Raw genomic sequence first — 57,671 nt, forward strand, 5'->3', positions numbered from 1 at the left:
GGCGGAGTGGTCTGGGTGCTGACGCCGAAGTCCGGCCGGGACGGTTACGTGCCGCCGGCCGACGTCCAGGAAGCGGCGCCTACCGCCGGCCTGCACGTGACCACTTCCGCCGGCGTCTCCGGCGATTGGGCCGCCACCCGGCTGGTCAGCAAGCGGACCAACAAGTGACCGCGGACGCACCCCGGACCGGGCTGCCCGCACCCGATTTCGAGCTGGCCAACCAGTTCGGCGAACCCGTCAGGCTCTCCGCCCTGCGCGGTGAGAACGTCGTGCTGGTCTTCTACCCGTTCGCCTTCTCCGGCATCTGCACCGGCGAGCTGTGCGAGCTGCGCGACGACCTGGGCCTCTTCCGCAGCGAGAATGCCCGCGTGCTGGCCGTGTCCGTTGACCATAAGTTCGCCCTGCGCGCGTTCGCGGAGCAGGAGGGCTACGAGTTCGACCTGCTGGCCGACTTCTGGCCGCACGGCGACGTGGCCAAGGCCTACGGCGTGTTCGACGACGACTCCGGGATGGCGCTTCGCGGCACCTTCATCATCGACGCCGAAGGCATCCTGCGGCACGTGATCCGCAATCCCCGCAGCCAGGCCCGCGACATCCAGGAATACCACCGCGTGCTGAAAGAGCTCTAGCCGCCATGGAGTTGCTGCGGCCGGCGCTCGAGATCCTGGCTGGACACCGTCTGGCCGTGTTGACCGGCGCGGGCCTCAGCACCGATTCCGGCATCCCGGACTACCGCGGACCCACCTCCGTCCCGCGCGCACCGATGACCTACCAGCAGTTCGTCGGCGACGAGGACCTGCGCCGCCGCTACTGGGCGCGCAACCACATCGGCTGGCGGCACATGCACCACGCCGCGCCCAACCTTGGCCACTACGCGCTGGCAGCGATGGAGCAGAACGGCCTGCTCAGCGGCCTGATCACGCAGAACGTGGACCGGCTGCATGAGGACGCCGGCAGCGTGAACGTGATCGACCTGCACGGGCGTTTCGACCGGGTGATCTGCCTGGACTGCGGGGACGTGACCAGCCGCTCCTCGCTGGCGGTGCGGCTGGAGGAACTCAACCCCGCCTACGCCGCCGCCGGCGATGCCGGCGACGTCGCTCCGGATGCCGACGCCGACGTCGCCGACACCTCCCGTTTCGTCGTGGCCGACTGCCTGGTCTGCGGCGGCATGCTCAAGCCGGACTTCGTCTACTTCGGCGAGAATGTCCCCAAGGACCGGGTGGCGGCGGCCTACGCCATGGTGGACGACGGCGAGGCGCTGCTGGTTGCCGGGTCCTCGCTCACCGTGATGAGCGGCCTGCGGTTCGTCCGGCACGCCGCCAAACAGGGCAAACCCGTGGTGATCATCAACCGCGGCCCTACCCGCGGCGACGACTTGGCCGACCTGAAGCTGGAAACGGGCGTCTCCGAGGCTCTTGGCCACCTGGCGGCGGAGTTGCCGGGCCGGCTCCAGAAGCCGGCCTGAGACGCGGCCAGGAGGACCGTGCCGCCCCTTCGATGCGCCGGCTGTTGACCCTGAGGGAGGTCTCAGGTTACAGGTTGCATCGTGTTGATCCGCACGTAAATTTGGTTGGCGTTCACGCCGGTTTATCCGGTAGAGTAAATCCTCGTGATGTTGCGGCGGATAACGCTCCGCGGTCCCGCTTTCGACATTACAACGGGTCTTTAGCTCAGCTGGTAGAGCGCCACGTTTACACCGTGGATGTCATCGGTTCGATCCCGGTAGGACCCACGAACAAACCCCGCACTGTCAGGCAAGACGCCTGGGAATGCGGGGTTTTTCGTGCCCAGCTCCACTGGCCGGGCTGAGCCGCAGTCTCCGGTTCTGCGTTTCAGGCTTCGATTCCTAAGCGAATCCTGAGGTCCAGCGGGCGCCTGCCGGTGTAACGTGGGGCTCCCGGTGGCCGCTGCAGGGGGCAGTGGAACCGGATGGATGAGGTAACGGCCCCGCCCGCTGTTGGGGGATGGGCGGGGCTGTCCCTCAGCGTTGCAGATGCCGGACAAGGTGATCGTCCGCGCGCAGCATTCGACCGCGTCGAAGCCCCTTTCCCGCGAATCCGACACCCGGCCCGGCGGCCCTGTCTTCCGCACCGCCCGGCAAGGACACGCCGTCCTGCCGTGCCGCTGCATGGTCTCGTGCGGGACATCTACCGGGCACGTGAAAAACTTGTCAGCCATACTCGTCGCTCGCGAGGAATCTCGTCTCGGGGATCACAGCCGGCACACAGGTCCAAAGGGAAAGGCACTGTCCCGTGAGGGACAGTGCCTTTCGGGGCAGCCGTTAGATGGGGGATCAACGGAACTGCCAGGGGATAAGCGGTGCAGCAACCGGGGAGATGGGGGCTCCCGGGCGTTCAATGCCACCGCCAAGCCACAGTCTGCCATGACCCGTGGGCATTTCTCAACCACAATGATTGATCAGTTAAGCGTGTCGCTCGTTATAGGCAAATACGGGTCAAAACACGGCACACGCCCTTACCATCCGCGAGCCGCCGAACGGTGCTGCCGAGTACTTATTGTGCCGATCTTATGCCAAGACAGAGCGGCCGATGCGTCATGCAATAACGGTTAAGCAACGGCGCCGTGAAGCTCTCTACAACCGGCCTCCGGTCTGCAACGCTGGACCGATCATGCTGGTTTTCACGAGGGGCAACAATGGAGAAGTTCTGCCGGACTGCAGGCCACGCTTTCGTCCCTGCATGCACCGTCTCGGCACGGCGTTGTGCCTGTTCTGGAACGCACCGCCGGCCGTGCTCCGAACAGGACGCCGGCGGGATACCGGCGCAGGACCCGCTGGATGAAATCGGGCTGCCCGCGGCCTCGCCTCGAGCGTTGACTCCCCGCCCGGACCCCGGCACGGACGCCATCGCCGGCAGGGGATTTCCCGGCGCCATCGCCGGCAGGGGCTTTCCCGGCGAGGACGACGCGGACGATGAAGCAATCGACGCCTGGCTGCGCTTCCGCCCCTCGGCTGCCGCCGGCGAATGAGTCACAGCTAACGCCAGCCCGCTTAGCCGGTGCCGCCGGTCGGGATTAGGCTTGAGGAGGAACCACGGCCCGCTCGGGCTGTACGCTGACGTCCCTGACCGCGGGGACCGCACACATGGAGACTCAATGAGCGCACACATCGGTGTGACAGGTCTGGCCGTCATGGGCGCCAACCTGGCACGGAACTTCGCCCGCAACGGCTACACGGTCGCCCTGCACAACCGCTCGGTGGAAAAGACGGACGCCTTGCTGTCCGCCCACGGCGACGAGGGCGACTTCATCCGCACCGAGTCGCTGCAGGAGCTGGTGGAGAACCTGCAGAAGCCCCGCCGCGTGCTCATCATGGTCAAGGCCGGCAAGCCGGTCGACTCCGTCATCGAGCAGTTGGTGCCGTTGCTGGAAGAGGGCGACATCGTCATTGACGCCGGCAACTCGCACTACGAGGACACCCGGCGCCGCGAGGCCGCCTTGGCCGAGAAGGGGCTGCACTTCGTCGGCATCGGGGTCTCGGGCGGCGAGGAAGGGGCGCTCCTCGGCCCATCCATCATGCCCGGCGGCTCCCGGCAGTCCTACGACTCGCTCGGCCCCATGCTGGAAAAGATCTCCGCCAAGTACGACGGCGAACCCTGCTGCAGCTGGGTGGGCACGGATGGCGCGGGCCATTTCGTAAAGATGGTGCACAACGGCATCGAGTACGCGGACATGCAGGTCATCGGCGAGGCCTACGACCTGCTCCGCACCGGTGCAGGCCTGGAACCGCAGCAGCAGGCCGAGATCTTCACCGCGTGGAACAAGACCGAGCTCTCGTCCTTCCTGATTGAGATCACCGCCGAGGTGCTTGCCCACACGGACGCCAAGACCGGCAAGCCGTTCGTCGACGTGGTGGTGGACTCGGCCGGGCAGAAGGGCACCGGGCGCTGGACCGTCGTCTCCGCGCTCGAACTCGGGTCGCCGGTCTCCGGCATTGCCGAGTCGGTTTTCGCGCGCGGCCTTTCCTCGCAGCGCGGCCAGCGCGCCATAGCCCAGGACGTGCTGGCAGGACACGAAGAAGACGTCAAGGTCCCGCAGAGCTTCGTCGAGGACGTCCGCCAGGCGCTGTTCGCCTCCAAGCTGGTCAGCTACGCCCAGGGCATCGACATGCTCGGTTCCGCAGCGGGCGAGTACGGCTGGGATCTGAAGCTGGATGAGATCGCCTCTCTCTGGCGCGCCGGCTGCATCATCCGCGCCGAGCTGCTGGACGACATCATGAAGGCCTACGCCGGCGACTCAAAGCCTGAAAACCTGCTCTTCGCCCCGGCCTTCGCCGATGCGATCGGCGCGGCAGTCCCGGCGTGGCGCCGAGTCGTGGCCACCGCCGTCCAGCTCGGCATCCCGGTACCGGTATTTGCCTCCTCGCTGGCCTACTACGACGGGCTGCGCCGCAAGCGCCTGCCGGCCGCCCTGACCCAGGGCCTGCGCGACCTCTTCGGCGCACACACCTACGGCCGGACGGACGCGGAAGGCACCTTCCACACCCTGTGGAGCGGCGACAAGTCGGAGGTCTCCGCCGTCGACACGCACTGACTCGGACGGCGGACAGCCGCCTGAGGAGCTTCCGGAGCCCCCAACCGACTCTTGCGGTTGGGGGCTCCGTCGGCTGCCACCGCTTTCGTCGGAAACTACGCCGCCGACTTCTGTACCTCCGAGTAGAAGAACTGGAGGAGGTCGGATCCGAATTCCGCGGTGAGCAGGGCGGCCGCCCAGCGGGTTGGCTTCGGAGCCAGCAACAGCCCGAAGATGAAGCCGCTGGCCACCCATTGGCCCAGGCAGAACGGGCACGTCAGCAGTTCGCCGATGGCTTTCTGCGGTCCGGTGCCGCGCACGTCTTCGGCCAGTTCGGCTGCTCCGCTTTGTCCTTCAAAGGAAGTGAACGGAGCCCGCAGCGGGCTGGTGACCGGGGCCTTGGTCAGCAGTCGGGAGAGCTTGTGTGTCGCGACGGCGATCAGCGCCAGGTCGCTCCACCGGGGCGCGTCCGGCACGGTGCGGCCGGAGCGGCGAACGGCGGCTGTCCCCAGTGCCAGTCCTGTGCCGTGGACGCCCATCAACATCAGGAAAGAGCCCAGCGGCAGGTGCTCTCCGTGGCTGTATTCGTCCTTCTCGTGCCGTAACCGGGCCCGTAATCTTTGAGCTGTTTCCTGATACATGTGGTGCTTGCCCTCCCGGTCTTGTGCCCTGGGGGCGAGTTTATCGGCGCCATGGGCGACGCAACAGGGCAGGACACCCGTGGAACCGCACGACCGGCGGGCTAAAACCGCACCGGTAAGCGGAAATCGGCCCCTCCTCGGAGAGTTGAGGAGGGGCCGATTGTCTCAGGTTTGAGTCCGGCTATCGCTTCGAAGCGCGGTAGCCGGCAGCCCGAGCTGCACTTTCGGTGGCAAAGCACTCTTCGGGGCTGGTGCGCGAGTAGAAGCCACCGCCTGGGACGTGATAAATCCACTCGCCCGAGGAGCTTTGATTGCCTTTGATGGGGTATCCGGCCGGGCAATAGTGTCCTTTGGGGGCACTTCGGGTGGGCTTCTTTCCGGCCGTGATCGTGAGAGCCTGCGTCTTCGTCGCGGTGCGCGTGTAGGTCGAGGACGGCAACCGGTACTTCACCGTCGTGGTGACCTTGTACCTGCCGGCCCGCAGGGAAACCGACTTCTTGTTCTTGGTTACGGTCTTACTGCCGGCTTTCACCGTCAGCGTGTTGGACACGACTTTCACGCCCTTGGCAGACGAAAAATTCGGCTTGATGGTTGCCGTGCCGTTGTAAGGAGCCTTCTTTCCCGCAATGGTCTTCAGCGCAACTGCAGTGCGGACCACGAGCTTCTGCGTCTTCGACGTCGTCTTGAGGTTCGAGTAGACGCGCTGGCCGTCCAGTTCTGCGTACGTCTTGTACTTCACGGTTGTGGCAACCGAGTAGGTCCCGGCCTTGAGCTTCGCGCTCTTCTTGTTCCTGAGCACGGTCTTGCTGCCTTGCTTAACCGTGATGGTCTTGGCTGTCACGGTGACCCATCCGGTGGCGGCAACCGTGGGCTTCACCGTTGCAGTGCCGTTGACGGGGGCAACCGGGCTGCCGATATTTTTGATCGCCACGCTCGTTTCGGGCGCAGGCGTCGGGACCGTCGCCCCGACGGCGGGACCAGTCACCGCTGTGACGGCCTGGACGGGAGCCGCGGTTGCGGCAGTGACGGAGCCTAGAAGGAGCGAGGCAGCGGCTGCGAACGCAGCGGCGCCACGCACGTAAGGTGCGAGTTTCAATTTCCCCAACTTTCCCGGGCGCAGCCCGGAACCAAAATGATTTACTGGTTAATCGTACGAGCAATAATGCTCAGGCACCTAGAATCCTTGGACGTACTCAACGGAGTCGTCGTACCAATCGGTGATGCGCCAGACTCCGCCCTTGACTGCAGCGGCCGGGACATCGGCAAAAACCACTCCGTAACCAATGGAGGAATCAACGTCCACCGTCGGCGGAAGCAGCGGCCCCATGTCGAGATAGGAATCTATTACCGTATACCCGGAGTCGTCGTAGGTGTTCCCGTCTGCACCGATGTATTCCACGACGATCCAGTCGGCCGGATCCATGGTGGAATCGCTGCTGTTACCCAAGAGCAATTCCACGTATAGATCCGCTTTTCCTGACTCTGTGTTGCTTGGGTATTGACGTGGTTCGAAGAACAGCACGTTCCAGTCAGGCAAAGTGAATATTTTGTCGATAGCGAAGGGGTCTTGCCTCGACGATCGTACAAACAGCACCATTTCTGCTGAGGTCGCTTTTCCGGCCTTGTTCGTTACTACGACCCGGTAGGTATCCAGTTCGTTCTTCGACCGTGCGGTAAACGTGTAGTTCGCGCTTGTTGCTCCCGAAATCCTCTTCCACGAGACCTTTCCGTCGGTTCCTTCGACCCCACGTTCCCACGCGTAGGACAGGGATCCGCCCGTGGCTTGGCTCTTGATAGTGATGGATTGGCCAGTGGTGGTCTCAATCGAACGCGGGATCTTAACCGTCGGTTTGACGACGGTCGTGACCTTCACGCTGTTGGAAGTTGCCTTTCCCGCCTTGTTGCCCGCTACGGCCCGGTACTCGGTTACTGACTGTCCGGAGGGAGTTGTGAAGGTGTGGGTTGACCTGGTGGCCGAGGAAATGTTCGCCCATTTGGATCCTGCCTTACGCTGCCACTGGTATGACATGGCTCCGCCACTCGCTTTGACTGAAAGCGTTACCTTCGATCGTGCCGGAGTGGTTACGTTCTTGGGCTCGGTTGTGATCCTGGGTGAGGTGACAACGGTGAGCGTGGCGCTCCTCGACGTGATCTTTGAGCGGGAGTTGGAGACGATCACGCGGTACTGCGCTCCATTAAGGCTGGCCGTGGCCTTGACCTTGAGAGTGTGGGTTTTGGCAGAAGCTCCGGTGGCTTTGACCCAGTTGTAGGACTTAGGTTTTTTGACCTGCCATTGATACCTGAGTTTGCTGCCGACTGCCTTGACGTTGAAGTTATGGGTCTTGCCGCTGGCCACAGTTGAGGACTTCGGGGCACCCGTGATCGTTGCCTTCACGACTGCCGTGGAGACCGCTGTCGTTGAAGCGACGGTAACGCCGACTGGGTTCGCCTGAGCCTGAGCGAGTGTTATTGGTGCAGTAAATAAAAGAGTGGCCATTGAAACTGTAACGGCGCGCTGAAGTAGTCTTTTCAAGAATTTCCCCCAACAGGAATGACAACAGAGCAGACGGAAGAGAAAGCTCCTCGTCAGGTTGAGGAGTTATCCGAATAATACTCAATCATTCGGCATAAGCAGTCAACGGCGTCATCGGAGCCCGAGAAACCCTGACAGACAGCGAGAGGCCCCTCTGCTCCGCGCAGAGGGGCCTCTTAGGATCGATGGTCGAGCCTACCGGTAGACCGCGACGAGTTGCTACAGCAACTCAGCGCGCAGTTCCGCCGCAGATTTGGGGGAGAGCAGGCCGGGCGGTACGTCGAAGACGGTGACGGCGCCGAAGCGGCCCTGCTGGTGCAGGCGGTGCACGGCCCGGGCGTAGGCCACCAAGACGCTGGCGGTGAACTCCGGGTTGCTCTCCAGCGAGAGTCCGTACTCGATGACTTGGGCGTGTTCGTCACTGGTGTTGCCGCTGCGGATGGTCATCCCACCGTGCGGCATGGCGCTGTGGTCGCGGGCCAGTTCCTCGGCCGAGATGAAGTGGACCTCGGTGTCGTACTGGTCAAAGTAGTGCGGCATGGTCACGATGGCTTCCTTGACCGCTGCGGGGTCGGCGCCGTCTGCCAGCACCACGAAGCATTCACGGGTGTGCTTCTGCCGCGTTTCCAGCTGCGGGCGGCTGCCGTCGCGCACCTGTTCAATCGCGGCTTCCGACGGCAGTGTGTACTGCACGCCGGCAGCGACACCGGGAACGCGCCGGACGGCGTCGGAATGTCCCTGGCTCAGCCCGCGGCCCCAGAAGGTGTAGGTATCGCCGTCGGGCAGGAGGGCCTCCCCGTACACGCGGTTGATGGAAAACATCCCGGGGTCCCAGCCGGCGGAAATCAGCGCTGTCTTCCCGGCGGCCCGCGCCGGCGCGTCGACGGCGTCGAAGTATTCGGGGATGCGGGCGTGCGTGTCGAAGCTGTCCACCGTGTTAAAGCGGGCCGCCATGACCGGACCCTGCTGCGGGAGGTCCTCCTTGGAACCGCCGCACAGGATCAGCACGTCGATGCTGTCTTCGTGGGCGGCCAGGTCGTCCATGGCGTATACGGCAGTCTCCTCGCGCAGCGTGGCAAGGTCCCCGGGGGATCGGCGGGTGAAGACCCCGGCCAGTTCCATGTCCGGGTTCTTGGCTACCGCGGCCTCCACGCCGCGGCCCAGGTTTCCGTAGCCGGCTATGCCGATGCGGATCGATTCGCCCACGGCTTGTCCTCTCGTCAGGTTCAACGTTTATCGGGCAGCAGTGGACGTTAAATCCACATCGCCGGGTCGATGTATTCGGCCGGGTCGACGGCCGGCTTGGTTTCGCGCTGCGGATCGCGGTGCCGGAAGGTGGCCGGAATGCCGGTGATGATCGATTCCGGCGGAGCGTCCTTGACCACCACGGCGTTCGCACCGACGGCGCTGTCGGCCCCGATGACCACGGGACCCAGCACTTTGGCCCCGGCACCGATGACCACCCGGTCGCCGATGGTGGGGTGACGCTTGACCTTGTCCAGCGAACGGCCGCCGAGCGTGACGCCGTGGTAGAGCATCACGTCGTCGCCGATTTCGGCCGTCTCGCCGATCACCACGCCCATGCCGTGGTCAATGAAGAACCGGCGGCCGATGGTCGCGCCGGGATGGATTTCGATGCCGGTCAGGAAGCGTCCCGCCTGCGAAATCAGCCGGGCCGGCAGCCGCAGCGACGGTTTGGCCCACAGCCTGTGGGTCAGCCGGTGGATCCAGATGGCGTGCAGCCCGGAGTAGGCCAGGAAATTCTCCACGTGGCCCCGGGCCGCCGGGTCGTGCGACCGGGCGGCCTCGAGGTCTTCACGCAGTCGCGCTAGGAAACCCATGTGCTCTTTCTGCTTGAACAGCGCCGCTCGGCGGCAGGGGAAGCTGGTTAGCCGCGGATGTCGTCGTACAGGATCGTGGAAATGTAGCGCTCACCGAAGTCGGGCACCACGGCCACGATCAGCTTACCGGCGTTCTCCGGGCGCTTCGCGACTTCCAGCGCCGCCCACACGGCCGCACCCGAGGAGATGCCGCCGAGGATGCCTTCCTTGATGCCCAGATCGCGGGCGACGGCGACCGACGCCGACGTCGGTGCGTCCAGCACCTCGTCGTAGACGCTGGTGTTCAGCACCTCCGGCACGAAGTTGGCGCCGAGGCCTTGGATCTTGTGCGGGCCGGGGCTGCCGCCGGTGAGAATGGGGGAGTCTTCCGGCTCGACGGCGATGATCTGGACGCCGGGCTTGCGCTCCTTCAGAAGGCCGCCGGCGCCGGTGATGGTGCCGCCGGTGCCGATGCCGGCCACCAGGATGTCCACCTGGCCATCGGTGTCGGCCCAGATTTCCTCGCCGGTGGTGGTGCGGTGGATCAGCGGGTTGGCCTCATTGGCGAACTGCTGCGCCCAGATGGAGTTTTCCGTGTTGGCCACGATCTCCTTGGCCTTCTCCACAGCGCCGCGCATGCCCTCGGAACCGGGGGTCAGCACGATTTCGGCACCGAAGGCGCGCAGCATGACCCGGCGCTCGGTGGACATGGTCTCCGGCATGGTCAGGATCACCTTGTAGCCGCGGGCTGCCCCTACCATGGCCAGCGCGATGCCGGTGTTGCCGGAGGTGCCCTCCACGATGGTGCCGCCGGGCTTCAGCGCACCTGCCTTCTCGGCGGCGTCGACGATGGCCACGCCAATCCGGTCCTTGACCGAGTTGGCGGGGTTGTAGAACTCCAGCTTCACGGCGATCTGGGCCGGCAGGCCCTCGGTGAGCCGGTTCAGGCGCACCAGCGGGGTGCGCCCCACAACCTGGGTGACGTCGTCGTAAATCGGGGCCATGTTTTCCTGCCTTCTGGCCGTTCGGGCCGTTACAGATGGGGGTAACAAAACTTCTTCCACACTAGTCAGCGCGGCGAGCCGTGAGCTAAGCGGTGAGCCATTCGGCGTAATATTTTCGGGCCTTGGCCAGCTTCGGATTGATGATCACCTGGCAGTAGCCGGCATCGGGATGCTTGGCGTAGAAGTTCTGGTGGTATTCCTCCGCCGGATAGAAATCGGGCAGCCGCACGACCTCGGTCACGATGGGGTCCTGCCAGTCGGACTGTGCGCGCTCGATGGCAGCCTCGAAGGTCCGCTTGTGTTCGTCGTCGACGTAGAACATCGACGAGCGATACTGCGTCCCGACGTCGTAGCCCTGACGGTTCAGGGTGGTGGGGTTGTGCGAGGCGAAGAACATCCCCAAAATGACGTCCTCGGGCACCACCGTTTCGTCGAACGTCACGGCCACCACCTCTGCGTGCCCCGTCGTTCCGGAGCAGACCGCCTCGTAGGAGGGACTCTTCACGTGGCCGCCGGTGTAGCCGGAAACCACCTCCGTGACACCGCGCGTCCTATTGTAGACCGCGTCGAGGCACCAAAAGCAGCCACCGCCAAGCACAAAAGTCTTCATGGCTTAACAATGTCACGGACCCCTCGAATGTTCCCGGGCCGCGAACGCGGGCGGCGGCTGGTGGGCTGACCACCGCGGATGGGGTAGAAAAGGATTCATGGTCGACGACGAACAGCTCCGCACAGGGGACGCCGAAGCCCCCGCAGGCCCCGCAGGCCCCGAAGGCCCCGTGGGAACCCAGGCTGCCGAGGCAAACGCAACGCCCGACGGCGCCAACGCCCCCGAGGGAAGCGCAACCCCCGAAGGAAACGTAGTCCCCGCAGGGACCGAAGCCGCCGAGGGAACCGAAGCCTCAGTGCGGGACGAAGCGCGGCCGACTACGCCGGTGCTGGGCGATGTGCTCCTGGCCATCGAAGAGCTCTGGCCCGAATCGCTCGCTGAGCAATGGGATGCAGTGGGCCCCGTCGTCGGCCGGCCCTCCTCCGCCGTGCAGAAGATCATGTTCGCCGTGGATCCGACAACCGAAGTGATCACCGAGGCCATCGAGTGGGGCGCCGACCTGCTGCTCACGCATCACCCGCTGCTGCTGAAGCCGGTCAACTCGGTCGCAACCACCAGCTTCAAGGGAGACGCCGTGCACCGGCTGATCGAAAGCGGCTGCGCCTTGGTCACGGTTCACACCAACGCTGACAGTGCCGTCGGAGGCGTATCCGACGTGCTCGCCGACGCGCTCGGGCTGCGGGACGTGCGGCCGCTCTCGCCGGCCGACAACGGCTTGCCGGAAGAAGGCATCGGGCGGGTGGGGGAGCTGGCCGAGGCCAAGACGCTGGGCGAGTTCGCCGAGCAGGTATTCAGCATCCTGCCGGCCGTCGCCGGGGGAGTGAGGGTGGCCGGCGACCGCAACGGGATTATCCGCAGTGTGGCCGTGTGCGGCGGTGCCGGCGACTCGCTGCTCGATCAGGTCCGCGCATCGCGGGCGGACGTTTATGTCACGGCCGACCTGCGCCACCACCCGGCGTCCGAAGCGCGAGAGGGGGCCGTGGACGGCCGGCCGTATCTCATCGACGTCTCTCATTTCGGCAGTGAATGGTTGTGGCTGACGCCGGCGTCCGTGGCGCTGGACAATGTCCTGGCCGACCAGGGCTACTCGGTGGAAGTCAAGGTCAGCGTCACCAACACCGATCCGTGGGATTTCGTCCTGACTCCGGGGTAGCAGCGCTTCGTCCGGACTGTAGGCTTGGACGAGGCTGAACCGCAGTGGTTCCGCAGCGTTTTGAAAGGACGTACATGGCGAAGGCACCGGCTTCCGAGCAACTGAGGTTGCTCGACCTGCAGGCACTGGACGGCAAGCTCACCCAACTGAGCCGCCGCGCTGCAGCCACCGCCAAGAATGCCGACATCGACGCGCTGGTGGAGAAGCTGGCGGCCGCCGACTCGTCGCTGGTCGCCCTGAACACGGAGATTGCGGACACCGAACGCGAGCTGAAGCGCGCCGAAGGCGACGTCGAAACCGTCCAGTCGCGGATCGAACGCGACCAGAAGCGCTTGGACAGTGGAGCGGGTTCGCCCAAGGATCTGACCGCGCTGCAGCACGAACTGGTGTCGCTGAACAAGCGCCGCAGCGATTTGGAAGACGTGGAGCTGGAAGTGATGGAGCGCCTCGAGGGGCTCCGCACCCGCCAGGCCCAGCACCAGCAGGCCAACGACCAGTTGCGCGAGGAACTGTCCGGCTTGGAGCGCGCCCGCGACGAAGAGCTCGCCGGGATTGAAAGCGAACGTGCCGCCGCAGCCGCTGAGCGCCAGGAAGTGGCCGGCAGCTTCGAGGCCTCCCTGCTGGCCGTGTACGAAAAGACCCTTGCCCACCGAGGCATCGGCGCCGCCCGGTTGTTCCACGGCAAGTCGGAGGGCTCGGGCATGCAGCTCAGCCCCGGCGACCTGGCCGACATCCGCAAGGCAGCACCTGACGACATCGTATTCTGCCCCGACTCTGGCTGCATCCTGATCCGCTCGGAGGAGTGGGGCAGCTAACCACTGGCAACGCCCACTCGTTCCAGAGGCCAGCTCCCAAACAGCATAAGAGCGGTTCCGGCGGGAAAAACCTCAGGGTAGAACGATGTGCAGGCCGGCATGTCGGGCTCGTCAGCGCACGATCAGGCGGGACAGCCTCCGCTTGATTTTCCGCCTGAGTGCCAGCGGCGCGAGGCGGACAATTCCGCTCCGGAATGACGCCGGTCCGGGTACGGTGTCGTGCATCGTGGCGGTCGTGCCGGTGGCGTCGGCGGTCCGGATCTGTACGGTTTTGCCGGTCGGGATGGTGTAAAGCCCGCCGGCGCTGCTGAGGCTGACGTCGACTTCGTACGTTCCCGGCGGCAGTGCCGAGATGTCGACGCCGGTGCCCTTGGGGGTGCCGAAGTGGGCGCCGGAGTAGTCGCTGAGCGCGTCGCCGAAGACGTCCGTGGTCCCTCGGAAGCCCCCGGCGGCGAGGGGGAAGGCGTGGGTGCCGGCGGGCCCGTGCAGCACGAGGTAGTAGCGAGCGGCTTCATTGTGAGGGATTTCCACACCGCGCACGGCGTAGTCCCCGTCCAGATGCACCCGCGGCCCGCGTGCCCAGCTGGTGCGCAGCCGGAAGTAGGCCTGCGCCGGAGCGGTGCCGAGCACGGACCGCACATCCAGCACGGCGCCGTCGGGCCGCGTCCGGAAGCGGTACAGCCGCCCGTCCAGCTGCGATTCGGCCGCCAACGGTGTGCCGGAGGCCAGCGGCAGCTCCACCTCCCGGCCTGGAACCGCGAGCCGCAGCCGCACCTCGTACGTCCCCGTCGGCAGCCCTCCCAGATCAATGCCCCGGTGCTTGCGTGAGGAAAACCTACCCAGTCGGTAATCGCAATAGGCCTGTTGGAAGTAGCTGAAGGAGACGCCCGCGTCCTCGTTCCCACCCAGGGCAAACTCGTGTCGGGAGCCTTTCCCCGCGAGCACCAGCGTGCTGGTCAGGTCCGTCCACTGACCGGTGGCATGACCGCGCAGGAACCCCACGCCCTCCGGAAAAAACACCGACCCGGCCAGACGGGCGCCGCTGAAGTTGGCGACGCCGTCGCCCGCCTCCCGCTGCCGCGACAGCAGGTCCGCGCGCAGCTGCGGTTCCAGCCGGTTGCCGTTGCGCACCGTGCCGTAGCGCGGTGGCGCGTTCTCTGCGAGTGCATAGAGCGTGGCCAGGATCAGCGGTACGTTATAGCGCGTCACATCCGTGTGCTCGTTCACCAGGTCCGAGTCGGTCTCGATGTAGTTGAAGTTTGAGTACTTGGCGAACAGCGGCAGCGCGGGCACAATCTGCGCCAGATGGAACTGGTCCTGCGGAGAGCTGAGCACATAGATGTTCCTCTCCGTCTGTACGTCGGCAGCGACCGCGTCGGGCAGCAGCCGGTCCAGGTTCTGCATCTCGGCCTGCCCGCCGCCCCCCGTCAGGTGCGCGAAGATCTTTGGCCGGTTGGCGCGCGTATGGGTGCCGACGTACACCTGGGGGGCGCTCGCGAGGATATTGCCGAAGTCGTATTTGATGCCCAGGTACAGCGCAGCGAACCCGCCCTTGGAAAAACCCGCCAGCGTGCATTCATTCCGGCTCAGCCCCAACCGATCCAGCTCTGCATCGATTAAGGCGACCACTGCCTGCTCAATGGAAAAGTCCATATTCCGGCACAAGTAGTACGCGTGCTGCCCATCGAACTTGTCCTTGATCCACAGCCAGTGTGCCTGACTGTCCTGTGAAGCTCGGCCGTCAAACTCGTAGCTGTCGAGCGCCCCCACCCCGGCGAACATGACGATCAGGTGGCGCCGGTCGAGCTTCGCCGCTCGCCGTTTGTACTGGACCAGCACACCGCCGTGGACAAAATCTAATTCCCGTTCGGACATGCGACTCCAACGCCTCCATTAATGCTTCACGTTCTCGGACTGACCGAAGCTACGTGGCCTGAGTGAACGTCGGGCAAACTATCGCACACACCGGAGTCGAAACCCGGCGGTGGGGCCCGTCCTTCAGGGCGGACCGGTCCGCATCCCTAGGCGGCCAAAACGATATTCAGCGCGTGCGCCTTCCGGGCCGTGCCTTCGACAAGTTCCGCCTGCCAGACTTCCTGCGCCGCCTTCAACAGCGCGGCCGGCGTCTCGGGCGCCTTGCCGCGCCTCGTGACCAAGTGCCGGGCGAGTTCGCCACGGGTGTGCTTGGCGAAGTGCGAGACCACGGTGCGCTTGCCGTTGCGCTCCTGGAAAACGTTGACCACGACCGTCCGGGCGGGGTCGGGAGTCCACGCGGCGGCGTAGGTGCTCGAGCGGCAGTCCACCAGCAGGTGGCCCTCCGCGTGGGCGTCCAGCGCCTGGGGGAGCAGCTTCTTCCAATAGGAGGCGAGCTTCCCTGTTTCCGGCAGGCCCACGGACATGGACAGCCGGTAGGCCGGAATGCTGTCGGCAAAACCTATCGCGCCCCACAGCGCCGAGATAACGACGACGGCGGCGTCCGCCTTGCGTTTCTGAGCCGCGGTCATGGATCGGTAGCCGAGGGCGTCGTAGAGCACACCGGAGTAGACGGTGTGCGCCGGGGCGGAGGGTTCGTCGCGCAGCCGCGTGTTGCGTTCCACCTCCGCAGCCAGCGAGGCGCCGACGCCCAGGTGGGTGAGCGCCTCAGGGCTCCGGCTGACGTGGGCCAGGGCCGCCAGCACTTCCTCGCGGGCCGGGTTCAGCTGCGGAAACCGCAGGTCCTGCAGCTCGAACGGGTGTCCCTTCGCGGCGGCGGTTTTCCCTTCGGAAGGCGGAAGAAGAATCAGCACCGTAAGAGCCTACCGTCGGATGGCGCTGCCGAACGAAAGGCGGTCCGCCGCCGTCGTTCCCGATGGAAAGCGGCAGAAGCGGGAGGATTACGGGTCACGGGCGGGCAGGCCGTATCCTGAAGGCGGGACGGGTTGGCTGGGCGATCGCGTCGGGCTGTCCGCGAGGACGAGTCCGCCGAGGAAAGTCCGGGCTCCACAGGGCAGGGTGGTGGGTAACGCCCACTCGGGGAAACCCGCAGGCAAGTGCCACAGAAAACAGACCGCCAGGACTGCTTGGCAGGGCCTGGTAAGGGTGAAACGGCGGTGTAAGAGACCACCAGCGACCCGGGCGACCGGGACGGCTAGGTAAACCCCACCCGGAGCAAGGCCAGACAGGGCACGTTCGAGGGCTGCTCGCCCGAGTGTCCGGGTAGGCCGCTTGAGGGTACCGGCAACGGTGCTCCTAGATGGATGATCGCCACCCGGCGGCGGGCAACTGCCGCAGGTGACAGAACCCGGCTTACAGACCAACCCGTCCCACCTTTCGCCCTGCTATTCGTCGCGGGCTCGAGGACTTGGGGGGGGAGACTCCGTGTGGTGAATCCGTCCGGTTGGAGGGCCGCCAGGAGTGGCGGTATGCGCTTATTCAAAGTTGGCGTATGGCGTTGGCAGGCGCTTTATGGCGCGCAAACTAATCTCAGCCCAGAGCGCAGAGTTGCTTCCTGCCCTTGGAAAGCGCCTACTGTCCCCTCAGTGGATACTGAGGACGCCCTGGAATGCCAGGATTTGGGCCAATTGCGGAGCCCAGTGTTGGATCAGCTTTCGTCCCGTATCTGCGTCATGCATTCAATGTCTATTGATTGTCTCGATGCTGAACTAGACTGCCTGTCATCGGATAAACGTTTTTGCAGGGGGAAAGCTATGGGTGACGGCGTATGCCCGGATTGTGGGCACGAAGCCTCGGAGCCGTCAGGCACATTCCTGTACCGCGTCTTCCGGCTGCCCGCACCCAGCCGCTGTTATCAGAGCGACGGTGGCGAGAACCCGTCCGGATGGCCAGAGTTTTGTGGCTGTCGTGCCGAGTTCCACCTCCTACTCGCCTAGGACCTCGGAACGCCGCTCGGGCAGGTGTCACAGACCGGCCGCCAGGCTTCCCAACGCCCCTCCCGCCGATTCGACACCGGACAGCATGCCGAACAATGGCGGAAGCGCTGTGCCGCTGAAGCACGGTCGGCGAAATGGCTCCGAAACCCCAGCCGGCGCCAACGAATGTGGTTTCTTCACCTTCGACTCCGGCGGACCCATCAACACCACCAGCGCGCCGGGCGACCGGGACGGCCACACAGGCCCACCCGTCCCTTTATCATCTTGCATCATCTGCGGAATCACTCGGCCGCAAGTGCCTCAGCCAACATCCACGGATCATCAGTAAAGACGCCGTCCGCCCCTGCCTCCAGCAGCGAAGCCGCTTGTTTCGGATCGTTCACAATCCAGGGCCACACTGTTAATCCGGCTTCCTTCATGGCAGCGATGCTCGTACTGTCGACATCCTTATGCGGGCCGATGTAGGAGATTCCGTCTTTTGTCACTATTTCAGGGTCGATCTCCTCGTTGGCGCCAACGAGGAATAGAACGTTCAGGCCTTCGTTCGCCAAACGCGCCGCTAGGTCGTAGTCAAAAGACTGAACGATAACATTCTCTTCTATGCCGCGACGGGTTATCGATTCGACAAAGCTGTCCACATCAATGCCCGAATCCTTGATTTCCGGAACCAGAACGTGGTTCTCGCCGTACTCGTCCGCAATTTGCTCCCAAGTAGTGGGCGTGCCGGGTGCACCCCCTGCCGGATGCCGGATGGCGGCTTGGCGCCACTCAGCGAGTCTGATGCTCCCCGGTTCTCCCGCAATGCCGCTCATGGTCCTATCCACCGTTTTATCGTGCAGGGGGACAAGAGTCCCATCACCGAGAGCCCTCAAGTCCATTTCGATAGGAAAGTCGGACTCCGCCACGGCTTTGAACGCTTCGGAGGAGGATTCCGGGTAAACCATAGCCCCGCCGCGATGGGCCACCATCGTGGGTCTTTCAGGAGCAGCGCAGGCCGTCAGCACTAGCAAGATAGTTGCCAGACATAGAATTGCTCGTTTCACCCACTGAGTCTAAGGTCCGCTCGACTAAACCCAATGAAACAGCCTCGCCGCCGCGGGAGTGGGCGAGACCAGAGAGACCCCTAACATTCCAAGCGCCGAGGACGACAGTGGTCGGTACAGTCTCAGCTGGTTCCATCGCCAGCCTGCATCTATCGCCGGGGGAACTATGAACCGCCCTTCGCTGTCGCCTGCTTCGCTGCGCTCCATGCTGCGCGTTGGCCTGACAACAGCAGTCCTCACGACGCTGCTTGCCTCGACGCTGCCAGCCTTCGCTTCCGGGGAGGCGGCACCGGCCGTCCAGTCTTCCCAAGCGCCCGCTCCCGTTGATCCAACAGCGGACACCTTGCCGAACGACGGCGAAAGCCCCGTTCCGACCGAGGGCCCAGTCGGGGAAACGAGTTCGGAACCGCAGCCGACACCAACCAACGTTGTTTCTTCGCCTTCGACTCCGGCGGATCCATCCAGCGGCGCGTCGGAGGAGCAAGCCGTTCCCGCGACCCCGACGCCGTCGGTGCCGCCCGCAGAACCGGGGAAAACACCGGGGGAGCCTTCTAAGGCGCTCGGGCAACAGAGCACCCCGCAGGAAACTCCCGCAACAGAAGAGCCGACACATATTGCAGCAGGGCAGAAGGCTATCGCCGCGAAGGCCACGGCCTTGAAGCTCAGCCCGGTCAACGACTTCCGTTGCACGCTCAGGGACAACGGCTGCGTCCGTACCTACACGGATAGCGGCGGGACGGCGCGGATCGGTATCTACTGGTCTACGGCGACGGGCGCTTACGCCGTGGACCTTAAGCACCCCATCTACAAGGCATTCCAAGCGGCCAAGTACGAAAACGGCAAGTACGGCTATCCCATCGCAGACATGAAGACTGCCCCCGACAAGAGCGCCTCGCAGCAATTCCAGGGCGGCACCATCAGCTACACGCCCCCGCACATCGTCGCCGGCAAGAAGGCCATCGAGGCGAAGGCTAAGCTGCACAACCTGGTGGCCGTCAACGACTTCAACTGCCGCCTGGTGGACAACGGGTGCGTCCGTACCTACAAGCCGTCCTCCAAGAGCACCAAGCGCATCGGCATCTACTGGACGGCGAAAACCGGTGCACGTAGCACCGACCTCCAGCACCCGATCTACAAGAAGTTCGCGGCCGCAGGATATGAACACGGGACCATGGGCTACCCGACGGCGGACCTGAAGTGCGGCCTCAAGTCCCGGGGATGTGTCCAGTTCTTCCAGAAGGGGACGGTCGCGTACTCGCCCTCTACTGGCGCCAGGATCCTGACTGCACAGATGAATTACAGCTGGACGGCCCGCGGCAGCCAGAACGGCACGTTGGGCTACCCCTTGCAGGACGCCGTGAAGCGCAGCGGCAAGACCACGCAGGTTTTCCAGGGTGGCTCCCTGGTGGCGGCCCGGGTGGGCGCCGTGATGTACCCGAAGAATGAGTGCTGGGCCATCGGCGCGCACAAGACCCGCTACGCTCACAACTGGGCCAACCGGATCTCCTTCACCATCGCGGAGACGTACGGAACCTCCAAGGCCAGCTTTATCAACTGCGTGCGGGTTGGCTCCGTCTACAAGCAGGAATGGAAAACGGGCAAGGCGACCGTGGGACTCCAGGGGTTCAAGCGCCCTGGAGTGGCATCCGGGCACACCCAGTACCGGTGGTCCCCGCAGGGCAGTTTCACAGTCCATGAGGCATTCGGTGAGGGTAACCCCGGCACGGACCTCAAGTACAAGAAGCTGAACAAGCGGTCCAGATGGTCCGGTACGCTCGGCTCCTCCTACAACAAGTACTACGAAGCCGGTTCCGTGGGCTACGAACGGTGGCCGGACGAGAACATGTGGTTTTACATGCGCCTGCCCACCGGTGACTACCGCCAGGGCGCGGTGATCGACTACAACCGCGGGCCGGGGCAAACCATCAAGCAGGGCGCGGGGTTCGCCATCTTCCTGCACGCCAATCCCGTACCGACGGCGGGTTGCATCGCACTGGACCTCCAGAACGTGGTCCGTTACCTCAAGACCGCGGATCCTGGCGACAGAATCATCATGGGCGTCCGGCAGGACATCTTCAAAGCCTGATCCGTTGAACCGCCGACGGCGGTGCTTCCCTGAGCGGGGGAGCACCGCCGTCGGCGCCAGGCAGCAGACCGGCCTGCCGCCAATCCCCATCCCTGTGAGGCAGTTCACCTGTAACGGTGCGTCCCTGCTCCGCGTAGTCTCTAGAATGGATAACGGATTGGCGTAAGCCGCCGCCGATCGAGGGTCGGCGACGGGAACGGGCCGATCCGCAAGCTTCCCGCCGGCACTTGGCGGTGGCGTGCCGTGTGGCCGGACAGACTGTCTAGCCAACCGGCGTCGTCGTGAAAATCCACGGCGGTGACAACCGGGCTCGAGGGAGAACCCGGCTGATGTAGGAAGGTAATTCTGTGAACCAGATGTCAGAGTCGGCCCTGGATACGTGGACCAACCGCGAGGCACTTGCCGAAGCGATGATCCCCATGATCGGGCGCTTGTACCGCGAAAACAACGTAGTCACCTCCATCCACGGGCGCAGCCTGATCAACCAGTCCGTGGTGGGCATCCTGAAGGCGCACCGCTTCGCCCGCCAGATTGACGACGCCGAGCTGCCGCTGGAAGAGACCTTCCCCGTGCTGCAGGCCATGAGCGAGCTGGACCTCGGCGCGGGTTCCGTGGATTTGGCCCGCCTGCTGGTGAAGTTCAAGAACGAGGGTGACGGCGCCGAGCTGAAGGACTTCGTGCGCACTGAGCTCGCGGACATCGTCGGCAAGCGCGGCGCCGATGAGCGCACCAGCACGGACGTGGTGCTCTACGGCTTCGGCCGCATCGGCCGGCTGCTGGCCCGGATCCTGGTGGGCCACGCCGGCGGGGGCCACGGCCTGCGCCTGCGCGCCGTCGTCGTCCGCAAGGGCAGCGACGACGACCTGGTCAAGCGCGCCAGCCTGCTCCGCCGCGACTCGGTGCACGGCCCCTTCGAGGGCACGATCTCCGTGGATGAAGAAAACAACACCATCCAGGCCAACGGCACCCTGATCCAGTTCATCTACTCCAACGACCCGGCGTCCGTCGACTACACCCAGTACGGCATCAAGGACGCCATCGTGGTGGACAACACGGGCAAGTGGCGCGACGAGGCCGGGCTGTCCCAGCACCTGCAGTGCCCCGGCGTCTCCCGCGTGCTCCTCACCGCTCCCGGCAAGGGCGGTCTGAAGAACATCGTGCACGGCGTGAACCATGCAGACATCACCGACGAGGACAAGATCGTCTCCGCTGCCTCCTGCACCACCAACGCCATCACCCCGGTCCTCAAGGCGCTGAACGACAAGTTCGGCATTGCCCACGGCCACGTGGAAACGGTGCACTCCTACACCAATGACCAGAACCTGATCGACAACTTCCACAAGGGTTCCCGCCGCGGCCGCTCCGCCGCGCTGAACATGGTGTTGACCGAGACCGGCGCGGCCAAGGCCGTGGCCAAGGCCCTGCCGGAGCTGGAAGGCAAGCTCACCGGCAACGCCATCCGCGTCCCCACCCCGGATGTTTCCATGGCCATCCTGAACCTGAACCTGGAACAGGAGGCCACCAAGGAAAGCCTGAACGAGTACCTGCGCGGCATGTCGCTGAACTCGGACCTGCGGAAGCAGATCGACTACATCGACTCTCCCGAGGTCGTCTCCACCGACTTCGTCGGCTCCCGCCGTGCGGGGATCGTGGACGGCCTGGCCACGATTGCCAGCGGCAAGAACGCCGTGCTCTACGTCTGGTACGACAACGAGTTCGGCTACAGCTGCCAGGTGGTCCGCGTGCTTGAGGAGATTGCCGGCGTCAACCCGAAGATCTTCCCGGCCGTTCTGGAACCGGTGGCCGAGACGGTCTGATCGCCCTCAGACGGCAATAACGACGGCGGGGCCGGCGGCATGCGAATGCCGCCGGCTTCCGTCGTTAACCGGCCGGTGGGTTCGGGAACGCTTCTAAGTTAGCGATCGGAATGGCCATGCCGGCTGCGGGCGCCCGCACTGCCGCCGCCGCTATGGCTTTGCGGGGACGCCGTTCCTACAATGGCCGCATGGTAGAGATGACGCGTTGGGAACGGGCGCAGGTCAATTACAAGGAGGCCCAGCGGCTGCTGGACGCGGCGCACGACGCCTACGCCCGCGGCAATGTGACGTCGAAGCGAGTCGACGAACTCAAACGGCTTCGGGACATCGCGCTGGAAGACCTGCACCGCTGCGAAAAGGATCACCGGTCCAGTCTCACGGACAGCTGACCCGAATCGTGCCGCTGGGGACTTGAGACCTCGAAGGAAAAAGATCTCGCTTCCCCACAACGCGGACGCTAGTGGCCGAACGGGTCCGGATCGACTCCCGGCAACCACGTATTGCCGGGGACACCCCAGCCTTCCTTCCTGATGTTCTTGCGGGCGCGCTTGCCCCACCGGTCGTTGAGCCGGTCGATGTACAGCTTGCCGTCCAAATGGTCGTACTCGTGCTGCATCACCCGGGCGAACCAGCCGGTCGCCTCGAAATCCACCGGGCTGCCGTCTGCGTTGAACCCCCGGACGCGGGCCCACTCGGCCCGCTTCAGGGGATAGCTGTGCCCGGGCACGGACAGGCAGCCCTCGTTTTCCTCGTCGGGGTCGGGTTCCGCACCCGAGACCTTGCCGAGAACCAGTGTGGGATTGACCAGGACGCCGCGCGGCGGGACGTCGTCGTCGTTCGCGAATTCATAGGTGAAGATCCGCAGTCCCACCCCGATCTGCGGAGCCGCCAGTCCTACGCCGTGGGCCTCGTCCATCGTCTCGAACATGTCTGCGATGATCGCGTGGAGCTCGTCGTCGAAATTTTCGACCTCGGCTGCACGGCGGTGCAGCACGGGCTCGCCGGTGATAGTGACGGGGCGGACGGTCATTTCTCTCCTTCGCTCAGGATGTCGGCGCGAGGCGCCGCCGTCGCGGCCGGACATGCGAAGAGCCGCCCCGGCGTCGGGACGGCTCTGCCTGCCGGCTGCTGCCGGACCTTCGGGGTGAGTAACGGGGATTGAACCCGCGACCTCCTGGACCACAACCAGGCGCTCTGCCAGCTGAGCTATACCCACCACGTGCCCTCTTGTTCCTCCCGACGGGCCCCGCTCCAGCGGTTCCTGCCGGTCTCCAACCAGTAAGGCAACGCAGACTAGTTTACATGCTTTTCATCTGGCTTTTGCCACTTTAGGCGATTCCCGCAGCGAAAGTGGCGCAGCTAACATCCTAGTCCCCGGACGTGGCGCCGATGCTTGCGGCGATCTTCTTCGCGGTGGCCGAATCCGGGCCGGGGGAGGGGACGAAGACGGCCTGCCGGTAGTAACGGAGCTCATTGATGGAGTCCTTGATGTCGCCCAATGCCCGGTGTCCGCCGCTCTTGGCCGGCGCTTGGAAGTAGGCCCGGGTGAACCAGCGGCGCGAGAGTTCCTTGATCGTGGAAACGTCGATGATCCGGTAGTGCAGGTGATCAATGACGCGGGGCATGTCGCGGGCCAGGAAGGTCCGGTCCGTGCCAACGGAGTTGCCCGCCAACTGCGCCTTGCGGGGTTCGGGAACCCACTCGGTGATGTATTCCATCACTTTGTCTTCGGCCTCGGCCATCGTCATGCCGTGCGGGAGTTCGTCCAGCAGTTTGGAGGTGGTGTGCATGGTGCGGACGAAGTCGTTCATCTGGGCGAGGGCCTCAGCTGTGGGCTTGATGACGACGTCGACTCCCTCCCCAAGGATGTTGAGTTCCGAGTCGGTGACCAGGACGGCGACCTCGATGAGCGCGTCGGCTTCGAGATCCAGTCCGGTCATTTCGCAGTCGATCCAGACAATATGTTCATTAGAGATTGGCACCCGATAAATGTATCGCGTCGGCGTGCTGGCGCGCGGGACAGGCGGCAGGGAATGCCGCCGGCCCGGTGCTAACATGCAGAGAGCACCTCAAGCAGGCGTGCCTCCCACGCTGCCTTCGACTGACCGTTCCGAGGCGTGCAGACCACCCCCGCGGCACGCGCCGCACCGGACCAGGTGTACTGACCCCGGAGTGATTGGACCGCCGAGAAGATGACTGCCCAAAGACCCGCGACTGAACCTTCCAGCTCACGCAGCGGAGGCGTAGTCAAGGAACGGTCTACCCGGAGCATCCTCGAGGGCGCCATCGGCTCGATCATGATGTTCCTCGGGTCGCTGGGCGTGGGGTGGCTGGCCTCGGTGTCCGAACTGCGGCGCTGGCCGCTGCTGATCTTCCTGCGGGTGGAACTGGTCGGTGTGATCCTCTCGGTGATCCTGCTCGCCCTCGGAGGCATGATCCTGGTCAGGGCCTGGCTGCGGCTCGGCCAGCAGTTCACCGTCTGGGGCGAGTCCGCGCGGCGGGCAACGCTCACCGCCATCGTTGCCTGGGGCACCCCGCTGGCACTGTGTATCCCGCTGTTCAGCCGTGACGTCTACGCCTATATTGCCCAAGGCAAAGTCATGGTCAACAACCTCAATCCGTACGTGGACGGGTACGACCAGCTGCAGAACTATCTGCAGACCGGAGCCGACGACCTCTGGGCACGCAGCCCCACGCCTTACGGGCCGATCTTTCTCTGGATGGAAGAATTTATCGTCTGGCTCACCGGCGGCCACCCGGAATACTCCATCATCATGTTCCGGATCCTCGCCATCGCCGGTGCCGCAATGTGCGTCTACTACGGACCGAAACTCGCCGAACTGCACGGCATCAATCCCAACCGGGCGTTGTGGCTGGCCTGCGCGAATCCGTTGTTCCTGACCACCTTCATCGCCAGCATCCACAACGACGCCCTGATGCTGGGGCTGGCACTTGCAGGTCTCTACTACGCGGCGAACCGACGGGTCCTGCTGGGCATCCTGCTGGTGACCCTCTCCATTGGCATCAAACCGATCACCCTGATCTTCCTGCCGTTTGTCGGCCTGTTGTGGGCGGGCAAGGCGGCCAGTTGGCCGCGCAAATTCGGCTACTGGGCCCTGACCGCCGGGATTTCCTTCGGGCTGCTGGCGATACTCGGGATGATCAACGGACTGGGATTCGGCTGGGTCGGGGCCCTCAGCCAGCAGGGAGCCGGCCTGATGATCTGGTACGCCCCGGTCGGGCTGCTGGGGATTTTCCTGGGACTGATCTCCGGCGGCTTGGGATTCGACGGCGCGATGGTGCAGTCCGCCGTCTACACGGGCGGCCGGATCGTGGCCGTGCTGATTGTCCTCTACACCATGTTCCGCGGCAGTTACGACCGGATTGTTCGTCGGCTCGCGCTGGCGCTGGCCGCCGTGGTGTTGCTTGGTCCGATGATCCAGCCTTGGTACATCGTGTGGCTGCTGCCGCTGTTTGCGGCCACCGGGATCCGGAACGACTGGCAGGTACAGACCGTCTACGCCGTGACGTCCTTCCTCATGATCTACGCGATCACCGATCAGCTGGACATCTTCCCCTACATCGAATTCGACCTCGACATGGCGCGGCTCCTCGCCTGCATCGTTGCCGTCGCCTTTGCGCTGTATCTGGTGTTTCTGGATCCGAAAACCCGCAAGCTCTTCCGCAAGAAATACGCCGACTCCCATGACCAGCGACTCTTCTGACGCGCTCGGCAACCGATCTAGGAGAAACAGGGCATCATGACCGACGCCGAACACATCATCGCCGCCGACTTCGACGTCACCGATTGGGTGCCGGAACCCTATGAAGTCGAGGGAACAAGCTCGGACCTGAGCCGGGTCCGCGTGACCAAAGTATTTGACGGGTTGATCACAGGCACCAGCCGCGCAGAACTGCTGATGGCCGGCAACAGCACCGGAGCCGGATACGTTGCCTCCGAAGTTTTCACCGGCTCCGTCGATGGCCGCGAAGGCACGATGGTGATCCAGCACTGGGGCCTCGCGGAGGGCGAGGCTGCCGCGAGCGACGGGCACATCATTCCGGGCTCGGGCACGGGAGCGCTGGAGGGAATTGGGGGGAAAGCCATCTACGTCCAGGACGCCGCGGGCCAGCACAGCCTTGAACTGCGCGTGTTCTTCCGGGAGGGCGAATCCGCGGTTCGGGGCTGAATCATCTAAACTCGGTAGGTGCACCGCCGGTCCCTCAGGGGTGGCGACGCCACCGTTCACCTGCAAGTAAGGGAAACTACCTGGCATGAGCCTTGCCGAATATGCGAGCGAGAACCGCCTCCACCGAGTCGGTGCCCGCCCTTCGCTTTTCCGCTATCTCGCGGAAGCATGGACCCGTCGTGACTTCGCCATCGCCATGGCGAGGTACAAGATCGAGGCGTCAAACCAGCGCAACCGACTGGGCATGCTCTGGGTGTTCATCAAACCCACACTGAACGCTCTCCTGTACGGCGCGATCTTCGGTATCTTGCAGGGGGCCAGCCGGCCGGAGAACTTCCCGATGTATGTGGTGATCGGCGTGTTCCTCTTCGAGTTCTTTTCCACCTCCATGAACAACGGCGCCAAATCGATCACAGGAAACGGCGCCCTGGTGCAGTCCCTGGCCTTCCCACGGATAACGCTGCCCGTCTCCACCGTGATCCAGCAGCTGATGACACTCGTGCCAATGCTCGCCGTGATGTTCGTGTACATCCTGATCTTGGGTGCGCCGATCAGTGTGGAATGGCTGCTGATCATTCCGCTGGTTGCTATCTTCACGGTGTTCAACCTGGGCGTAGCTTTGATCGGCGCCAGACTCACGGTCCACGTCAGGGACCTGACCCAGTTACTCCCGCTCGTCACCCGGATCCTCTTTTACACCTCGGGCGTTCTGTTTTCCATCGACCGCATCCTGGCATCGCATCCTTGGGCCATCGCGCTGTTCGACTTCCACCCGCTGCATGAAATCCTTTCCATCGCCCGGGGGATTCTCATGCCGGCTATGGACTACGATCCGATCTACTGGCTCTACTTTTCCGTCTGGTCCGTAGCGGTCTTCGTTGCCGGAGTCTTGTTCTTTTGGGTAGCTGAGGAGCGGTATGGCCGAGTCGACTAAGACTGGAGAAGCGTTGATGGGCACAGATGCGGCCGGCGCCGCCCGTAAACCCGTGGTCGTCGTCGATGATCTGCATGTGAAGTACTACGTCCATGCCGGCGGAAAGCCGGTCAAGGGCACCGGGCGATCGCTGCTGCAGCGGGGAGCCGGCAGGCTCCGTACAGTCCACGCCCTGAAGGGAATCTCCTTCACCGCCTACGAAAATGAATCCATCGGGGTCATTGGCTCGAACGGATCCGGCAAATCCACGCTGATGCGCACGCTCGTCGGGCTGACGCCTCCAGCACAGGGTGCCGTCTACGCCTCCTCCCGTCCGAACATGCTGGGCGTGGGGGCGGCCTTGATCCCGGACCTCTCGGGGGAGAAGAACATCCAATTGGGCGGACTCGCGCTGGGGTTCTCCAAGCAGGAGATCAACGGGCTCCGGGACGACATCGTCGAGTTTGCCGAGTTGGAAGAGTTCATCGACCTTCCCATGCGGACCTATTCATCCGGCATGCAGGCGCGGCTGAAATTCGCCATCGCCGCCTCCAAGCAGCACGAGATCCTCATCGTGGATGAAGCACTTGCGGTCGGTGACCAACGATTCCGGCAGAGAAGCGAGGCCCGCATCCGTGAGATACGCGAGAACGCCGGTACCGTTTTCCTTGTCTCGCACTCGATGAAATCGATACTGGATACCTGCAGCAGGGTCATCTGGATCAATAAAGGCGTGCTGGAAATGGACGGCGACCCGAGAGAAGTCGTGGACGCCTACAAGGAGTCCAGGAAATAGTGACTTCGGCATCCGTCTTGCCTCCGCTGGAGGAGTACCCTGGCGTGTCCTACATCATGCCCGTCCTCAATGAAGCGGCGCATATCGAGGACGCGGTCCGCAGCATCCTAAACCAGGAATACCCCGGGCCAAAGGAAGTGGTTCTGGCCCTGGGGCCTTCAACGGATGAGACTAACCGGATCGTGGCGGACCTGCAGGCACGGGAACCGCGCTTACGCAGCGTCAACAGCCCCACCGGCCGTACCCCGGCCGGACTGAATCTTGCCCTTCAAGCCTCTAGTCATCCGGTCGTTGTCAGGGTGGACGCACACACGGAACTAGAGCCTCACTACACGAAGCGCGGGGTGGCAACGCTGCGACGGACCGGTGCGGCTGATGTCGGGGGGCTTATGGACGCCCGAGGCAAGACTCCCTTTCAACGGGCAGTCGCTGCCGCCTATGTATCGCCCTTGGGGCTCGGCGGTGCGGCGTATCACAGTGGCGCACCGGAGGGCCCGGCGGAATCCGCTTATCTCGGCGTCTTCCGACGCGAGGTCTTCGACGAGGTCGGATTTTTCGAGGAGACGCTGTGGCGGGGCCAGGACTGGGACATGTGCCTGCGCCTGCGCCAAGCCGGCTACACGGTCTGGTTCGACCCGGAGCTGAAGGTCGTCTATTGGCCGCGCGCACAGTGGGGAAAACTGGTGCGGCAGTTCTACGCCGCGGGCATCTGGCGGGCAGAGCTGGCTAACCGGCACAAGGAAGGAAAGTCCGTCAGGCACTTCCTGCCGCCAGTACTGGTGGCCGCTTTGGGCGTCGGCGTTGCCTCCGCCGGCGTGCTCGCCACCGGCACGGCCAAGACGTGGCCGGCAAGCCTGCGGCTTCTGGCGGGTGCAGTGGCTGCCGTCCCCGCGTTTTACGGTGCGGGGGTCATGTACGCCTCGGCGAGCATGCCAGGCGACCTTGGCCGACCCGAACGACTGCGGCTGCTGGCGGTGCTGCCAGGAATCCACATCAGCTGGGGGCTGGGGTATCTCCGCGGACGACTGTTCGGAGCGGCAGGCACCGTAGATACCAGCCGGAGGAAGTCGTGACAGCCGTTCAGCGGCCGGCGCGCCCCACTCTGGAGCAGCTCCGCTCCGTGGCCCAGCCGCCAGAGGTTCGAAGTAGAAAAAACGCTGAGCACTGGACCGCCGAGCTTTATCTCCGGCACATCTCCATCTACCTCACCAGCGTCCTGGTCCGCACCCCGATCTCCGCGAACGGCGTCACAGGCCTCATGATTCTGTCGGGGTGGGCAATTTCCGCGTCGCTGCTGGTTCCGGGAATCTGGGGACCGTTGCTCGCGGTCTTCTTCTCGCAACTGCAGTTGTACTTCGACTGCAGCGATGGGGAAGTCGCGCGGTGGCGCGGCACTCAAAGCCCCAAAGGCATCTTCCTGGACAAGATCGGCCACTACACCACCGAGGGGCTGATTCCCATCGCACTCGGGCTGCGGTGCCTGGGAGAGTTGGGCCTGCTGAGCCGCGATCCGGAGCAGGCCTACCTCTATCTGTTCCTCGGTGCGCTGTTGGCGTTCCTGATCGTCCTCAACAAGGCCCAAAACGAGATGGTGCACGCCTCCCGGGCGTTGGCAGGGATGGACAAGCTCCCAGATACGGCAGAGGCGAAAGCCGTTCCCGCCACGTCCTTCGTCGGCAGGCTCCGTCGGCTTGCCCGGTTCCTGCCCTTCCACCGGGTGTTGCATTCCGTGGAGATGAGTCTGCTGGTCCTGGCTGCCTCCATAGTGTCGGTGGTAGCCGGCCAGCAGGTAACGGGGGAGCGTTGGCTGCTCTTCGTCCTGGTGCCCGCCGTCCTGTTCGTAAATATCGGCCATTTCGTCGCCATCATGGCCTCGCCTAGGCTGCGGAAGTGAGCGACATGCAACATGACATGAGCGCCCAGGAACCGACCTTCGGGGTGGTCATTCTTACCCAAGGCACACGCCCTGTCGAACTGCAACGAGGATATGAAACGTTGCAACGCCAGCAAGGGGTGAAGCTGGATGTCGTAGTCGTCGGCAATGGCTGGGATCCGGAAGACGTCCCGGCCGGTTTCAAAACGCTGCATATCGAGGAGAACATAGGCATCCCCGCTGGGCGGAACGCTGGCGTTCCCCACGTCAAGGGAGAGTACCTCTTCTTCCTCGACGACGACGCCTGGCTCCTTGATGACGATTTCCTTGCCCAATGCGCAAAGCTGTTCAAGGAGCAACCGGACATCGGTATGGTCCAACCGCGGATCGAGGATCCCGACAATCCTGATGCGCCGCTGCGCTGGATTCCCAGGCTGCGCAAAGGGAGCCCTTACCACTCAAGCAACGTCTTCTCGGTGGTGGAGATGGCGATTGCCATGCGTCGAGACGTGTTCGATAAGACTCCCGGGTGGCCGTCGACCTTCTGGTACGCCCACGAAGGCATCGAGTTTGCCTGGCGCGTATGGGACACAGGATTCCGCACTTGGTATGCGGGAAACCTCCGCGCAGGTCATCCGGTCATCGATCCCCGCCGTCACGAAGAGTTCTACCGGCTCAACGCCCGCAACCGCGTTTGGCTCGCTCGGCGTAACTTGCCGATGCCGATTTCACTACTCTATATATCCTCTTGGACTGGGGTGCAAATTGCGCGGTCCATCCGCCAACCAAAGGCACTTTCCACGTGGTTCCAAGGATGGAGTGCGGGCTGGGTGAAGTCTCCTTGGGCTCACGGAGAAGTGTCTAAGAAACTCAAGTGGATAACGCTGCTGAGAATGACCGCCGGAGGGCGCCCGCCCGTAATATGATAATTATGGAGCGTAAGGTAAAAGCCGCGGCCTATTCAAACGTATTTACCAGAAAAAGTTGCGGCATCAGTATCACTCGTGAGCCGGAAGAGGCGAAATGGAAGAAAAAGTTTTCCATAAGCATGGTGTGGAGGTCCGCTATAAGACCCGCCCCTCAAAGAAGGACCGCAGGCACTTGGTTGTCATGTTTTCGGGCATCAGGCCTAATAGAGAGTATGAGTTTGATGGCGCGGCATCAAGCGAAAGCCAAGCCTCGTGGTTGTGGATTCGAGATGACTTTCATGGCGAGCATGCATACTATCTGTGTGAAAACTTTGACTTTAGCATCGAAAATGCTGTAATCGATCTTATCGAGGAGCAAGTTCATAGACTTGGACTCTCAAAGGATCAATGTACGCTAGTCGGCTTCTCCAAAGGGGGATCAGCGGCCCTCTATTTCGGAATCAAATACGGATTCAAGAACATAGTAGCCGGCGTCCCGCAGATCGCTATCGGTTCGTACATTCGCGATACACGCCCTGCGATATTCGAGCATATGACGAAATCGAAATCGGAGGCGGAAGTCGCCTACTTGGACGCACTGATCCCGTCACTCATTGTCAACGACGCTAACCTGCAGCGCAATATCTATATTTGGTCGTCGCCTCAGGACAAGGAATACGCCAGCCAAATTCAGCCTTTTGTTTCTTTGTTTGACAAGTACTCGAATATGAACCTCGTCTTAACTGAGTCTCCTATCGTCGACGCTCATAACGAAGTAATCAAATATAATCTTCCTTCGATTCTCGGAGTCATCTTCCTGCTCACGGATATGATTGTTCCGAAGTACGGGAAAGCTATCAATGGCGGACCGGCAATAGAGCGCCAGTATGGCTTAACGGCCCTGGAGCCCTCCACAGCACCGCGAACGGATCATGCAAGTTTGAGCGCTTTTAGGCTCTCGGGGGCCTTGGCATTTCCGGCAGGGGTGGCTTTTCGTCCAGGGTACGAGCTTTCGTCGTTCGAGTCTGTGTCCCGGAGTATTGTCTTTCGAAGCGAAAGTATCAAGGTACGTCACAAGCTTGGAGCTGTCCTCAGCAAATGGGCGACTTCCAAATTCTATGACACTGTCTATTGTGATTATCGGTATGCAGGATTCGCGTCGCGCAAACATCGGGGCGTCGATCTCAGGGAAATTCCCGCGGGTACTTATGAAGTACTAATTTCGCAGACCGTCGCGGGTGAAACAAAGCAGACGCGATTGCGCGCGTCTAGTACTTTGGACGAAGCCTCGGCTGAGGGCGAATATCTATATCGTGTCCGCGCATCTTCGGCCGGCGCTTACTTCGAGAAGCGTTCAATCATCGGTGCCTCGCCCACGGACTCAGTTTTCTCGGTTAGAAGAGCCTGGATTGAAAATACCTCAATGCATCTCGAGGGCGTCTTCGCCGTCAAAGGTCACGAAATCCATCACCCCAGGGCTGCTTACTACTTTCTTGTATTTGAAACCGAACAAGGGACGTACTCTTATCAGCTAGGGACTGCTCGGCGAAGCGATCAAAGAGGGCTTTTTGCGGACGGAATCGCAGATTATACCCGAGCCTACTACGCCACTCCAGGCTTTTCGGGGGTTGACCTCAGTGCCTTGCCGTCGGGATCGTACCGTGTACGAGTAACCCTAGTTCATGGAAGTTCCGTCTACTCGGTTGAAGTCTCATCGACCTTCATGAAGAAAGACGCCGATATATGGCTAGCAGCAACGGACGGGCTGCTTGGTGAAAGGGTCGCAGACCACGAAGCTTTTACTATGCCAGAGCCGACACTGTCGTCTTCCGCTGTCAAAGTTTCTACGGGCAGTCGAACTGATTTTCATACTAGTGGGCCCATCGGTGGAACGAGCTAGGCCGCAATGACCGACATTCAGCAGATGATCTATTCACACGCCGGTTATGACATCAAATATAAGTTTCGACCTGCAAAGCAGGATCGCAAACACCTCATCGTGGTTTTTTCTGGGTTTCGTCCTGCGCATTCGCCTTACGATTTCGACGGCAGTGCCTCTGCGAATCTCCGAAGCAACATGCTCTGGATAGCGGATGATATCGCTGGAGGAATTACCTACTACATTAGGGACCGCGAGGGATACGGCATCAGCCATTCCGTTAATTCCCTAATTGAGATGGTTAGGTTGGAGCTCGGCCTTGAAAAATCTGACTGCACTTTCGTCGGCTTCTCTAAAGGAGGCACAGCTGCTCTCTACCATGGGCTAGCCTTCGGCTACCCGAACATCTTAGCATCAGCGCCTCGAATGAATATCGGGAGCGGGAATCGAGAGGGACGTCCCGAAGTCATAGCAAATATGACTGTTTGCGGTTCTGACCGCGAATTGCAGGAGCTGGACGAGGCGGTTCCCAGTCTATTGTCATCGACCGGTAGTCGGGATAAAAACATATATCTGTTTTCTTCGAAATCGGATCATTTCCATGCAACCGAGACCGCGCCTTATCTGCAACACTACCGTCAATATACCAACTTCAACTACTTTGAAACTGACAGCCACCTCGTTAGAAAACATAAGGATGTCACCCTTTATAATATGCCTCTGATCATTTCAATTTTGGCCGCGTTGGGAGAGGGGGCAGTCCCGCGCTTTGGAGAGGTAATTAACGGCAACAGGAAATACCCACCGGTCGCCTCCGAGATGCTTGGTTCGCCGGCTCGGGACGAAACAGTGCTCGAGATGGACAGGGTGCATTTGGACAATGGGTATCTTCATATGGAAGGGTCGGCCTTCCTTCGCGGCCGCTCCGCGAGAACCGCACGAGACGTTGCGACTAAGCTGGTACTCACATCCGATGAGACCACTCACGAAATCCTGCTTCATCAGACATCGGATTCAAAGCTTTCGTCAAAGTACTATAGTGGCGACTTCATCGACTATTCGTTTGGCGCTTTCACAACAAGTGGCCGCCCAGTAAGCCTGGAAAGTTTGCCCTTCGGCAGGTACAAGTGTGAGCTGAAGATCAAGCACGCTCGTGTATCTCCTCCGCTAGCGCGAATAGTATGGACCGGCGCGGAATCGTCAACCATACACGGCAACGCGCTTTTGCAGGTACGGAAGGGACGACTGGGGTTGATGCTGGTCAAAAGGCCGATCATCGGTTTCACCCCTGATAGTTCCTATTTTTCACTTCGTGGTGCTTGGATCAAGGATGACCTCATTCACTTGGAGGGGTACTTCTTTGTGCGCGGAGTGGAAGTCTCCTCATACGATCACGTTAAGTATTACGTCGTTTTTGATGCACTGGATGGCGAGACTTTGTCCAAGGGGATTGCGCTGGCTAGCAGTAGAAAGCGTAATCTGGCCTTTAAACTTGGGGATCAATGGAGCGATTACAGTCACGCATACTTCGCCAGCAAGCGATATCTTGGACAAAGGCTTCCGCATCTTGCGCCCGGGGAATATCGTGTATGGCTAACCGCTGAGTTTTCTGCCGGAGCCGTCTATTCCCATGACAGCGGTAAGGTGTTGCGCGTGTCCTCAAACGGTTCCGTAGAATTGACGGAAGAGCTCTCATAGGCTGCCCGTTTCGTCCTAGCTAGCGTATCTCCTGCCTTTCCTAACGGTCTTGGCAGCGCGATATGGACGCCAGGACCTGAGCGTGGTTACACGCTGAAGGGGTGCTACCTCTCCCGTTGGTGAATTATCACAAGTGCAACGGATCCTAGAGACCTTCTGGTGCGCAACTGCGGCCCGCTCGCCCGTGGGTGAATCATATCTGAGCGGATCCTATCCGGCCGTTCAGGGGCACACCTGGCCAGAGAAGTGAGCTTCTCCCGCACGTGTGGCTAATCTACGAGCTGAGCAAACGAAGGCCCGTCGAATACGTCTCGCACTGCGGGATGCTTCTGCGCGCCTTCCCTCGGATGGCTCGCCCGGCAGGCACCCGCAGGCTTCGAGAGCTGGGCGCCGGCGGGAGGGGGCACGGGACCGGCCGCGGAGACCGGGACGAACGCGGCGAACCCTGCTTGCTGCTGCACGTTGACGGATAAAAGCTCGGCAGCATGCCTGCCGCGCCGGCTGGCGCGCACGCGCCTGCGCGGTATGAGCTTCTACTTCCCAAGAAGCCGGTGGCATTCTTTTCCGGCTGCCTAGCGAACAAATAAAGTCCACCAGACCCACTTTTTTCCTGGACGCGACCTTCTTGGCGGCGCAGGGAGCGCCATTGAAAGGGCTCTCGGGCCACGCGCGCCAGCTTAACGGCGCTCCAACGAGAAACGAGTCGACGCCTTGGCCGCATGGCTAGAGTTCTGCAACAACCACAGCGCCAGCAGTCCCCGGGTAACCCGAGCACGTATCGTCCGATGTCAACAAGCTGGAGTCCGAGTACAGTCAGAGCGCAAGCAGGTGGAACGCGGGAACAGTTGGCAAACCTATGGCGGACCAATCGAACGAGTTGAGAGGCAACGGAGCTCTGCGCTAGCTATGAGAAGAAAGGTTAGGAATTCCTATGCGATGATCTCGGACCTGCCGTGCCAGAATCAATGACGCCATCGCGCCCACGTCGCGCTACTGGCCCAACTCATATTCGCTCGGAAAGGGGAAGTAGCGAATTAGAAAGTTTGTCACTGTTTCATCAGGCACAGGGGTTGCGCCAGGTACGGGAGCATCGTTGATGCAGAAGACGTCGCGATCACGGTAACGCAGAGTCGCCGCTAAAACGCTTGTGTAATTGTCATCCAAGATGTTTATGTAATTGTAACGCAGGTTGCCCGGTACTGCTCGACCAGTGATCTGCGCGTAGTAATGGAACAATTGATCGGCGACGATGTCATCATGATGACGAAAATGACTTGCCCATGTGCGCTTGAAATGGTTCGGAAAGCGTTCTTCCATCTCCATGTGCACGCTGCGGATTTGGGGGTGTGGAGTGTGCTTGATAGCGCGCGATATTGTGATATTAAACTCATCTCTGAGCAGGGCGCGCATATTGCGAGTTAGATTGATGTGTGGCTCGTCCAGTACGCTGGGCTCGCCGAAAGGGCGCCGATTATTGGCCGGAGAGACCTTAGCAATTCCATTTGGCCAAAAGAATTGATCTGCGGAGACAGAGCGGCCGAAGAAAACATCGTCATTGATGTAAACGTAGTGCTCGCTTAGTCCAGGAATATGGTGAAGACGAGAGATAATGGAATTGCTGTTGAACGTAGGTAGGCAATTCTTATCTTCATATATTTGGTCGTGCGTTACCAGTTCAATCTTAGGGTGGTTCACATCTAACCATGATGGAACCTGCCCATTGGTCACAATGAAGATCTTGCGAAACCAAGGTGCATACATTTCTAACGACCGGAGCGAATACCTTAATTCATCTCGGGACCGGAAGCGCGCGACGTGGTTTGCTTCTGCATGGTACTCGACGCCACGCTGCTCGGCTTCTAGGCGCCTCTTGGATTCAATCCACTGCGGATCATCTCCGTCTACCCATGTGTAAACAGCGTCGATGGGAAAGGTGACATCGTCAAGCATGCGCTCGTTGAAAAGCGCAAATGTAGGGTAGTCGTCGTCTCCAATTTGCACCTTGTCCAGCTGCAACTCTGATTCTGTGATGAGCTGCGCTGCGACGTTACGGCGCGGCGTCAGAATATTGGAAGGAACTAAGGGGTCTCGCTTCCAAAACTCGACATCACACGCGAACCCGGTACCTGTGCGGAAACCTGTGTGTTGGTCCTCAAAGAAAGACGCGAACCGCAAGATTTCTGCAGTGGAGGAGAACTCGAGTTCCTCTAGCGAACTGGCGAGATGGAGACGCTTGTCCAGAGCGCGGCTGCTGACGTCCTGAACGTAAAGCGGAACGTCCAGCATTGCCCGAGCTATTTGTTGCAAAAGTTCCGCTCTGTCGGTCTCCCGTACTGCTACGGTATGGCGCGTTTTGGACTCATTGCGAACCAGGGCCCACTCGATGCCGGCTTTGGTCATGACGTTGGAAAGCAGGTCGAGATGATACTTTCGTATCTGCTCAGGCATTCGGCCTTCTATTGGAAGCTTTAGCACACCTCTTGAGCGCACCGGTCGAGGGTCAGTCTGCAAGATTCGATTTTCCGCGAGCCGGCGCTTCCGTGTAACGCGTGTGAAAGTGAGAGAGGAGACCAGGCTTCGCACAGTTCGTCTGAAATGACGATAAGCGTCGGGGCCCATGGCTGCCCTTAACCCGTAAGGCAGGCCCGACTTTCGGATTAGGACCTGTATCGCTTTTTTGTTAGTTGCCGTCATATCTGTTTGTGCCCCGTGGTGGTTGTCTAACGTCCAACTCCTCTAAATACCCTTGTCCCTTCCCAAGAGTACCGAAAGTGGAAAAACGGCTTGACGTATTACCGTCGTACGCTTTGCACCTACTGCCGCGCGCCCAGCCGCTAGTTCAACTAACAACCGTATCAGGCGCAGGTGTATTGGAGACTATTTAACGCGCTCCTAGATTGGTCCGCCGCACTATCGTGCTTTGGGCTTACCCAAGCATGAGGCTCAGGGCGTGGGATGCCCGAACCCCTCTTGCCTGCTGCAAACATCATTAGGGACGGTGGAGTGCAGCGTCCAGTCCCTTTGCTTTTTTATACAGCCCAAGCTGAACTGTGTCCCGTCCGCTACGTCCGAGTGGACCGTTACCCGATAGGATGGGTGACAAACTTGAGTGCACCGTGAGGATCTCTTTTGAGCAAAACAGTACTGACGTACGGTACCTTCGACCTCTTCCATATTGGCCACCTGAACATCCTTAAGCGTCTCAGCGCCCTCGGGGACCGCTTGATTGTCGGGGTCTCCACCGACGAGTTCAATGCCGTCAAGGGGAAAAAGCCGGTAGTGCCGTTCGAGCAGCGGATCGAGATCGTGCGCTCCATCCGGTACGTCTCCGAAGCCATCCCGGAAGAAAACTGGGAGCAGAAGCGGTCAGACATAGAGAAGTACGGGGCGGACGTCTTTGGAATCGGTGAGGACTGGAGAGGCAAGTTCGATGACCTGGAGGACAAAGTAGAGGTGGTCTACCTACCCCGGACCTCAGGCATCTCCACGACCGAGATGAAGCGTGTTTTGAGCGCCTTCGACGAGCGCCACGTCGAGGAGCTCAAGCGCACGTTGGACAGCATCAGCCAAATCGTCAAGGAACTGTCCTAGCGTCGGTTCAACCCCTTCGCCCGACTGGCAAAACTTCGCCGCCAACGAGCGTGTCCTGCGTCGCGTCCAGTGTGCCGGGTCCTACAGTGGTGCCACCAGAATCTTTGAGGACTTCTCATGAACATACCTCCCGAAGCACACTTCCTCGATCGGCTTGCGGCTGCTTTGAGCAGCATGCCTGGAGCGGATCGCATCCGTATCAGGCGACATGCGGATAATCTCCTTGCCTTGGATGTTTCCCTGCAGGGGGATCGCGTCGCCTTCGACCTGTTTGTGCAACCGGCTGAAGTGCGGCTTCTGCTATTTGGCCGCACGCATACCGCCAGAACGTACGTGCGCTCCTTGCTGCGCAACATGGCATGGTCTCCCGAACGGGATGGGGACAAACACCTTTTGGAGACGTGGCGGGGGCATGCGAGCGCGGAGCAGATCGCACAGGAAACGCACAAAATCATCGCCTCGCTTATCCGCGGGGCAGCATGGGGGCGAATAGACGCCAGGACTCCAAAGCTGAAGCGAGACGAGATTCCGGCATTTTGGTGGAATGGAAGAGTCAATTTCGGCGACCTCATCGGGCCGTGGCTTGTCTCGTCGCTTACCGGCAAGCGACCGGTAAATGTCCGCGGGACGTTGGCTCATCCTGGCGCCATCATGTCCGTCGGGTCGGTCATCAACATGTTGGAACGTCCCGGGTACAACATTTGGGGATCCGGGTTGCTCGCTCCTCTTCATAGCGGCACGGTGCGGCGTCTCCGGGCCCGCAAGCCCAAGCACGTAGCTGCAGTACGGGGCCGGTTAACCAGGCAAGAACTCGTACGGGGGATGGGCTGGGACGTGCCCGAAGTATACGGAGACCCCGCTCTCTTGTTGCCCCGGATCTTTCAGCCGCAGGCCTCCGCGCAAAGGGCAGAACCGGTGTTTATTCCCCACTACAAGCACAAGGCACTGCTCCCGCCGGGACTCGACCGGGACATCACGGTCTTGGACGTGGAAAGGGACGCGCAAAGCGTGGTGAGCGAAATTGCCATGGCCTCGCACGTGGTGGCGACATCCCTCCACGGCCTCATTGTTGCTCAAGCCTATGGAGTTCCGTGGACTTGGCTGCAGATCGAGGGCCAGGAGCTCGCGGGAGACTGCTTCAAGTTTGAGGACTTCTTCTCGACGCTTGACACAAATTCCGTTAGCCGCTTCTCTTTGGGCCCCGAGATGTTATCCGGTGCTGCACTTGCCGCGGCTGTCCAACGCGCCACAGTGCCCGCCTTGAACGTAGATCTCGATCAACTCTGCGACGCTTACCCGCACGAAGCACTATATGGGGGACCCTTAAGGCGCCAGCAGCAGCGGAGGCGGTTGATCAACGGCGCCCGCAGGCTTGGTGGCCGGCTTGCTTCGGCCGGACGGTAGCGTCAATCAATATTCCTTACTGGTGCGGGACGTCCGAACGGGCCGCGGCGGCCTCCGGTTTCGCGGTGCGCCTTCGGTTCGCGCGGAGCCTGGATCCGAAGGCTTGCGGCTCGACTAGGGGCTGAGCGACGGCTTTCACCGGCTTGGTCACCGTGAAGACGCAGAAAAGCGCGGCCACAACGATGAAGAGGACCGCCCGCCCCGTGGGCGGTACTTCCTCGGCAAGAGAAGCTGCTCCTAACAGCGTGAGTACCGGCAGGTGGAGAAGATAGGGGTACATCGTCGAGCGCCCTGCACCCGCCACCCATCTCCCTGGCGCACTTGGAGCACCGGGAGTCCCCGGAAGAACCAGCATGAAGGCCGCCGCTAAAAGCGTGCCGACGAGCAAAGCCCCCAGACGCCACGCCATGCCTTCGGCGGGGCCGAGATCCATTGCCTCGTACCCCGCGTTGCCGAGGAACGGACGCCGCCAGAAGCCCTCCTTAAGGACGGCGGTGACTGTTGCAGCCAGGGCCAGCGCCGTTGCGCCGGCGATACGCCAAGAGCGTTGTTGGCGCCACACCGATATCTTGTCGACCAGCCACGGGCCCAAGAGAAATACCGGCAGGAAGTAGAGGATGCGGGACAGCGACAGGAAGCCATCAATGTTCTCGCTCAGGCCAGCCAGCAGCGCAATGACCGTGGCGAGCAGCACCGGTCGGGGAAGTCCGCTGAACCACGGTCCGATCAGCCGCCAGCCGGCAAGGGCCACAAGGAACCAAAGACCGAAGGTCTGGGACGTGAAGGACCAACTCGGGGTACTTCCCTCGATCACGTAGTTCACCCCGAAAGCGATCAACTGGAACACGACGTAGGGAGCGAGGAGCTGCCAGAAGATTTTCTGTAAATTCTCGCCGTTGGCGTTTGCACGGCGGGCGCCCCACCCCGCCAAGAGCACGAAGACCGGGATGTGGAACATGTACACAAAGTTGGACACCATAAGCGCCAGTCCGCTTTCGCCGCGGAGCTGGCCCATGAAATGACCCACAACCACCAGCACGATGGCGGCCCAACGGGCCTGGTCTATCCATGTCTGCCTTGGCGGTGAGGGATCGAGGTCAGTTTTTGCTGCAGGCACGGTACTCCACTATTGGGTGACGGATCGGTAAAAGGTTACCTGCTCCCGCGAGTTTCCGGCTTCCCGGCGGCCCGATAGGCTTGAGCTTCATGACCGGATGAAGGGACGGTGGCAGATGTCTTTGCGCAACAGGCTTTCGGGCGTTGCCCGCAAACTGACGACCCGGGCGAGAGACTCGGAAGAATCGAATCGGGATACTGGCCCCTCGGGGAGCGCTTCGAGCGCACGGGTCGGCGTGATCATTCCGGTCTACAACGCCATGCCGTATTTGACTGAACTGCTCAACTCCCTCGAAGCCCAGGATCTGGCTCCCGAGCTCTTCGAAATCATTACCGTCGACGACGGCTCCACGGATTCCAGCGGCGCGATCCTTGATGCCTATGCCCAGCGGATGGGCAACATGCGCGTTATCCACCAGCAGAACAGCGGATGGCCCGGCAAGCCCCGCAACGTCGGCATGGCCAGCACAGACGCCGACTACGTGTTCTTTTGCGACGCCGACGACAAGCTTGGACCGCAGGCCCTGCGCAGGATGGTGGAGTTCGCCGACCGGAACGGCACGGATGTGCTGGTGCCCAAGATGGTGGGCATTGGCGGCCGCCGTGTGCAGAGCGCGCTGTTCCGGGAAACGGTCGTAGACGCAGACCTGCGCACCATACTCCGGTCACTGTCGCCGCAAAAGATGATCAGGCGGGACCTCTTGGTGGAGAACGGCATCCGCTTTCACGAGGACAAGGTCCGGCTGGAAGACGGAATGGTCATTTCCCAGTGCTACCTGAAAGCAAAGAGGATCTCGGTCCTAGCGGACTATGACTACTACTTCATCCGTACACGCACTGACGGGGCCAATATCAGCAGCGCTGCCACGATCCCGGAAGGTTATACGTGGTCGGTGGGGGAGATCGCCAAGATCCTCCTGTCCGGAGCCCCTGACCCGGAACTGGCCCGACTCTTGGTGCTCGACCTCTACCGGCGCAAGTGCCTGCGCATCTACGAACCGCACCGGTACCTGAAGATGTCGGACGACACCCAGCGGCGCTGGGTGATGGCACATGCCGACTTCGTCGATACCTATGTCCCCGAGGAATTGGTCTCCTCGCTGCCCGTGACGATGCAGCGCAAAACGTCCATCATCCGCGGACGCGACGTCACGGCCATGATTGAGAATTGCCGCCAGGAAGAGGAACTTGAGGTGGATCCCCGGGTCTCCGGGAGCGCGTGGAGCGACAGTCGACTGACGATGACGCTGGAGGTGGACTCGCCGGCCGACCGGGTCTCCATCATCCTGCGCACCCGCGATGGCAGCAAAGAAGTGTCCATCCCGGATGTCCAGGCCGCAGGCCGCGGCCGGTTTGACTTCGACATCAGCGAAAGTGTGCTGGCGGGCTTTCGCGGGACCATCGTCGACGCCTTCGGCGAGTTGTCCCGCGAAGGCCGCACTGGGAGCCAGAGGCGAATTGGCGTGGCCCCCGACGCAGCCTTGCCGCAGGGGGCAAAGGGGGAGCGGCCCTATGCCACCGTGCACGGCAATTTGAGCCTGGACCTCCGCGGCTGACTAGTTGCGCAAAGCCTTAAGGATGGGGCGTTCCAGATACGGGGCCAGGGTCTGCGCGTACGTGGCGGTGATGTGCGAGGCATCAAAGTACGTGACGACCGATCCCACAACGGCAGGGCAGGAACCGTCCACGCAGAAGTAGCCATCCATGTCAACGGCGCGAATCTTCGGATGGTTTAGTTCGAGGGCCGCAGTGGTGACCGGATCCATCCAATGCCACTCTTCCGGCGTACCCGCACATTCCTGGGGGGCTCCCGGATTCTCGGCGAGGCAGTCCGGAATCGAATCGATGGTGTTGCCGGGGAACGGCGGGTCCTTGATCACCACGACGTTGGCACCGCTGTCGGCCCAACGGGACAAATAGTCCCGGTAGCCCTCGACGGCGGGAGCTTCGGTGGTGTCCCACGATTCCCCCTGGACAGGCACGGACTGGCGTTCCGAGGTGATGACCAGGTCGAAGGCATCGCCGGAAGTTTCATCCAGTACCCACTCGCCGTAGGCGAGGCAGTTGGCGGTCTTTTCCTCGGTATCGAACTGGAGGGGCACCGAGGTCGGGTTGCACCTTGACACCAGGTACGTGGAGACAGTCCAGTCGTTCCGTTCAGCCAGCACCTGCAGGGCCGGGAGCCAATGCCCGGCGTGCGAGTTTCCGACCAGCGCGACTTTCGTTGGCCCGTCCCCATACGTGCATACAGGGCGGTCTGTAAACGGCTGGTTCGACCAGCAGCCGTCGGCGTAGGCGTCGGATTTGTCGTCTTTGGCCAGCGATGGCTCGGGTACTACCGGCGCATGGGGGTCCGGGACGCATTCGTCAAACCCCTTGGCGATGGCGGCGGCACCAAAACAGGGATCACCATTCTTGACCGTGGCAGCGAGCTGTTGTTCAGCCTGTGACGTGCGGTGGCTGACTTCCACCAATTGCAGGCTGCCCACTGCCGTGAGAAGCACCATGCCCACCGCCGCGAACCGGTAGGTGGGCGCCAGGCCATTCTTGCCGGATGGGAACCGGAAACGGTCCTCAACGAAGGTCTTGCTGAGTCCTGCCAGCACCAGCGTCGCAACCAGAATCAGCGACTTGTCGAGCCAGCCCAGTTCACCGCCGCTGACGTATGGCAGAAGAACGATCAGGGGCCAGTGCCACAGGTAAACCGAGTAGGAAACTTCACCGAGCCACTGAACCGGGCGGTTTCGCACCAGGGCAGTGGGGGAGAACCTGCCCTCAGCGTGAGCGAGGATCACGAAGGCCGTCCCCAAGACCGGCAGCAACGCGGTATATCCGGGGAAGGGCGTGGACCCGGTATAGAGGACGCCCGCCCCGACGATTGCCGCGAGGCCGAGCCACGCCAAGACGGTCCGGAAAACCTGCGGCACGTATGGCACCAAGGTCGGCGCAGCCAAGGCCACCAGGCCGCCAAGACCCAGTTCCCACATACGGGTGGGGGTGATGAAATACGCGCTGCCCGGTTCAGAAGCAGTTGCGGCGATGGAGAACGCCAGAGAAAGGACCACGACGGCGGTCACCGCGCCGAAGAGCAGGCGGCGTGCGTTCAGTCCTCGTTTTGCCGCTACCCAAAACACCCCGAAGACCAGGACCGGCCAAAACAGGTAGAACTGCTCCTCTACCGACAAGGACCAGAAATGCTGGGTCGGAGTAGGGGCGTTTTCTGCCGCCAGATAGTCGACGGAGCTACCGGCTAAAGCCCAGTTCTGCACATACAGCGCCGAGGCAATGATTTCCTTGGCAATCGACCCCCACTGCGTCGGCGGGGCCACCAGCCTCGACGCCACGGCGGTCGCGGCGAGGACAACAAAAGCGGCCGGCAGGAGGCGGCGGATGCGCCGTCCCCAGAAGGCTGCCAGCCCCTGCCAGTCCAGCGGTGGCCGCTTGGCCAGATGGGAGGTGATCAAGAAGCCAGAGATGACGAAAAAGACGTCGACTCCGACGAAACCGCCGGTCAACCGTTCAGGCCACAGATGGTAAATGACCACCAGGGCCACGGCTATGGCCCGAAGCCCTTGGATATCAAGCCGAAGGTCCTTGCCGGTTTTCTTCGGCGAGGCGGCGGTGCGAGGCGGTGCTGCTACAGCGATGGTCTTGCTCCTGAAAGTTGCGCCGGAACGACAGCCGCTAGTCTATCGAACGCCATCGTTCCCCGTGCCGGGCAGCGGCAGCGCCGTTCAGCTAATCCTCAGCCAGCTTGCTAAGCTATTCCAGTTGTGCCGCCGCACCGCGGCGCCACCAGTGGCCGTGGAGCAGCGAAAAATGCTGCGTGAAAGGAGCCCATGCGCGTCGGACTCAAGGGCCGTGCAGCGGCAGTTGTTCCGCAGAGTGTTATCCGTGCTGCCTTCCGGGCACTTAGCCGCGGCACCACCCCGCGGAATACGTTGCAGGCGCTGACCGCTCCCCGCCCCACCGCGCCACGGCCGCGTCTGGCCGCATTTCCGGCCGCTGGTTTTCCAAGCGTCGACCGCTTTTCAGCACGCGAGGTGGCGGCGGACACCTGCGCCCTCGTTAGACGTGCGCTGGAGCAGGCGCAGGTGGATCACAGGGTGCTGCGCACCCAAGCGGGGATCCCCGCCATGATAGATCTCCCCGCCAGCCAGTGGTCTTCCGCCGCGGAAGCGATCGCCGACGCCGCCGGCACCCGCCCCTTCTATGTCCGGGCCGACGGAGAAACCCGCCCGATCGCCGACGGATGGCCGCCCTCGCCTTCTGTGGTTTTCGAAGCGGTGGGACACGGCAGCAGACTCCTGAGCGGCCCGCACCTGGGTGTGACGCTGGTGCCGCGCGAGGCCGGGCTGCCCGAGCTGGACCTGCTTACCTCGGTTGGTTTCCCCGTGGACGTGGTCTACACCTGGGTGGACGGCGACGACCCGCAGTGGCTGCGCAGCAAGGCCAAGGCGCAGGCCGGCGACGACTCAGGCCTGCGCAACAAGACGGCAGCCAATGAGGCGCGCTACGCCTCCCGCGACGAGCTGCGCTATTCGCTCCGGTCGCTCGATTACTTCGCCCCCTGGGTGAATCACGTTTATCTGGTGACGGCGGGACAGACGCCGCCGTGGCTGGATACCTCCAGCAGCCGGATCACGGTGGTCGATCACCGGGACATCTTCTCCGACCCCACAGCACTGCCCACGTTCAACTCGCACGCCATCGAGTCCCAGCTGCACCACATAGACGGCCTGAGCGAACACTTCCTCTACCTGAACGACGACGTGTTCTTCGGGCGGCCGGTGGATCCGGAGCTGTTCTTCCACGGGAGCGGACTTGCCAAGTTCTTCCTGTCCGAGCAGGCCGTCGATTACCAGCCGCGCTCGGCGGAGGACCTGCCCGTGGACAGCGCGGCCAAGAACAACCGTGCACTGCTGGAAGCGGCTTTCGGACGCACAGTTGAACGAAAGTTCCAACATGCCGCCCATCCGCAGCGGGTCAGCACCTTGTCGCGGCTGGAACAGGAACATGCGCAGGAGATGCGGCGGACGCAGCACAGCAGATTCAGGGATCCAGCTGACCTCTCCGTGGCGTCCTCGCTGGCGCACTACTACGGTTTCGCCATCGGTGCGGCCGTTCCGGGGAAGCTCTCCTACCGCTACTGTGACATCAACGAGCCGTCGGCCCAGGCAAAGCTGCTGCGATTGCTGCGGCGCCAGGACGCAGACGTGTTCTGCCTCAACGAGATAGACAGCACCGGAATAAACACCCGAAAGGTGGACGCACTGACCCGCGGTTTCCTGAACGCATACTTCCCCGTCGCTAGTTCCTTCGAAAGCAAAAAGTCATGACACCAGCTTCCGGCGCCCTGCGGGGCGCAGTATCCGTTGCCCGCAGGGGCGCCCGCAAAGGCGGCGGGACGGCGAGGGTGGACTTTCATTCGCTGCGCCTGGACCAGCGGGGCCCGGTTCTGCATGCCCGGTTCAGTGTTTCCACCAAACTCCGACCTGCCTCCCTGTGGAGCAAGAATGCGGCCGGCAACTGGACCAAGGTGGCGGACGTAACCGAGGTCCCCGCCACAGCAGGAAGGGAAAGCCGCAGCTACGACGTCCAGCTTGATTTGACGGACCTTGCGTACGCGGCAATACCACTCCCGGAGGGCGAGGACGGCCAAATCCTGGGTCTCTTCGTCCAGTTCCGGGCGGCGGCCAAGGACCTGCCGAAGTTCAGCACCAACATCCTCGACGGTGATCCGGCCGCCACGGTCCTGACGGAGGCTAACGGAAAACGGTACGCCGACATTCAATCCGCGTTGGCGGACGGGTCGTTGGCGCGCGACGACATCATGACGGCGTGGGCGTCATTCGGACGGTTCGCGGAAACCGAAGTTGGCTCACTCCGCCGGGTCTTGGTTCAAGGGAGCACCTTTGAGCCGTACATCAACCGGCACGGGCTGCTGTCCTTGGCGGTGAACCGGCCGTTGAAGCCCTATAACGCCGTCTACGTCCACCGGTTGACTGTCCACAGGGGAAGGGTGGACCTGCGGGCAACGCTGGTCACCCGCCACGGTGAGGCTGAAGCAGTGGAGTTGATGCTGCTAGGGCGTGAGAGTGGAGCCCGCTACACGTCAACCGCCGTTTTCGTGGTGGATTCCGAGGCGACCCGGCGCAAATACGGGCTTCGGCGGTACAAGGTGCATGCCCGCTTGGACTTGCGCGCCGTCCCCAATGAAGAATTGGCGCGCGACGAGATTTTGGACGCCTGGCTCCAAATCCGTGCGGTAGGCGCAACCGAGCCACAGCGTACGCGCGTGGGACGTACCCGATACGTGACGCGTAAACTCACCCGTCCCGGATGGCAAAAGCGGGGAGACAAAACCCTGGCCATCACGCCCTACTACACGTTCAAAGCGAAAAACACGTCTTTCCACGTTGAACTCCTGGATACCGACGCCTTCGAATTCTTGCGGGAGCAGACCCGGAAGCGCCGGCTGCCGGAGGCCCGGACGGAGCGCAAGCCGGTCTGGCTGGTGGGGGAGCGGCCTTACAAGGCCCAAGACACCGGACTGCATTTCTTCCGCTACATGCGGCGGGAGCACCCTGAGATCGACACCTACTACGTGATCGACCCTGCGTCGCCGGACCTTCGCAACCTGGACGGGCTGGACCACGTGGTGAATTACCGCTCCAAGGAACATTTCGAGCTGGCCTTGCGGGCCGAACGGTTCATCGGCTCGCACCATCCCGATTTCCTGTACCCCACGTGGCTCCCGCAGTTCCGCAAGGCGGTGGGCGGCGTCAAGGTGTTCCTGCAGCACGGGGTGATGGGCACCAAGTGGATGGTCCCGAATTACGGCAAAAAAGCTCCCGGATTCGACACCGACCTGTTCATGGTGAGCTCCGAGCGGGAAAAAGAATACATCGTCAGCGACTTTGGTTATCCGCCCAAGGACGTGCTGGTGACCGGCCTGTCACGGTTTGACGCGCTCTTCGCCGGCGATGTGTCGGTGCGGCCAAACCAGATCCTGATCATTCCCACGTGGCGGGACTGGCTCCAGAATCCGGACGAGTTCGAAGAGTCCGAGTACTTCCAGGAGTGGAACGCGCTGCTCCACGACGAACGACTGCGTGCCCTGGCGGAGAAGCACCACGCCGAGGTGATCTTCTGCCTGCATCCGAACATGCAGCAGTTCCGGCACCACTTCTCCGGGGCGCCGGCGCGTGTCATCTCGCAGGGCGAGGTGGATGTGCAGTTCCTGCTCAAGGAAAGCGCTGTCCTGCTGACCGACTACTCGAGCGTGGGCTTCGACTTCAGTTTTCTTGAGAAACCGGTGCACTACTTCCAGTTCGACCGCGAGCGCTTCCTGGGACCGCAGGGATCCCACCTGGACCTGGATGAGGAATTGCCGGGCGAGATTGCTTTTGCCCGGTCCGCCGTGCTGGACCAGTTGGAGGCCACGCTGGGGCGCGGCTGCACCCCCAAGCCCGAGAACGTCGCCCGCTCCCGCCGCTTCCTGACCTTCCAAGACACCAACAACTGCCAGCGAATCTTCGAGGCGGTAGCGGAAGCCCGCCCCGCTGACCCGCGGTGGAAAAAAGCCATAGACCCGGAGTTGTTCGAACGGCTGTTCGGCAGGTTCCGACGCAGCCGCTTCTACTTCCCGGCCATGCAGCGGATGTTCGCCTTGGTCTCGAAGACGCCCATGGACACGGACCTGATGGTGTTCGAGTCCGGGCTTGGGAAACAGTACGCCGACAGTCCGCGCTATATCTACGAAGAGCTGCTGCGGCGGGGGGACACCCGCCGCAAGGTTTGGGTCTACCAAGGCAAGCTCCCGGCGCCCGATCCCTACACCAAGGTGGTCAAGCGGCTCTCGCCGAGCTACTACTGGTATTTGGCCAAGGCCAAGTACTGGATCAACAATCAGAATTTCCCGCATTACTTCCGGCGCCGGAAGGACGGGGTCTTCATCCAGACCTGGCACGGAACGCCGCTCAAGCGGATGGTCCACGACCTGGACACCGTGCACGGCCGGGATCCGGGCTACATTGCACGCGTGGACGAGGCGGTGAAGCAATGGACCACGCTGCTTTCACCCAGCCCCTATGCTACGGAAGCGTTCAGGAGTGCCTTCCGCTACGGCGGCGAGGTTGTGGAGTTGGGGTACCCCCGCAACGATATCCTTGTGCGACCCGACGCCGGGCAGCGCTCCGCGGCCGTCCGGCGGAAGCTGGGCATCCCCGAGGGCAAACGTGTGGTCCTCTACGCTCCGACCTTCCGGGACGACCAGCCGACCGGCACGGGACGCTTCCGTTTCGATCTGCCGTTCGACGTGGAAGCCTTCAAAGACCGCTTCGGCGACGACACCGTGCTGCTGCTACGCATGCATGTGTTGGTCAGCGACGCGGTGAAGATCCCGGAAGAAGCGGGCGATTGCGTCTACGACGTCTCCAAGTTCCCCGAAATCCAGGAACTCTATCTGGCCAGCGACGTCCTCATCACCGACTATTCGTCCGTTTTCTTCGACTACGCCATCCTGCAGCGGCCCATCATCTTCTATGCCTACGACCTGGAAAACTACCGCGACACGCTGCGCGGTTTCTACCTGGACTACAACACCGAACTGCCCGGGCCTGTGACGCAAACCGAGGATGAACTGTTCGACGCGATAGACGAGAGCCGTTCGAGCGACCCTGCGCGCGAGCTAAGGCTCAAGAATTTTGTGGCCAAGTACGCACCGCGCGACGACGGCAACGCCGCCGGACGCGTGGTGGACCGCTTGCTGTCTTAGGGCGCCGGCTGTTCCGAGAGGATCCTACCCACGGCGTTGACGAACCGCGCCGTGCTCGCGCCCGGCGTGGTATCGCCGAAGTGGTGGGCGATCAGCTGCAGCTGGTCGGGGCTGATTCCGGCTGCTGCGGCCTCGGCCAGCAGCGCCGGCGTTCGTGCCGCCTCGGACTGGTCAATGAGCCTGGTCTTGGCGGCCACGCCCTGTGCGTCGATGTGGGCGCCTGGGTCCGACGGCCTCGTCATGAGCAGGGGCTTCCGGCTGGGAAGCCAATCCAAGGCCATGGCAGAGATATCGCAGATGCACAGGTCCGCTTCCGCCATGGCGGCTGAAAAGTCGGCCGACGTGTCCACCCGGTGGCCCGCTGGCTCCTCCTTTTCCGCGGAGACGATCATCTTTTTGATCTCGTGCAGAGCCGCACGGTGTGCGCCGAGCCTGCTGCCGGTCCGCGGGTGCGGCCGGAAGACCAGCCGGTAGCGGGCATCAGCCAGGATGGAGCCGACAATCTCCCGTCCATGGCTGGCCAGCGAGCCGTACGCCATGGCCGGGCGGTCCCCTTCCCAGGTGGGGGCGTACAGCACGGTGAGGCGTCCGCCGTCGTTCTTGGTTTGCGGGGCAGGAGCGGCGAAGTCCAGTTGCGGCCGTCCCACCTCCACCAGATGGGACTCATCAAACCGCCGCAGGGCGGCGAGGATGCGTTCCCGGGAAGCAGGGCCCGCGATGAAGGCGAAGTCGTAGGCCTTCAGCTGGTTGGAGACCATCGACACTTTGTCGCTCTCCCCGTGGCTCAGGTGCACGTGCACCTGAGCCGGCAGGCGGAGGACCGTGAAGTTATCCCGGTTGTTATTGACGTAGAACACCATCCGGGCGCCCGCGCGTTCAATGAATGCCTCCACCTCCGCGATGCCCTTGGTAAGGAACACCGGCAGCGGGGAATCAGGAAGCAGCTCCGCGGACGTGGCCGGCCGGTGGACCAGAACCGCTACCCGGTGGCGCTCCGCCAGCTTCGCCATGGGAGCGAGCCACTGCCTTACCTGATAGGCACTGTCCGGGCCGTCAGCGAAGTACAGGACGCAGTCGAACCGGTTGCCGGCGTCCCTGTTGGCGTCGGCCAGCCGGATTCGCACGCGGCGTTCCGTCAGCACGCTGTTGGCCTCGGTGAGGATCCGGGCGGCGAGAGGCTGAAGGCGGGACGCGATGGGCAACGGTGAATCCTGACGTCGGAGGGGTGGACCTACCTGAACAGCTTAGAGCTTCCCCACGTTGCGCCGTTTGGCATAGCCCTCGTTGGTCATCGCGTTCCCCCGGTAGAGCCACATGGCGCCGGCACCGGTTGTGGCCAGCAGGTCCACCTTGTTGTCCGAGGTCGTGTCACCGGGTCCGAGGATCTGCTTGTACTGTTGCCATCCGCCGCTGCCGATCTGCCGCTCGGCGTTGAACCACGCTCCCGAAGCAGTCCTGGCGGTGCGTCCCTGCCGCAGCCAGAGAGTGCCGTCGGACTTGCTGGCCACCAGGTCGACGGTGCCGTTGCGGTCATAGTCGCCGACGCCGACAATCTGCGAGTAATGCCAGCCGGTGTCGATACGTGTGCGCGAGCCATGCTGGCCGTTGCCCAGGCCGGCGTAAAGCCAGGCGGTTCCGTCGGCGCCGACGCCGAGCAGGTCGTTCTTGCCGTCACGGTTGACGTCGCCCGTGCCCACCAGCGTCGCGAACTGGTTCCACCCGCCGGTGCCGATCTTCACCCGGCGCTTATAGCCTTCGCTGGAACTGCTGACCGTGCCCGTGCCGGCATAGAACCAAAGGGTTCCGTTGGTCTGACGGGCCACGAGGTCGTTCTTGCCGTCCTCGTTGTAGTCTCCGATCCCGACGATGGAGCTGTAGATGTGCCAGCCGTTCCCGATCCGCTCCGGTGTGCCGAAGGTTCCCTTGCCGGTTCCGCGCATCAGCCAGAGGGTTCCGTCCGGCTTGCGGCCGATCAGGTCGCTTCGGCCGTCGCCGGTGAAGTCACCCGGAGTGGCCACGGTGTCGAACTGTTTCCAGGTGCTGCTGACCAGCGTCCTGGCGTTGTAGCCTTCGGAATCGACCATCTGGGTGCCCTTGTAGAAGCCCAGCGAGCCACCGGCGCTGATGGTGAGGAGATCGTTTTTCTTGTCCCGGTCGTTGTCCCACACTCCAAGGATGTCCGCGAAGGACCCCCAGCCCCAACCAATCTTGCGGGCTGCAGAGAAGGTGCCGCTGCCGGTCCTTCCCGTTCCCGTGTGCAGCCACAGGGTGCCGTCATCCTTGGATGCCACGACGTCCATGTGCCGGTCGCCGTTAAAGTCCCTGGTCGCAACCAACTTGTCATAGTTGCCCCAGCCGCTGCCGATCTGGCTTCGTGGCCCGGGCTTGCCGTCGCCGGGAGCCGCGTACAGCCATACCGTGCCGTCGGACCGCCGGGCGAGGAGGTCATTGGTGCCGTCGGCGTTCAGGTCGCCGGGGCCGATGATGTGGGTGAACCCGTTCCAGCCGCTGCTGCCGATGCGCACCCGCTGCTGGAACGTCCCGTTGCCCTTGCCCTTGTACAGCCAGAGCGAGCCGTCGGTCTGCCGCGCCAACAGGTCGCCGAGCCCGTCTGCGTTATAGTCTCCGGTGCCGATGAGCAGGTTGTAGATCTGCCAGCCGCCGCCGATCCGGGAAGGCGTTTTGTAACCGCCGGCGCCGTTGCCGGGGTAGAACCAGAGCGAGCCGTCCGTCCGGCGGGAAAGCAGGTCGCCGTTGCCGTCCCGGTTCAAGTCGCCCGGTGCGGCGTAGCGCTGGGTGAGATCCCACGTGGCGGTCCGGTTGTAGGCGAAGTTTTGCAGGTCGGTGTACGAACCCCGCCACACGTTCGAGTCACCCGAGTAGGGGCCCGTGGAGCTGTACTGCCAAATCGCGTAGGAAGTCCAGCCAGCCGGCAGCCAGGGGGTGCCGGTGGTGTAGTGCGCGACGTGCAGCGGGTGGTTCTTGAAGGCGGTGCTGTTGCCGGTGCACGTGTTCCACCAGTCCGCGGTGGTGTAGATGGCGGGGAGGCGGCCGGTGCGGGCCTTGATGGTGTTCGAGAAGTCCTTGATCCAGTTGACCATCGCCGTCGGCGACATGCTGTAGCAGGTGTTGCCCAGTTCCGGATAGGGGTTGTATTCGATGTCCAGCAGGGGCGGCAGGGTCTTTCCGTCGGCGGACCAGCCGCCGCCGTTGTTCACCATGTAGTCCGCCTGCGCCTTGCCCGACGAGACGTTGGGGATGGCGAAGTGATAGGCGCCGCGGATCATGCCGACGTTATAGGAACCGGCGTACTGCGAGGGGAACAACGGATTCTTGTACGACAGGGCCTCGGTGGACTTTACATAGGCGAACCGGGCCCCGTAGTTCCACTCGGTTGTCCAGTTGAGGTTCGGCTGGTGGCTGCTGACGTCCATGCCCTGGACCCCGCTGGGCTTCCACTTGGTGCGGCTGAAGGAGGGGAGCGCCGCAGGTGCCGCAACACTGGTGCGTTCGATGTCGAGGACTTCCAGTTGCGCGTCGAGTTCTGCCAGCACTTCCGGCTGTTCCAGCTCCCGCTCCCGTTCCCGGCGCTGCTGGAGACCTTGGCCCATGTCGGCGCCGTGTTCGCCCTGCAGGGTCTTCAGGAGCTCAAGGAGTTGTTCCTGGCTGAGCTCCTCGACCGGCACCTCGACGGATTCCGGTTCGTCTTCCGTCGGGGTCGTGTCGCCGGCTTCGGGGGAGGGCTGGGCCGTCGGTTCGTCCGGGGCGACGGCGGGGGAGGAAGGCGATAGGCCCTCGGCCGGTTGTTCGACGTCCGGCGTAGGTCGGGTTTCTTCCTCGGTCCGGGGTTCATTGCCGGACGAGTCGCCGGACGCCGGATCGGAGGGCGAAGGCTGTGCCGGTCCCAGCCCGGTGGCCGCGGGGGCCTGCAGCGGGGCGCCATCGGGTGTCGGCGCCTGCGATTCCGGTGCTGGCTGCTGCAGGGCCTGTGCGGATGCACCGGGGGCCATCAGGAGGCCCAGCGCCATCACGACGGCGGTTGCGCTGGCGACGCGGGCAGTGGCTCGCTGGTTTCGTTTGGGAGAGGCTGCGGGGCTGCGGAAGCTGGGCATGGAATGCTCCGGACAATAGGGCACGAACGGGCCGGGTCAAGAGAGCCGCAACCTCCGGTCAGCAAAGGCGAAGCGTCGGCTCAAGGTGGGTTAAACGTTATCAGCCGTAGGGGCGGAAACACCGAGCGAGGGCGCGCGTTTCCACGAAAGTCACCAACTGTTAGCCGGCCGTTAATGTGCGCTGCTGCCTCCCGCACGGCGTGGCCGCCAGCCGGCCGCCAGCCGGGCGGGAGCCGGTGCGCCGGGATGTGGCGGCGGGCGGCGGGTCAGTCTTGGGGGTTGTGCTTCATCGACAGCGAACCATGCTTCGTGGCGTAGAGCCGGTACGACGGCCTGGCCTCCACCTCGAGGGTGCTGAAGGCGAGCCGCAGTTCTTGGTCGTTCCCGGCCAGCCGGGCGTGGAAGTCAAAGATGTCGCCCGGTGCAGACTCCGGCACCTGCAGCTGCCAGGTTCCGTCGTGAAGGTGGGCGGCTGTCGTCGCCTTGTCGCGCCTACGGCGTACGAAAACCTCCGCCGCCTCGACTCTCCCCGGCCGGGGAGCAAGGCGGAGGATGTCACCTTCCCACCACGCACGCTCGAACAGGCGTTCCACTGTCTTCCCGGTGACGCGGGCCGCGCGCGGAGGCGCCGACAGAACCTGCTGCCATGACTCGACGAAGGTTTCGGCGTTGAACCGGCCCAGGGTCCGGATTGCGTTTTCCCCCATCTTCCGGCGAAGCTCCTCGTCCTCCATGAGGGCGAGGACGCGGTCGGCCAGCAGTCCGGTGTCACCGAAGGGGACCAAACACCCGTTTTCTCCGTCCACGATGACGTCCCGGGGGCCGTAGTTGGTATCGTAGGCCGCCACCGGGACGCCGTAGGACATGCTCTCCAGCAGGATCAGCGGGAATCCCTCCGATTGTGAGGTCAGGAGGGTCAGGCATGCCCCTGCGTAGATGTCATCCGGGCTGTTGGCGAACGGCATGAAACGGATGTGCGGGCGGATGCCCAGTTCGTCGATCAGCGTCTGAATCCGGGTTTCCTCGTCGTCGCTGTAGCCGAAGCCGAACACCTCCAGGCGGGCGCTGGGACGGGAAGCGAGAATCTTGGCAAAGACGCGCATGGCTTCGTCCACGCGCTTTTTCGGGTGGGTGCGGGCCACCAGTACGATCCGGTCGGCGTCGACCGCCTTGTCTTCTTCCCTTGCCGCCGGCGCCACCTGGGGGATCACAGCCAGTTGGTCGCCGTGGCCGAACTCGGAGCGGATGTCTTCCCGCTGGGCTTCGGTGAGAAGAACCACCGAGTCCCATCCGCCAAGGGTCCCCAGGAGCCGGCGCCAGCTCGGGCTGACACCGGAACCAAGCGTGTAGGGATGCTCCAAATGGTTGCTGTGGACCGCGGCGACCTTTCCCAGATTGGGGTGGCGGAGCGAATGGACGACGTCGTCGAGGTTTTCGGCCGGCAGGTTGGGAAGGTTTTCCCGGAATTCCGAGGTGATGACCGGCGCCCGTTCGCCGGCGAGCAGGCGTTCGAAGGCGAATTTGTACAGCTGGCCCATCGACGCGAAGGGCTGTGGCTCAGGGCCGAAGAGGTATGCCTTGCGCCACTGCTTCTCGCCGGGGTTTTGCAGGATGGTGAGAAAGCACTGGCCGTCGCGGCCGATGTAGCGCTGGGCGGTCGGGGTGGCGGAGCCGGGCTGGTAGTCCAGGATCCTAGCGACGCGGCCGTGCTCGTCCAGTTCCCAGCGGCGGGTGCGCAGCCGGTCCGGGCCGAGGTCCTCGACGGCGGCCGGAATTCCGCTGGCGTGGAACCGGACGTAGTGCTCTTGGACTCCGTTGCGGAAGTAGGCGAAGGCCCGGCCGGACGTTCCGACCGGGAACCGGACGAAGTCGGCGTCGCCGGGCGGCTGGACACTGGGTCTTGTCTCGAGATCCGGGCTCGGGTCCAATGAGGCCAGCACGCTGCGGACCTTGACGTCGGGGTGCAGGTGGCCCTCGGCCTTCAACTCGGCTACGTCGGCTTCCAGTCGAGGCTGGAAGCCGAGGACCTCGATCCAAACATCAGCGAAACGGCCCTGCTCGGCCAAGGCGCTGGCGCGGGACCGCACGGCCTTGACCAGACCGCCGCGCTTCAGCGCGAGGGTGTTGACCGGGAAGTGCGCGGTCGGCTTCGGCTCAGGTGTCTGCATTGCGGTGGCTGTTGTCCCCATCGTTATCAAGCGGCTCGCCTAGGAGGGCTGAGCCGGCAAGTGTGAGCCCCGGACAGGAATCGAACCTGCGACCAAGCGGTCAGGGGCTGCTGGTTTTGGTCCTTTCTCAACATAGCTCATATGCCGCTGGCTTCCGGGTGCAAGGCCCCTGTCGCTCCGTGCCCTGCGGCCGGGCCTACTTCAGCCTCATCTTGGCGACAACCATGTTGTGGTCCGAGCCCGGGGTGGAGCGCATCCGGCCGGCGGCGTCGATGTCGAGCACGTTCTCATAGGAGACGGTGCCGGCAATGTTCTTCGTGAACACGTAGTCGATCCGTCCGAAGGTGGAGTTCTGCTGCTTCTTGTAGCCGTTGGTCGTGGGGTAGCGGAAATCTGTCTTCCTGGCCGAGGAGGCGCTGTCGGTCCAGCCGCCCTTGATGAAGGCCTCGTGCGGCGCGTTCGAGGGGAGTTGGTAAAAGCTGCTGTTCATGTCGCCGCCGGCGACGACCGGGAGGCTGCGGGTGTTGATCGCGTTCATCTTCCGGTTGACGGTCTCCATGGTTGAGGTCTTCGACACGGTGCCGCGCAGCGGCAGCCTGGGGGAGACGTGGAAGGACACGGCGTAGAACTGCTTGCCGGTCTTCTTGGACTTCAGCAGCACCCAGGCCGCGCCGCGCGGGTCCTCGCCCTTGGCGACGGGCAGGGCGAAGGTGCCGCGCGTGAGCAGTGTGTACTTGGAGGTCTTGTACGCGATGCGGTTCACGTATTGCTTGGTGCCAGCTCTTTCCGGGGCTCGGTCGAGGGCGTAGCCGAGCGACTTCAGGCGGGGCTGGAAGTCGGTCATGGCTTTCGTGTTCGCGGTGCCCGGGATATTGACGTTCAGGGCCTCCTGGAGCAGGAGCACGTCCGGGTTTTTCGCCTTGATGGTCCGCAGGTGGGTCATCTTGCGGGTGTTCCAGTGCGGGGCTCCGGTGAGTTTGCAGCTGGCGCAGAGCAGGTTTTGGCTGGCCACGGTCAGTGGCTCGGCGCCGGACACGGCCGGCGCCGCCGGGTAGGCGGTCAGCCGGGTGGAGGCGCGGGTTTTGTAGGCCTTGTTGTGGGCGTAGACGCGGATGAAGCTGGGCATCGAGGAGCGGGAGCCGTGCGTGAGCCTGGTGATCTTCAGGCTGGTGCCCGTCACATTGGAGAAGGTGCGCGGCCGCAGGGTCATGGCCATGTTGTCCGCGATCTTTACGGTGTAGTGGGTGGTGTTCGCGGTCCGGTTCCAGGAAACGGTGATGCTGTCGGTGCCGCCGACCGTCTTCAGGGTGGTGAACGCGCCGGGGTAGTTGGCCTGGGTGGTCGCCTTCAGCGTCTGCGACCAGGCCGAGCGCAGGTACTCTCCGTAATCACTGCCCGGTTCCCGGTACAGCGCCCGGTACTGGATGTAGTAGGTCGTGGCGTCTTCCAAGTCGCCCAGGTAGCGGCTGTTGACCTTTTCGATGACCGGGGCGCCGGCCATGTCCGAGCGCGTGGAGTAGCGGACCTCGTAGCGGTTTGCTCCGGACACCGGATCCCAGGCCAGTGCGAAGCCGGTGTGGCCGGCGGAGACCAGTTCGGGTCTGTCTAAGCTGGCAGCCACCTGGATCTTTGCGCTGACTGGTGCCGCCGTCGCGGGGCCGGAGACGAATCCGCCGAGCAGGGACGCGGTGAGCAGTGCGGCCGCGGTGCGGCGCAGGGGAGTGGTCTTCATGACGCTCCTGGGGGAGTGAACGGTCTCTTACAGGAGACACGCGCCGAAACCCCGAAGCCTTCCCCGCTCAAAAGTATGAGCTATTTACCCGGTTTTACGAAACGATTCATCCGTGCGTTGTCATCCGGCGCGCCGGCCCACCGTTATCACCTACCAATAGCGGGCTTAAGGTCCTCGGAAATGGCCGGCCACCGCTGGAGAATTTCCAGGAAGGAAGCCTGCTTTTGCCCGCCAGAGTGGCATTCGTCGCGGCACACGTAATCGTCGGGAACGAAGTGACGTGGCACTCCGGCTGAACAATTGTCGTTCCGCGCTGCCTAGGCGTCGGTCAGGATCTCACGCCGCAACTGCCGCAGGCTTCGCTCGTTGTGGCGGACGACAAAACCTGCAAGCCGTCCTCCCAAGTCCGAGAACGCAGTGATAGGCGTGACACGGAACTGCCCATCCGCCTTTTCCCACACGAGTTGGGCCTGCAAGGTTATGTTCCGGACGGCACTCCGGGGTACGGTGCGGTCCCTAAAGAATCCGAGCACTCTGACTTCGGAGGCTCTCCTGTTCCTCAAAGTCTCTTTAGCGGCAATTCGACGA

Annotated in this window: 43 protein-coding genes, 2 tRNA genes and 1 other RNA gene (1 of these 46 cut by a window edge); 26 read left to right on the plus strand and 20 right to left on the minus strand. The window is 62.8% G+C overall.

Annotation, left to right across the window (positions count from 1 at the left end; all coding sequences use genetic code 11):
* From AC5RW2_RS06545 to gnd, 6 genes are all read left to right on the plus strand, one after another.
* Window positions 1-168, plus strand: the 3' end of a protein-coding gene (locus tag AC5RW2_RS06545) for a DUF3052 domain-containing protein (protein ID WP_493986977.1). Its footprint begins 255 nt before the window's first position; the window shows 168 of its 423 coding nt (coding positions 256-423); its start codon lies beyond the left edge, outside the window; the stop codon is at window positions 166-168.
* A complete protein-coding gene (locus AC5RW2_RS06550; protein ID WP_493999940.1) occupies window positions 165-629 on the plus strand; it encodes a peroxiredoxin in 465 nt (154 codons plus the stop codon). Before AC5RW2_RS06545 ends, AC5RW2_RS06550 begins: the two co-directional genes overlap by 4 nt.
* A 5-nt stretch (window positions 630-634) precedes the next feature.
* The gene (locus AC5RW2_RS06555) at window positions 635-1,468 is read left to right on the plus strand and encodes an NAD-dependent protein deacetylase (RefSeq protein WP_493999939.1); all 834 of its coding nucleotides are present in this window, start codon (window positions 635-637) and stop codon (window positions 1,466-1,468) included.
* 194 nt (window positions 1,469-1,662) lie between these two features.
* A tRNA-Val gene (locus AC5RW2_RS06560) sits at window positions 1,663-1,735 on the plus strand.
* A 1,100-nt stretch (window positions 1,736-2,835) separates the two neighbouring features.
* Complete coding sequence (locus AC5RW2_RS06565) at window positions 2,836-2,991, plus strand: hypothetical protein (RefSeq protein WP_494073818.1); 156 nt, start codon at window positions 2,836-2,838, stop codon at window positions 2,989-2,991.
* 126 nt (window positions 2,992-3,117) lie between these two features.
* On the plus strand, window positions 3,118-4,554 hold the full coding sequence (gene gnd, locus AC5RW2_RS06570; RefSeq protein ID WP_493999937.1) for an NADP-dependent phosphogluconate dehydrogenase: 1,437 nt from the start codon (window positions 3,118-3,120) through the stop codon (window positions 4,552-4,554).
* 95 nt (window positions 4,555-4,649) lie between these two features.
* Here gnd and AC5RW2_RS06575 read toward each other — a convergent pair whose 3' ends face one another.
* The 7 genes from AC5RW2_RS06575 to msrA all read right to left on the minus strand — a co-directional run bounded on the left by AC5RW2_RS06575 (window position 4,650) and on the right by msrA (window position 11,141).
* A complete protein-coding gene (locus AC5RW2_RS06575) occupies window positions 4,650-5,174 on the minus strand; it encodes a DUF1360 domain-containing protein (protein ID WP_494073819.1) in 525 nt (174 codons plus the stop codon).
* Between the two features lie 181 nt (window positions 5,175-5,355).
* On the minus strand, window positions 5,356-6,105 hold the full coding sequence (locus AC5RW2_RS06580; protein ID WP_494073820.1) for a sunset domain-containing protein: 750 nt from the start codon (window positions 6,103-6,105) through the stop codon (window positions 5,356-5,358).
* A 243-nt stretch (window positions 6,106-6,348) separates the two neighbouring features.
* Window positions 6,349-7,671: a hypothetical protein gene (locus AC5RW2_RS06585; RefSeq protein ID WP_494073821.1), complete on the minus strand. Its 1,323-nt coding sequence runs from the start codon at window positions 7,669-7,671 to the stop codon at window positions 6,349-6,351.
* A 255-nt stretch (window positions 7,672-7,926) separates the two neighbouring features.
* Entirely contained in the window at window positions 7,927-8,913 is a 987-nt protein-coding gene (locus AC5RW2_RS06590; protein ID WP_493999933.1) for a diaminopimelate dehydrogenase, read from the minus strand.
* Between the two features lie 47 nt (window positions 8,914-8,960).
* On the minus strand, window positions 8,961-9,548 hold the full coding sequence (gene epsC, locus AC5RW2_RS06595) for a serine O-acetyltransferase EpsC (protein WP_493977395.1): 588 nt from the start codon (window positions 9,546-9,548) through the stop codon (window positions 8,961-8,963).
* 47 nt (window positions 9,549-9,595) lie between these two features.
* Window positions 9,596-10,531, minus strand: coding sequence for a cysteine synthase A (gene cysK / locus AC5RW2_RS06600; protein ID WP_493977396.1), 936 nt, complete (start codon window positions 10,529-10,531; stop codon window positions 9,596-9,598).
* Window positions 10,532-10,616: 85 nt separating this feature from the next.
* Window positions 10,617-11,141, minus strand: coding sequence for a peptide-methionine (S)-S-oxide reductase MsrA (gene msrA / locus AC5RW2_RS06605; RefSeq protein WP_494073822.1), 525 nt, complete (start codon window positions 11,139-11,141; stop codon window positions 10,617-10,619).
* Window positions 11,142-11,238: 97 nt separating this feature from the next.
* Between msrA and AC5RW2_RS06610 the strand changes: the two genes are divergently transcribed.
* On the plus strand, window positions 11,239-12,294 hold the full coding sequence (locus tag AC5RW2_RS06610; protein WP_494022947.1) for a Nif3-like dinuclear metal center hexameric protein: 1,056 nt from the start codon (window positions 11,239-11,241) through the stop codon (window positions 12,292-12,294).
* A gap of 74 nt (window positions 12,295-12,368) precedes the next feature.
* Window positions 12,369-13,109 carry a zinc ribbon domain-containing protein gene (locus tag AC5RW2_RS06615; protein ID WP_493999930.1) on the plus strand — a complete coding sequence of 247 codons (741 nt, stop codon included), beginning with the start codon at window positions 12,369-12,371 and terminating at the stop codon, window positions 13,107-13,109.
* A 111-nt stretch (window positions 13,110-13,220) separates the two neighbouring features.
* Here the strand turns inward: AC5RW2_RS06615 and AC5RW2_RS06620 are convergent, their stop codons facing one another.
* Entirely contained in the window at window positions 13,221-14,984 is a 1,764-nt protein-coding gene (locus AC5RW2_RS06620; protein WP_494022949.1) for a hypothetical protein, read from the minus strand.
* Between the two features lie 146 nt (window positions 14,985-15,130).
* On the minus strand, window positions 15,131-15,895 hold the full coding sequence (locus AC5RW2_RS06625) for a YaaA family protein (RefSeq protein ID WP_494022950.1): 765 nt from the start codon (window positions 15,893-15,895) through the stop codon (window positions 15,131-15,133).
* A gap of 128 nt (window positions 15,896-16,023) precedes the next feature.
* Between AC5RW2_RS06625 and rnpB the strand changes: the two genes are divergently transcribed.
* An RNA gene (gene rnpB, locus AC5RW2_RS06630) (RNase P RNA component class A) lies at window positions 16,024-16,413 on the plus strand.
* An 846-nt stretch (window positions 16,414-17,259) separates the two neighbouring features.
* On the opposite strand, the gene AC5RW2_RS06635 is transcribed toward rnpB, so the two are convergent.
* Window positions 17,260-18,021, minus strand: coding sequence for a glycerophosphodiester phosphodiesterase (locus AC5RW2_RS06635; protein ID WP_494073823.1), 762 nt, complete (start codon window positions 18,019-18,021; stop codon window positions 17,260-17,262).
* Between the two features lie 655 nt (window positions 18,022-18,676).
* Here AC5RW2_RS06635 and AC5RW2_RS06640 point away from each other — a divergent pair.
* From AC5RW2_RS06640 to AC5RW2_RS06650, 3 genes are all read left to right on the plus strand, one after another.
* Window positions 18,677-20,107 (plus strand): L,D-transpeptidase family protein, encoded by a 1,431-nt coding sequence (locus tag AC5RW2_RS06640; protein WP_494022952.1) that lies wholly within the window; start codon window positions 18,677-18,679, stop codon window positions 20,105-20,107.
* A gap of 356 nt (window positions 20,108-20,463) precedes the next feature.
* Complete coding sequence (locus tag AC5RW2_RS06645; protein WP_494001266.1) at window positions 20,464-21,924, plus strand: glyceraldehyde-3-phosphate dehydrogenase; 1,461 nt, start codon at window positions 20,464-20,466, stop codon at window positions 21,922-21,924.
* A 188-nt stretch (window positions 21,925-22,112) separates the two neighbouring features.
* Window positions 22,113-22,313, plus strand: coding sequence for a hypothetical protein (locus AC5RW2_RS06650; RefSeq protein WP_493999925.1), 201 nt, complete (start codon window positions 22,113-22,115; stop codon window positions 22,311-22,313).
* 68 nt (window positions 22,314-22,381) lie between these two features.
* Here the strand turns inward: AC5RW2_RS06650 and def are convergent, their stop codons facing one another.
* The 3 genes from def to orn all read right to left on the minus strand — a co-directional run bounded on the left by def (window position 22,382) and on the right by orn (window position 23,906).
* The gene (gene def, locus AC5RW2_RS06655) at window positions 22,382-22,954 is read right to left on the minus strand and encodes a peptide deformylase (RefSeq protein ID WP_494073824.1); all 573 of its coding nucleotides are present in this window, start codon (window positions 22,952-22,954) and stop codon (window positions 22,382-22,384) included.
* Window positions 22,955-23,067: 113 nt separating this feature from the next.
* Window positions 23,068-23,140, minus strand: a tRNA-His gene (locus tag AC5RW2_RS06660).
* Window positions 23,141-23,291: 151 nt separating this feature from the next.
* Window positions 23,292-23,906 (minus strand): oligoribonuclease, encoded by a 615-nt coding sequence (orn, locus tag AC5RW2_RS06665; RefSeq protein WP_493999923.1) that lies wholly within the window; start codon window positions 23,904-23,906, stop codon window positions 23,292-23,294.
* Window positions 23,907-24,116: 210 nt separating this feature from the next.
* On the opposite strand from orn, the gene mptB reads away from it, so the two are divergent.
* The 9 genes from mptB (at window position 24,117) to AC5RW2_RS06710 (ending at window position 34,181) form a co-directional block, all read left to right on the plus strand.
* Complete coding sequence (gene mptB / locus AC5RW2_RS06670; protein WP_494022954.1) at window positions 24,117-25,649, plus strand: polyprenol phosphomannose-dependent alpha 1,6 mannosyltransferase MptB; 1,533 nt, start codon at window positions 24,117-24,119, stop codon at window positions 25,647-25,649.
* Between the two features lie 36 nt (window positions 25,650-25,685).
* Window positions 25,686-26,114: a DUF3224 domain-containing protein gene (locus AC5RW2_RS06675; protein WP_493999921.1), complete on the plus strand. Its 429-nt coding sequence runs from the start codon at window positions 25,686-25,688 to the stop codon at window positions 26,112-26,114.
* An 85-nt stretch (window positions 26,115-26,199) separates the two neighbouring features.
* Window positions 26,200-27,048: an ABC transporter permease gene (locus tag AC5RW2_RS06680; RefSeq protein ID WP_494022955.1), complete on the plus strand. Its 849-nt coding sequence runs from the start codon at window positions 26,200-26,202 to the stop codon at window positions 27,046-27,048.
* Window positions 27,032-27,823, plus strand: coding sequence for an ABC transporter ATP-binding protein (locus AC5RW2_RS06685; protein WP_493999919.1), 792 nt, complete (start codon window positions 27,032-27,034; stop codon window positions 27,821-27,823). Before AC5RW2_RS06680 ends, AC5RW2_RS06685 begins: the two co-directional genes overlap by 17 nt.
* On the plus strand, window positions 27,823-28,896 hold the full coding sequence (locus AC5RW2_RS06690) for a glycosyltransferase family 2 protein (RefSeq protein ID WP_494073825.1): 1,074 nt from the start codon (window positions 27,823-27,825) through the stop codon (window positions 28,894-28,896). The genes AC5RW2_RS06685 and AC5RW2_RS06690 overlap by 1 nt, the downstream gene beginning before the upstream one ends.
* Window positions 28,893-29,717, plus strand: coding sequence for a CDP-alcohol phosphatidyltransferase family protein (locus tag AC5RW2_RS06695; RefSeq protein ID WP_494022957.1), 825 nt, complete (start codon window positions 28,893-28,895; stop codon window positions 29,715-29,717). The genes AC5RW2_RS06690 and AC5RW2_RS06695 overlap by 4 nt, the downstream gene beginning before the upstream one ends.
* A 5-nt stretch (window positions 29,718-29,722) precedes the next feature.
* Complete coding sequence (locus AC5RW2_RS06700) at window positions 29,723-30,622, plus strand: glycosyltransferase family 2 protein (RefSeq protein ID WP_494023301.1); 900 nt, start codon at window positions 29,723-29,725, stop codon at window positions 30,620-30,622.
* A gap of 97 nt (window positions 30,623-30,719) precedes the next feature.
* Window positions 30,720-32,504: an accessory Sec system protein Asp2 gene (locus tag AC5RW2_RS06705; RefSeq protein ID WP_494022958.1), complete on the plus strand. Its 1,785-nt coding sequence runs from the start codon at window positions 30,720-30,722 to the stop codon at window positions 32,502-32,504.
* 6 nt (window positions 32,505-32,510) lie between these two features.
* Window positions 32,511-34,181 carry a hypothetical protein gene (locus AC5RW2_RS06710; protein WP_494073826.1) on the plus strand — a complete coding sequence of 557 codons (1,671 nt, stop codon included), beginning with the start codon at window positions 32,511-32,513 and terminating at the stop codon, window positions 34,179-34,181.
* Between the two features lie 990 nt (window positions 34,182-35,171).
* Here AC5RW2_RS06710 and AC5RW2_RS06715 read toward each other — a convergent pair.
* Window positions 35,172-36,629, minus strand: a complete 1,458-nt coding sequence (locus AC5RW2_RS06715) for a stealth family protein (RefSeq protein WP_494022960.1) — start codon at window positions 36,627-36,629, stop codon at window positions 35,172-35,174.
* A gap of 681 nt (window positions 36,630-37,310) precedes the next feature.
* On the opposite strand from AC5RW2_RS06715, the gene AC5RW2_RS06720 reads away from it, so the two are divergent.
* Window positions 37,311-37,772, plus strand: a complete 462-nt coding sequence (locus tag AC5RW2_RS06720) for an FAD synthase family protein (RefSeq protein WP_494022961.1) — start codon at window positions 37,311-37,313, stop codon at window positions 37,770-37,772.
* 117 nt (window positions 37,773-37,889) lie between these two features.
* Window positions 37,890-39,176 carry a polysaccharide pyruvyl transferase family protein gene (locus AC5RW2_RS06725; RefSeq protein WP_494073827.1) on the plus strand — a complete coding sequence of 429 codons (1,287 nt, stop codon included), beginning with the start codon at window positions 37,890-37,892 and terminating at the stop codon, window positions 39,174-39,176.
* Window positions 39,177-39,192: 16 nt separating this feature from the next.
* Here the strand turns inward: AC5RW2_RS06725 and AC5RW2_RS06730 are convergent, their stop codons facing one another.
* Window positions 39,193-40,293 carry an acyltransferase family protein gene (locus AC5RW2_RS06730; protein WP_494073828.1) on the minus strand — a complete coding sequence of 367 codons (1,101 nt, stop codon included), beginning with the start codon at window positions 40,291-40,293 and terminating at the stop codon, window positions 39,193-39,195.
* Between the two features lie 235 nt (window positions 40,294-40,528).
* Between AC5RW2_RS06730 and AC5RW2_RS06735 the strand changes: the two genes are divergently transcribed.
* Entirely contained in the window at window positions 40,529-41,848 is a 1,320-nt protein-coding gene (locus tag AC5RW2_RS06735) for a glycosyltransferase family 2 protein (RefSeq protein WP_494073829.1), read from the plus strand.
* Here the strand turns inward: AC5RW2_RS06735 and AC5RW2_RS06740 are convergent, their stop codons facing one another.
* Complete coding sequence (locus tag AC5RW2_RS06740) at window positions 41,849-43,939, minus strand: acyltransferase family protein (protein ID WP_494073888.1); 2,091 nt, start codon at window positions 43,937-43,939, stop codon at window positions 41,849-41,851.
* A 489-nt stretch (window positions 43,940-44,428) separates the two neighbouring features.
* Here AC5RW2_RS06740 and AC5RW2_RS06745 point away from each other — a divergent pair, with 489 nt between their 5' ends.
* The gene (locus AC5RW2_RS06745) at window positions 44,429-45,631 is read left to right on the plus strand and encodes a stealth family protein (RefSeq protein WP_494026029.1); all 1,203 of its coding nucleotides are present in this window, start codon (window positions 44,429-44,431) and stop codon (window positions 45,629-45,631) included.
* Window positions 45,628-49,071, plus strand: coding sequence for a CDP-glycerol glycerophosphotransferase family protein (locus AC5RW2_RS06750; RefSeq protein ID WP_494073830.1), 3,444 nt, complete (start codon window positions 45,628-45,630; stop codon window positions 49,069-49,071). Before AC5RW2_RS06745 ends, AC5RW2_RS06750 begins: the two co-directional genes overlap by 4 nt.
* Here the strand turns inward: AC5RW2_RS06750 and AC5RW2_RS06755 are convergent.
* The 4 genes from AC5RW2_RS06755 to AC5RW2_RS06770 all read right to left on the minus strand — a co-directional run bounded on the left by AC5RW2_RS06755 (window position 49,068) and on the right by AC5RW2_RS06770 (window position 57,083).
* Entirely contained in the window at window positions 49,068-50,273 is a 1,206-nt protein-coding gene (locus AC5RW2_RS06755; RefSeq protein WP_494073831.1) for a CDP-glycerol glycerophosphotransferase family protein, read from the minus strand. The two genes, AC5RW2_RS06750 and AC5RW2_RS06755, sit on opposite strands and share 4 nt — an antisense overlap.
* A 42-nt stretch (window positions 50,274-50,315) precedes the next feature.
* Window positions 50,316-53,183: a GH25 family lysozyme gene (locus AC5RW2_RS06760; protein ID WP_494073832.1), complete on the minus strand. Its 2,868-nt coding sequence runs from the start codon at window positions 53,181-53,183 to the stop codon at window positions 50,316-50,318.
* Window positions 53,184-53,449: 266 nt separating this feature from the next.
* Window positions 53,450-55,351 (minus strand): glycosyltransferase, encoded by a 1,902-nt coding sequence (locus tag AC5RW2_RS06765; protein ID WP_494073833.1) that lies wholly within the window; start codon window positions 55,349-55,351, stop codon window positions 53,450-53,452.
* 196 nt (window positions 55,352-55,547) lie between these two features.
* Window positions 55,548-57,083 (minus strand): endonuclease/exonuclease/phosphatase family protein, encoded by a 1,536-nt coding sequence (locus AC5RW2_RS06770; protein WP_494073834.1) that lies wholly within the window; start codon window positions 57,081-57,083, stop codon window positions 55,548-55,550.
* Window positions 57,084-57,671: the final 588 nt, after the last annotated feature.

This window comes from Arthrobacter sp. B0316-1-20 (genome assembly GCF_059091865.1).

Excerpts from the sequence above, each read along its gene's own strand:
- AC5RW2_RS06610 (WP_494022947.1), top strand. The coding sequence starts at position 11,239 with ATGGTCGACGACGAACAGCTCCGCACAGGGGACGCCGAAGCCCCCGCA.
- AC5RW2_RS06705 (WP_494022958.1), top strand. The coding sequence starts at position 30,720 with ATGGAAGAAAAAGTTTTCCATAAGCATGGTGTGGAGGTCCGCTATAAG.
- gnd (WP_493999937.1), top strand. The coding sequence starts at position 3,118 with ATGAGCGCACACATCGGTGTGACAGGTCTGGCCGTCATGGGCGCCAAC.
- mptB (WP_494022954.1), top strand. The coding sequence starts at position 24,117 with ATGACTGCCCAAAGACCCGCGACTGAACCTTCCAGCTCACGCAGCGGA.
- AC5RW2_RS06760 (WP_494073832.1), bottom strand. The coding sequence starts at position 53,183 with ATGCCCAGCTTCCGCAGCCCCGCAGCCTCTCCCAAACGAAACCAGCGA.
- msrA (WP_494073822.1), bottom strand. The coding sequence starts at position 11,141 with ATGAAGACTTTTGTGCTTGGCGGTGGCTGCTTTTGGTGCCTCGACGCG.
- AC5RW2_RS06620 (WP_494022949.1), bottom strand. The coding sequence starts at position 14,984 with ATGTCCGAACGGGAATTAGATTTTGTCCACGGCGGTGTGCTGGTCCAG.
- AC5RW2_RS06745 (WP_494026029.1), top strand. The coding sequence starts at position 44,429 with ATGATAGATCTCCCCGCCAGCCAGTGGTCTTCCGCCGCGGAAGCGATC.
- AC5RW2_RS06765 (WP_494073833.1), bottom strand. The coding sequence starts at position 55,351 with ATGCAGACACCTGAGCCGAAGCCGACCGCGCACTTCCCGGTCAACACC.
- AC5RW2_RS06575 (WP_494073819.1), bottom strand. The coding sequence starts at position 5,174 with ATGTATCAGGAAACAGCTCAAAGATTACGGGCCCGGTTACGGCACGAG.
- epsC (WP_493977395.1), bottom strand. The coding sequence starts at position 9,548 with ATGGGTTTCCTAGCGCGACTGCGTGAAGACCTCGAGGCCGCCCGGTCG.
- AC5RW2_RS06710 (WP_494073826.1), top strand. The coding sequence starts at position 32,511 with ATGACCGACATTCAGCAGATGATCTATTCACACGCCGGTTATGACATC.
- AC5RW2_RS06675 (WP_493999921.1), top strand. The coding sequence starts at position 25,686 with ATGACCGACGCCGAACACATCATCGCCGCCGACTTCGACGTCACCGAT.
- AC5RW2_RS06615 (WP_493999930.1), top strand. The coding sequence starts at position 12,369 with ATGGCGAAGGCACCGGCTTCCGAGCAACTGAGGTTGCTCGACCTGCAG.
- cysK (WP_493977396.1), bottom strand. The coding sequence starts at position 10,531 with ATGGCCCCGATTTACGACGACGTCACCCAGGTTGTGGGGCGCACCCCG.
- AC5RW2_RS06555 (WP_493999939.1), top strand. The coding sequence starts at position 635 with ATGGAGTTGCTGCGGCCGGCGCTCGAGATCCTGGCTGGACACCGTCTG.
- AC5RW2_RS06685 (WP_493999919.1), top strand. The coding sequence starts at position 27,032 with ATGGCCGAGTCGACTAAGACTGGAGAAGCGTTGATGGGCACAGATGCG.
- def (WP_494073824.1), bottom strand. The coding sequence starts at position 22,954 with ATGACCGTCCGCCCCGTCACTATCACCGGCGAGCCCGTGCTGCACCGC.
- AC5RW2_RS06750 (WP_494073830.1), top strand. The coding sequence starts at position 45,628 with ATGACACCAGCTTCCGGCGCCCTGCGGGGCGCAGTATCCGTTGCCCGC.
- AC5RW2_RS06770 (WP_494073834.1), bottom strand. The coding sequence starts at position 57,083 with ATGAAGACCACTCCCCTGCGCCGCACCGCGGCCGCACTGCTCACCGCG.
- AC5RW2_RS06725 (WP_494073827.1), top strand. The coding sequence starts at position 37,890 with ATGAACATACCTCCCGAAGCACACTTCCTCGATCGGCTTGCGGCTGCT.
- AC5RW2_RS06650 (WP_493999925.1), top strand. The coding sequence starts at position 22,113 with ATGGTAGAGATGACGCGTTGGGAACGGGCGCAGGTCAATTACAAGGAG.
- AC5RW2_RS06680 (WP_494022955.1), top strand. The coding sequence starts at position 26,200 with ATGAGCCTTGCCGAATATGCGAGCGAGAACCGCCTCCACCGAGTCGGT.
- AC5RW2_RS06700 (WP_494023301.1), top strand. The coding sequence starts at position 29,723 with ATGCAACATGACATGAGCGCCCAGGAACCGACCTTCGGGGTGGTCATT.
- AC5RW2_RS06645 (WP_494001266.1), top strand. The coding sequence starts at position 20,464 with ATGTCAGAGTCGGCCCTGGATACGTGGACCAACCGCGAGGCACTTGCC.
- AC5RW2_RS06585 (WP_494073821.1), bottom strand. The coding sequence starts at position 7,671 with ATGGCCACTCTTTTATTTACTGCACCAATAACACTCGCTCAGGCTCAG.
- AC5RW2_RS06715 (WP_494022960.1), bottom strand. The coding sequence starts at position 36,629 with ATGCCTGAGCAGATACGAAAGTATCATCTCGACCTGCTTTCCAACGTC.